Source organism: Candidatus Omnitrophota bacterium, assembly GCA_023819145.1.
Classification (GTDB): domain Bacteria; phylum Omnitrophota; class Gorgyraeia; order DTHP01; family DTHP01; genus JBFWKV01.
Genome location: JAMWCW010000010.1, coordinates 1 through 57,671, shown reverse-complemented (window position 1 = coordinate 57,671; position 57,671 = coordinate 1). Strand labels below are relative to the sequence as shown.

Here is a 57,671-nt window from a genome sequence, read left to right as displayed (position 1 = left end):
GCCCCTAAAGTTCGGGCAAGAGAGCGAGTAAATCTTTCTACTACTTCGCGTGCAGAATATCCATTCCATTCGCTCACGCCATAAATAAGTCTTATATATTCCAGTATCTCTGCATCATAACGACTCCAATCCCAAACCCGGAAATTGGAGGTTTCCCATTTGGTAAGCGTAGTCATAAGCATCTCTCTCTTTACCAAACTTCTTACCCTTTCCATCAACCGGGGGTTATTTTCTATGGTATACGGATAATCATTGCTCCAGAGTAAATCTAAATATTGCTCCACTACTTTTAAATCTTGGGAATAATTCCTCACTCTCTCTCTTAACTCATAGGCAACTGCCAGAAGTTCTTTCCAGGTCAATATTCCCGGAGTAGTAAGAAAATCCTCTCTTGATACCATAAATAATTCACCCTCCCGTTTTACAGGAATCTCTTCAATTAAATTTATCCCGGTATACAAAGGGATTCCCGCGGGGTTACCATCTAATTCAAATAACAGCTTATGGATTGCTAAAGCACGTTTATACTCGGCGACCGCATATCCATAGTCCATTCCTCCAATAAAGGCGTGCGTGCTAAACTGGGTTCTCTCGCTTTCTTCCGCATATAAACGTTCGACCTCTTTACGTCCCAAAGAAAAGTCCTTTAATACCTTGGGAACTCTGATATAAAATGGCCTCTGGTAAACAGTCTCCATACCATTTACCAAACCACTGATATAAGCATGCACCCTCCCTCGACCTGCTCCTTTAAAAACAAGAGTCGTTATTTTAAGTTCACCTGTCGCTCTATCGCGGGTGGCAAATTCAACCTGTAGGTCACGTCCGTGATGAACTAACTGTTGAAAAATAACTGTCCAGTTACCTGCCAGCGTTTGCGTTAACAATTCAGGCATTTCTTTACTGTATCTAACCGTATCCTCTTCTAAAGATATAAGCACCGTATCGGGATCAAAATAATCAAGGGCAAAACCAAAACCTTGTGTTCTTAAATAATTTTCTAACCAACTAACCACCTCTTTAAGTTCTGGGGACATATCAGCTAATTCTAGCCGGGGAGAAGAAACCTTGATAAAGATGGGCTCCTCAGGATAAACTAAAACCGCTCCTCTATCCCTTACTCTACGAAAGCAAAGAGCGGTCTCATCCAGAAGACAAAGAAAAGAAAAATTAAATAAAATTAATAAACTTACCCAAAATTTAAAGAAAACAAATTTTGTCATTATTAACCTGAAACACTTTATCTTTCCCATCTTTAGAAAATTTTTATGCTCTTTGATTTAATCTGTTTCGCTTTTTATAATTCTTATTACCAGAGGGTCGGTGCGCAAGAAATCGCGATAAAAAATACGGTAGATAATATTGCCTTTTCCCGTAAAGAGCGATTTTAAATATTCCTTGTATCTATTTATTCTTCTTTCTATTTCTTCATGAGAGATTTTTTCTCCTGAAATAATAATATCAACCTCTGCCTTATACTTGGTAATTAGTACCTCATAGGCTCTTATAATCGCCTCAATATAGGCAGAAAGTTTTATCTTATTCATAAACAAGTCCTCCACATTAAGACCGAGCCTTTCAAATTCGTAATTTATGAGGTCATCATACATTGCGGCGACAAAATCAATTAATTTTTCTCCTACGCCAAAGTATCCCGAAGCATTCCCACCTGCTTTAATGTCTTTGACCAAAAGAGAAAATTCTCCTTCAGAAAGATGCGTAATGCCAAAAGCATCGCGAAGTGGTTCTATGGATGAAACCATCGCTCCATGTAAGATATGCACATCCAATCCTTTTTCCTCACATAATTTAAAGAATTTCTCTATAACCATCCCTAAAGAGGGTAACCCTCCCTTTAGACTGGTACCTACGACATTCACAATGCCCGTGTCATCACTTAATCTAAACTCAATAAAAGCACTGGGACTTAATTCAATTAAAATGCCGTGTTTTAGCACCGTTTGGCTAATTTGCGCAAATCCATTGGTTGCTAAATCTCTAAGCGTATATTGCGACTTGAGTGAATGATTACAAGGTTCAAGCACCTCGCGGTAAAAATTCCGAAAAATAATTTCTCCATACTCTCCCAGGAATAAGTCAATCACGCTAAAAATATCTTCCTCAATTACCTCCAATATCTCCTTATCTTGGACAATATCTCTCTCCATTTCTTCTATTGCCTCGTGAAGAAGTTCTATAAATTCTTTTCTGTTCGTTGGTAAAGAACTTATATCAATCAAACCATATTTTATATATCTCTCCAAGGTATCAGTGCACTCATCGATTATTTCAACTATTTCAATAGGTAAAGCATTAATTCCTCCGCTACGGATGTCTTTTATAAATAAAGCAAAATCCTCAGCAGGAAGGCTAAGTATACTATATACTCCTTCTATTTCCTTTCGCTCCATTATCTTTCCCGAAACATCCAAAAAAACTATTGCAGGTATATTGTCCCGATATTTATTATTACATTCCTCTTCAATATTCTCTTCGATAATCCGCAAATTCGCCTTATCTTCAGCAGTAAGCATTCCAAATAACTGCATCACTAATACCTCGCCTTTAGATTCTCTTATTTCCAAGAAAGTATTTTCCCTAAAACCAATCCTTATACCGACATCAAGAGATTCCCAGTTCTTAGCAAAAAAATCGGGTTGAATTGCTTCTTCTACCGGTGTATCTTCCTCTAAAGATTTAAGCAGTTTTTCCATAAAAGGAGCATGAGGTGTCTGCAGACGGCGGGCAAACAATTGATTCGCTGTCATGAGAAAAGAAATTATTGCTACAAGGAGCACTTTAAATTTCCGCGAACCCACCATCTTATCCTCCCGGTTAATATGTGGTTATATTTTATAATAATAAATATCTTCCTTAAGAAGATATAACATGAATTTAGGCTTTTGACAAGGGGTAGGAATACTTTATAAACTTGTAAATGAAGAGGATAAAAAAATAGAGATGAGCAAAATTAATGCCAATTTTCGGGAAGGGTTTTACTTAACCTTTACTTTTTCATCCAAGGCATCATTTCCCGCAAGACTTTACCTACTTCTTCAATGCGATGTTTATCTGCTTCTTCCAGAAGTTTATTAAAAAGAGGTCTACCTATTTCATTTTCCTTTATCCATTCCCGAGCAAATTTACCGGATTTAATATCTTTGAGTATCCTACGCATCAATTTGCGTGTCTTTTCTGTGATAATCTTTGGACCACGGGTAAGGTCTCCATAGCAAGCAGTATTAGAAACTCTTCTCCGCATTCCTGAAATTCCGTACTCTTGAATTAAGTCCGTAATAAGCTTCAGCTCATGTAAAACTTCAAAATAGGCAATTTCGGGTTGATATCCTGCCTCTACTAAAACATCAAACCCGGCAGTAATAAGAGCGGTAACTCCTCCACAGAGAACAGTTTGCTCTCCAAATAAATCGGTTTCAGTCTCTTCAGCAAAGGTAGTCTCAATCACTCCTGCTTTTGTAGCACCAATTGCTTTAGCATAAGCTAAAGCAAGTTTTAAAGCACATCCGCTTGCATCTTGGTATACTGCCACTAATGAAGGCACTCCTTTACCTTCTTCATACATCTTTCTTACCAAAGCACCCGGCCCTTTAGGAGCAACCATAAAGACATCTATCTTTTTGGGTGGCTTTATCTGTTTAAAACGAATATTAAAACCGTGAGAAAAACAGAGGGCTTTACCTTTTTTTAAATGAGGACGAATGGCTTCTTTATATACCTTTGCTTGCACATGGTCTTGAGTTAAAATCTGGATAATCTCTGCTTGTTTTGCTGCTTCAAAGGCCGAAACTGGTTCAAAACCGTCTTTCTTTGCTTGTTCAAAATTTGGAGTTCCTTCTAATTCGGAAACCACTACTTTGCATCCGGAATCTCTTAAACAGAGCGCCTGACCTCTTCCTTGAATCCCATATCCAATAATGGCAATCGTTTTATCTTTTAAAATCTCTAAATCCGCATCTTGGTCATAATAAATCTTAGCCATTAATTCCTCCTTTTTGATGGGTTAAATAAAAAATAACCATTAAACAATTCAACTCACCACACTACTTTGCCATTGCCACTCTTCCGGTGCGCATCAATTCTTTTATTCCAAATACTTTTAACTCTTCCAAAAAACTTTTTACTTTTTCTGATTCCGCGCATATTTCCACAATAGCCAAATCTTCGCGAATCTCTAAAAGTTCGGCTTTATATTTATGCACCAGAGAAGTAATTTTGACTTTATCCTCTTTATTAAAACTTATCTTCACTAAGGCAAGCTCACGGTGAATAAAATTCTTCTTGGTAAGGTCAATTACCGAAATAGTATCAATGAGTTTACGCAGTTGTTTTATTATTTGCTCTAATATTCTTTCATCCTTTGCATCTACCACGAGGGTCATTCGAGAAACCGTCGGGTCTTCGGTCTCTCCAACAGCTAAAGAATCGATATTAAATCCCCGAGCACTAAAAAGACCGGAAATCCTTGCTAAAACTCCTGGTCTGTTCTCTACTAAAACCGATATAGTATGTTTCATTTATTTTATATTTTCACGCCATTCCGCCAATCATTCTATCAATCGCCTCTCCAGCGGGAACCATGGGAAAAACATTCTCTTCTGGCTCAACCTGGAAATCGATAAATACAGTATTGTCTATAGAAAGTGCCTTCTCGATTGCCGGACGGACTTCCTCTTTTTTGGTCACACGTATCCCCACCGCTCCATAACTCTCTGCCAATTTCACAAAATCGGGATTATTAAGGCAGGTGTGAGAATAACGTCTTTTGTAAAATAATTCCTGCCACTGTCTTACCATTCCTAAATAACCATTATTAAGAATTGCCACTTTGACATTTATATGATTACAGACACAGGTAGCCAATTCCTGAATATTCATCTGAATTGAGCCGTCTCCTGCAATATCGAAAACTTGTTTCTCAGGACAGCCAACTTTTGCACCCATTGCCGCAGGAAAACCAAACCCCATCGTCCCCAACCCACCACTAGAAATAAATGTGCGCGGTTTATTATACTTATACCACTGGGCTGCCCACATCTGGTTTTGTCCTACTTCCGTAGTAATAATTGCCTCGCCTTTTGTTGCTTCATAAATCTGCTCCACTACATACTGAGGTTTGAGCTTCCCATCATCTTTATATCTTAAAGGGTTGTTCAACCTCCATTCATTAATCTGTTTAAGCCAATTAGCCGTATCAGGAAATTCTTTAATTTCTCCTTGCAATTGCCCCAAAACATTCTTCGCATCTCCCACAATAGGAATATCTACTTTAACATTCTTACTGATAGAAGCGGGGTCTATATCAATATGCACAATTTTTGCATAAGGTGCAAAAGCATCCACTTTTCCCGTAACACGGTCATCAAAACGCGCCCCCACTGAAATAACCAAATCCGCATTCTGAATTGCTAAATTAGCGTAAACCGTGCCGTGCATACCTAACATCCCTAAAAAGAGTTCATGTGTTCCCGGAAAACCACCCAGTCCCATTAAAGTTGAAGCCACGGGAATTTTGAGGCTTTCCGCAAGTGATTTTAACTCTCGACTCGCTCCTGAAGAAATCACCCCTCCTCCAATGTAAAAAATGGGTTTTTTGGCTTCAGTGATTGCCTTAGCTAATTTCTTAATCTGCCCCAAATGCCCAAAGTAAGTAGGTTTGTATCCCCGAATATTAACCTCCTGGGGCCAGATGAATTCCGTTTCTTGCAATTGCACATCCACGGGCAGGTCAATTAAAACCGGACCAGGTCTTCCTGTAGAAGCAATATAAAAAGCCTCTCTCACAACAAGAGCAAGGTCTTTAACGTCTTTTACCAAATAATTGTATTTAGTAATCGGACGGGTTATTCCTGTAACATCTGCTTCCTGGAAAGCATCATTACCAATCAAAAATGTTTTTACCTGTCCGGTGATAGCCACAATGGGAATAGAATCCATATAGGCATTAGCAATGCCCGTGGTAAGATTAGTGGCTCCCGGACCAGAGGTAGCAATACAAACTCCTACCTTTCCTGTAGCTCGGGCATAACCATCGGCAGCGTGCGCTGCCCCTTGTTCGTGACGCGTCAAAATAAATCTTAGGGGAGAATCATAAAGCACATCAAAAATGGGCAAAACTGACCCCCCAGGATAACCAAACATCACTTCTACGCCTTCCTTGCGTAAACTCTCTGCTAAAATTTTTGCTCCCGTAAGTTTCATATTTTAAAAATTGAAAAATGGTTTAATTTATTTGTTGCAATTATAACAAAAGAGAAGCACCTTTGCAAATAAATTATCTAACGTTTAGGGAAGAGTAAAACCAGAAGTTAATACTTTCTCAATTAACTCCAGTAGTTCCTTATAGGGTTGGATAAATTTAAAGTTACCTTCTACAACGAGGGGATGGTGGTCAATTTCGTAAAGAGTTAAACCACCTTCTTCAAAAGAAATCATGTCTTTCATTGACCTCGCAAATAACTCGTTCTCTAATAATCTCGCTAATAATTCATCAGCTACAGGCTCATCTGTGGTTCTTTTCTCTATAGGAAGCAAAGCAAACTCCGCTGAAGATAAAACCGTGGGGGGAATAGCAAAAATGTCTGCTCCCAGCAAATGCTGGATATGATTTGTATTTCTTATACTTGCCGTAATTATTTGGGGCCTGTGAGAAAATGAGTACCCTCCTTGTTCTATTTCTGCTAAGTACCTTTTTTGGAGGAGCTTTGCAAAATATATGCCTGCTATAGGATTACCTTGATAATCTTTTATATCATTGCCCTCTCTTGCCAAAAAATCATCCCATCTTCCTAAAAACGGACTAATGCACATCTTAATCTTATCATTCTCTAAACCGGATTCTTGGGCTTTTTGTATACCTATCTCAAATCTTCTCAAACCCTCAAGTGCCTGGGCAATGGAAAAACTAGAGTCAAATTTACATTTATTCCAGAAGCGATAAGAATTTCCGTCGTTTTTAAACCTGCCTCGGTAGCGGGAATTTTTATAAAAATTCTCTCTACATCTAAACCTCTCTCCTCAGCTATTTGATAAATTAAATTCGCCTCCTCTACCATCGCCTCTGTATCGTTATGAAAGCGAGGGTCAACTTCCCAACTTATGGGGCCGGAGAATCCCTTTAAGGCACTTTCTAACAAATCGGCAGTAAGTTCCAGCAAAACTGCTTTGAGCAAAGGGTCTTCATCTATGTTTAATCTTTCTAAAGTCCTTCCCATATCCAAAAGACGCTCTGTGTACATTCTCGGACCTTTTAAATATTTATCTGCCAAAGTGAGAATTCTTTTTTCGTAAATTTGGGGATTTTTTCTAATCGCCTCAGTAATGAGTGCGGGATTAGAAGTGCCACCGCTAGCTCCTAAATCTACCGCTTTTTTAACCTCTGTAGGCTCGGCAGTATCCACCCAGACCTGCGTACCCTGTGCCTGTATTGCCTTGACCACGGCGTTAATCCGCAAGGACAAATCATCTTTTACTCTACGACACAAGACTGTTTGAGGCAAGAGGAGAGATAAATAAGTCAAGGTAGCAAACCAAAAAACTAAACCCTTTTTTTTCATCGCTTATGTACCTTTTAAAATATTCTGGCAGGATGAAAATAAATATAAAACTCTACAAAATTAAAGATAGCATATGATTTTGTTTATGTCAAGGTGGGCACGGAAATTACATTTAGAACTTAGAAAATTCTTTCTACTCAAAACCTAAAAGATACGCAACTAAAACCAAACTCCTATTCCTTAAACACCGCTCCACTTGAAGCTGAGGTAACTTCTTTGGTATAGCGGAAAAGATAACCTGATTTTACTTTGGGGGTAAATGGCTTAAGCATTTTCAAGCGTCTTTCTATCTGATGTCGGTCTAATTCCACTTCAAGTTTTCTTGCGGGAATATCGATATTAACCACATCGCCATCCTTTAAGATAGCCAGAGGACCGCCTTCGGCTGCTTCAGGTGAAATATGCCCAATACATGGACCGCGGGTCCCTCCGGAAAATCTTCCATCGGTAATTAAAGCGACAGACTCTGCTAATCCCATACCCGCAATGGCAGAAGTAGGACTAAGCATCTCTCTCATTCCAGGACCACCTTTAGGACCTTCGTATCTAATGACAATCACGCTCTTTTCCTTAATCTTTCGCTGTAAAATAAATTTCATAGCGGATTCTTCAGAATCAAAAACTTTGGCTCTACCTCTAAACTTCAAAACCTTTTCACTTACCGCAGATTGTTTTACTACCGCCCCTTCCGGAGCAAGATTTCCTTTTAAAATAGCAATCCCGCCCTCAAAACGATAGGCACGTTCTAAAGGACGAATTACCTCCTCATCAAAAATTACTGCCTCTTTGGCAATCTCTTTTATTCTTCTACCAGAAACTGTAAAATTATCTTCCAAAAAACCTTCTAAGCGTTTAAGCACCGCGGGAATTCCACCGGCGTATTCCAAATCTTCCATAAAATATTCACCTGCAGGTTCAATACAAGCGATGTTGGGGGTTTTTCTGCTTATTTCATCAAACAAATCCAAATCAAGTTTTACCTTCGCCTCTTGAGCAATGGCCATAAGATGTAAAACAGTATTGGTAGAACCCCCCAAAGCCATATCCACGGTAATGGCATTTTTGAAACTTTTAAGGTTCATAATCTTACGTGGAGTAATGTTTTCTTTTACCAACTCCACGATCCTTTCTCCGCTTTCTTGAGCAATGCGTAATTTTTTTGCCGAAACTGCTAAAGCAGTGGCACAACCTGGGAGACTCATTCCCATTGCTTCCGTCAAACAAGCCATAGTATTGGCAGTATAGAGTCCCTGACAAGAACCTGCACCCGGACAGGCACATAACTCTACTTCCTCCAACTCTTTTCTGTCTATTTCTTTTTTCTCAAATCTACCCACCGCCTCAAATGCACCTCTGACCAAAGCAAGCCGTTGTTGCTTATATCTTCCTCCCAACATTGGTCCCGCAGTCACCACTATTGTGGGAATATTTAGTCTTGCACAAGCCATAAGCATACCTGGAGTTATCTTATCACAGTTAGTAAGACAAACAAGCCCGTCTAAAGCATGGGCATTGATCACTGTTTCAACTATATCGGCAATTAATTCTCGGGAGGCAAGCGAATATTTCATGCCCGAGTGTCCCATGGCAATACCATCACAAATCCCAGGAACACCAAAGAAAAAAGGCACACCTCCTCCTGCCATAATCCCCCGTTCAATGGAGCGTTCCAGAGAACGCATATGGACATGGCCGGGAATGATATCGGTATAAGCAGTGGCCACCGCGATGAACGGTTTATGCAAGTCTCTTCTTGAAATCCCCGTTGCATAAAGAAGTGCTCGATGAGGAGCAAATTGGTAAGACCCTTTATAAATATCACTCCGCATAGCTTACTCCTTTCATGTTTTACAATATCTTACAATATCGGTAAATATTTCTCTATTTCGTAATGTGTTACCTGTGCTTTATATTCGTCCCACTCCATCTTTTTATTCCGGATAAAGTATTCAAAAACTCTCTCGCCAAGCGCTCTTTTTACCAACTCTGACCTCTCGGTGATTTTTATTGCCTCATACAAATCCTCAGGCAATGAACCAATCTTTGCCTTCCTTCTCTCTTCTTCTGTCATTTCATAGATATTATCATTGGCAGAAGGAGGAAGTTCGTATTTTTTCTCTATACCCTCCAGTCCAGCAGCAAGCATCACCGAAAAGGCTAAATAGGGATTACACGCAGGGTCAGGTGCACGATACTCCACACGCATCGATTTTTCTTTCCCGGGTTTATACATCGGAACACGAATAAGTGCCGAACGGTTCATCTGTGCCCAACAGATATATACCGGCGCCTCATAGCCAGGGACAAGGCGTTTGTAAGAATTGACCCATTGATTGGTTATGGAAGTGATTTCCTGAGCATGTTTTAAAAGACCCGCAATAAAATATTTTGCTATTTGAGACAAATGCAATTTATCTTTAGGGTCAAAAAAAGCATTTTTGTCTCCCTTGAATAGAGACTGGTGCGTATGCATTCCCGAGCCATTTATCCCATAAACTGGCTTGGGCATAAAGGTAGCATGGAGCCCTTTCTGTTGGGCAATTTCCTTAACTGCTAACCGATAAGTCATCACACTATCTGCCATGAGAAGTGCTTCGTTATAACGCAGGTCAATCTCATGCTGACTGGAAGATACTTCATGGTGGCTATATTCAACAATAATTCCTGATTCTTCCAAGGCATTCACAGTGTCATTTCTTACACTCTGCGCAATGTCTAAAGGAGTAAGGTCAAAATAACTTCCTCTATCCAAAAAAATTGTATTTTTTGGATTGTTAAAATAGAAAAATTCCAATTCCGGACCTACATAAAATGTAAATCCCATTTTCTTCGCTCGTTCTAAATTTTTCTTCAGCACAAAGCGCGGGTCTGCTTCAAAGGGATTACCCCTTGGAGTATAAATATCACAAAACATCCTGGCAATAGGTTCTTCTTTCGACTCCCAAGGTAAAATAGCAAATGTCCGAAGGTCAGGACGAGCAATCATATCCGATTCTTCTATACGTGCAAATCCCTCAATAGAAGAGCCGTCAAATCCCATTCCATCTTCCAAGGCACGCGGTAGTTCGTTTATGGTAATAGTGAACCCCTTCAAAAAACCAAGCACATCGGTAAACCATAAACGAATAAATTTCACCTTCTTCTCTTTAACCACTTTCAAAATATCCTGTTTCGTTCTTACTGCCATCTTTCTCCTCCATTATCAAATATTGTTACAATAAACCCTAAATAAACTCAGAACTGATGTCGCTTTTCAGAAATATGGACTCTGTGTTTAGGATCTAAATTCATCTTAAATTAACAACATTTTTTGAGAAAAGACTCTATGCGTTTCATTGCTTCCTTAAGTTTATCCATACTTGCTGCATAGGAAATTCTTACAAAACCCTCTCCACAAGAACCAAAAGCAGTTCCGGGAACAACTGCTACTTTCTCTTCTTTTAAAAGATGGTTAGCAAATTCTAAAGAACTTAATCCGGTTTTATTGATAACAGGAAAAACATAAAACGCTCCTTGGGGTTTAAAACATTCAAGTCCTATCTCATTCAACCTCTGAACCACAAACTCTCTCCTTCTTCTATACTCATTTTTCATCTCTTCCACTTGTTTTTGGCCACTTTCCAACGCTTCAGAAGCGGCCATTTGACTTATAATTGGAACACACATTATTGTATACTGATGTATCTTGTTCATTGCAGAGATAATCTCCTTTCTGCCACAAACATAACCCACACGCCAGCCCGTCATAGCATATGCTTTAGAAAAACCGTTTAGATAAATTGTATTATCCTTTACCCCTTTCAACGAAGCAAAAGGGGTATGCGAAAAATCATAAGTCAATTCATCGTATATTTCATCACTAATTACTAAAAGGTTTTTCTTTAGGATAATTTTCTTTATCTCTTCTAGTTCTTTTTTCGTATAAGAAACTCCTGTAGGATTGGCAGGATAATTTAGAATTATTGCCTTGGTATTTTTTTTACATGCCTTTTCTATCGTCTCAGGATGCAATTTGAACCCTTCAGCTGACCTTGTTTCTAAATAAACAGGTTCTCCTCCGGCAAGAATGGTAACCGGTCCATAAGAAACATAACTCGGCTGAGGGATAAGTACCTTCTCTTCTGGCTCAAGAATGGCTCTTAAAACCAAATCCAATCCTTCACTTGTTCCTACCGTAACCAAAATCTCTTCCTCCGGGTCATATTCTAAGCCATAACGCTTCTTAAGAAAGCGTGAGATGGAGAGTCTTAATTTAAAAAGCCCTTTGTTGGAGGTATAAGAAGTAAATCCCTGTTCTAAAGCATAAATCCCTGCCTCACGGATATGCCAAGGAGTAACAAAATCTGGTTCTCCCACACCCAGAGAAATTACTTCCTTCATCCCTAACACTAAATCAAAAAATTGGCGGATACCCGAAGGTGCCAGATTTTCCACGCGTTTAGAAACCATTTTCGTTATTCCCATTGGATTCGTTTAAATCGTTATCCTTTTTGGATTAATCAATATACAAACAAAATCAACTAACAAAACAAAGCAAACCCTTAATAAGAAATCGCTATGCGTCTATTTTCTTCCTTGTGTTTCAATATTACTCCATTTTCTTTATATTTTTTCAACAAGAAATGGGTCACCGTTCCCCTCACATTCTCTAAAGGAGAAAGTTTTTCTGCAACAAAATTGGAAACAGTGTGGATGTTTTTACCCTCTACAACCAAAAGTAAATCGTATGTTCCAGAAACAAGATAACAACTTATTACTTCGGGAAATTGATAAATTCTTTCCGCAATGTGGTCAAAACCCAAATTCTTTTGCGGAGTAACATTTACCTCAATCAGGGCGCGCACTTCATTATCTTCATCTTTTATCAATTCCTGATTAATTATTGCTTTATACCCAAGAATTATTCCTTCCTTCTCATACTTCTTTATTGCCTTAACTACCTCAGAAACCTTCCTGTTAGTCATCTTAGCTATTTCTTCTGGAGTAGTTCGGGCATCTTTTTCTAAAATCTCCAATATCTCATCCATTTTAACCTCCCCATTAATTAAATATTAATTGTTTAAAAGTTAAATGGAAAACTATTTAACTATTTTACAAATTCTTGGCATTTGCCGTTTGTGTTCCGTATTTTTTATTAAACTCTTTATTTTCTTTAATCGGGGTGAGGGTTTAATCTTTTTTTTGTTCTCCAATCCTTCCAATATCTCATCCAACTCCTGATAGCTAATTCCTAATTCTTTTTCATCTGCCTGCCCGGGCCAGAGTCCTGCGGTAGGAATTTTATTAATTATTTTTTCCGGTATTTCTATTTCTTTAGCCAGCCTTCTCACCTGAGACTTCAAAAGGTCTCCTAAAGGGAGAATGTCTGCTGCTCCGTCTCCAAATTTTGTAAAATATCCACAGAGTAACTCTGATTTATTAGAGGTTCCGCAAACTAAATAGTTAAGTTTATTGGCAAAGTAATAAAGTACAAGCATCCTTAACCTTGCCTTTAAGTTTGCATAAGCAATTCTATTACCTGTAGGTAAAATCTGGGTCAGCCTTCGATAACTATCGGTCAAATCAACAACCTTTGTCGCCAGACCAAAAATCTGAGACAAAAGCGTCGCATCATCCAAATCTTCTTGTGAACTTTCGCAAGGAAGCACAAGACATAAAAGGCTGTCTTTTACTGCCTGTTTTGCCAAAACTGCGGTGACCGCTGAGTCAACTCCTCCGCTCAATCCTAGAACAATTCCTTTTTTTCCAGAATTCTTTAATTCCTTTTTTATCCAAGAAATTATCTTTTTATCCAAGTTTATCATCTCAACTAAATACGTTTATAATAATTAGAAACCAGATTATACAGTTAGAACCTCTTCCAGAAAAGGTTCTTTTCTCTTTAAAACAATTTTTACTGCCCCTTTAACCTTATCGGCATAAGAGGCAACCTTTTTAGAAATCTCGTTTATAAATTTATCGGTATCTTCCCCTTTTGCTAAAGCAACCGGTCCTGGTGTTTCTATCACCTGCAGTAGTAAATCTTTTGGTTTAGCAAAATTTATCAATTTTCGATTATCCTCCTCATTTCTTCCCACCACTAGTTTTAATCCTGAAGAGATACGAAAATATCTCCCCAATTTTAGAAGATTAATATTATCTAAGTCCAGTTCGTTATATTCTAAAAGTTCTTCAACCCTCTGAGAAAAAATTGGGTCGGTAAGAAGACAACCTCCTGCTGGTTCTAAATAATTTTTAATATTTAATTTTTTCAAAAGTTCAAATTGTTTTTTCCGTGAACGTCCCTGGATGGAAAAAAGTTTTTCTCTCTCTACCCAGCCCTCTTTTTCAGGAATGGTTGGCTCTAATAACTTTGCCGAAAGTGGCCTCAAAACAAAACCCTCTAAAGCGGCTTCTCTGTCTATCAATTCCAAACTGCGTAAATTCTGAGACATCGGTCTTTCTCCTAACACCTCACCCGTAACCACAAACTTAGCATCGTTCTCAAGCATACATTCTTTTGTCTTCTTGAGCATAAAAATTCTGCAATCAATACAAGGATTTAAGTTGTTGCCGTAACCATACTTAGGCGATTTAACCACTTCTAAGAACTCTTCTGAAACATCTTTTATTTCAAGAGTAACATCCAATTCTTCTGCTATATTCCGGATAACTCGCTCACAACCTTCTTTATCCCTACTATGCGGACAGAAAACTGTGTAAAAATAAACCGCCTTTAATTCTATTCCTAAATCGAGGATTATTTTTGTCGCTAAAGTAGAATCTAATCCTCCAGAAAAAAGACTTAACGCCTTTATTTTCATAGAGAAAATTATACTTTAGAAGAAGGGGAAAGGCAAGCGAATTCCACTAAAGAGTTATACAGAGGACAGCGTAAAATAAAACAGTATTCACTTAGAAAAAATTTTAGCAAATTTCAACTTTCCTACCTTAAGTACCACCGGTTTCTTAAGCTCTATTTCTAAATCGGAATTGGTAATCTTCTCACCATTAAGGCTCACTCCACCTTGTTCAATTAAACGTCTTGCTTCGGCATTGGTAGAAGCAAAATTCAACAGGCGCATTAGTTTAACAATCCAGATACGGTCATTTTTCAAATCCCCACGTGGAACTCTAAACTCTAAGATGTTTTCTGGAACCTCCTTACTTTTGAAAACCCGCTCAAAATTCTCAAAAGCGTCTTCTGCCTTTATTACTCCATGATACTGCCTAACAATATCTTTGGCTAAATTTAATTTTGCCTCCCGGGGATGGGTATTTTTTAACACCTCTAAAGGAAAATTTGTAAGCAATTCGTAATATTTGGGCATGATTTCATCCGGAATAGACATTATTTTCCCAAACATCTCCTGGGAATCTTCATCAATACCAATGTAATTATTTAAACTCTTAGACATTTTTTCTTTACCATCGGTACCTTCCAGAAGAGGCATGGTAAGAATTATCTGTGGACTCTTTCCGTAATCCCGCATAAGTTCACGCCCTACCAAAAGGTTGAATTTCTGGTCTGTTCCTCCTATCTCTAAATCAGCATCCAAAACTACGGAATCGTAACCTTGAATTAGTGGATAGAGAAACTCAAGTAAGGTTATAGGTCTATTCTCTTTATAACGCTTAGAAAAATCATCGCGTTCCAAAAGTCTTGCCACCGTATAACGGGAGGCAAGGTCCAAAATATTTTCAAATTTCATTTTCTCACACCAAGAAGAATTATAGACTATTTTTGTCTTTCCCTTGTCCAAAATCTTAAAAATTTGTTTCTCGTAAGTAGAAACATTCTTTTTTACTTCCTCCCGTGAAAGGGGCTTTCTTGTAACCGAGCGCCCAGAAGGATCCCCAATCCTCGCCGTAAAATCGCCGATCAAGAAATAAACCACATGCCCCAAATCTTGAAAAAGTTTTAGTTTACGTAAAAGCACAGTGTGTCCAAGGTGTAAATCTGGTGCTGAAGGGTCAAAACCTGCTTTTATCTTAAGGGGCACCCCTCGCTCATAAAAATTTTTCAATTTTTGATGGAGCTCCTCCAGAGAAATAATGTCCACTGCTCCCCGCTGAATTAATTCTATGTCTTTCTCTATTTTTTCCCTTAAAGTCTCTTCTCCCATGACCAATACCCACCTCTACTCAAGTTTGGTACTTAAACCAATTTGTCTCCTTTCATTATCAATCTTTACCACCTTTACCTTAAGTTTATCGCCGACTTTATATATCTCTTCGAGTTTACTTGCCAGAGAAGGGTCGATTTCCGAAATGTGTAAAAGCCCTTCTAATTCGGGAGTAAGCTCTACAAAAACTCCAAAATTTGTTACCTTATTTATTTTTCCTTCTATAACGGTATCAACTTTAAACTTCTCTACCAGTTGTTGCCAAGGATCAGGAATTAGTTGTTTTATCCCTAAATTAACTCGACGATTTTCCTCATCTAAGGAAACAACTATTGCTTCTATTTTCTCGCCTTTTTTCAGAACTTCTGCAGGAGTTCTCAACTTCTTTGTCCAGGAAATATCTGAAACATGAATCATGCCTTCTACACCATCTTCCAATTCTACAAAGGCTCCGTAGTCAGTAATGTGTTTTATCTTACCTTTGACCTTTGTTCCCACAGGATAGTTGGTAGTAATTTTAATCCACGGGTCTTGTTCCAACTGTCTTATACTCAAAGAAATTTTTTTATTCTCTGCATCAACACTTAAAACAACAACTTCTATCGCATCTCCTATTGCTACAAACTCATGGGGGTCATGAACTTTTTTCGTCCAAGAGAACTCCGAAATATGAATCAATCCCTCAATCCCTTTATCCAACTCTACAAATGCTCCGTAAGGAACAATGTTTACCACCTTCCCCTTAACTCGGGAACCCACCGTAAATTTCTTTTCCACTTCCTTCCAGGGGTTCTCGGTCTTCTGTTTCAAACCCAAAGAAACCTTGGCATTTTCTCTGTCTACGTTCAGAACAACCACATCAATCTTGTCCCCCAAAGCAAGCATCTCTGAGGGATGACTGATTCTGCCCCATGTCATATCCGTAATGTGTAAAAGTCCGTCAACGCCACCCAAGTCTATAAACGCCCCGTAATCGGTAATGTTCTTTACTGTGCCAGTACGAATATCTCCTTCTTTCATGCTTTCAAGCATCTTCTTCTTCGCCTCTTCTTTCTCCAAAAGCATTACATCCTTACGAGAGACTACAACGTTGTGACGCTGTTTATTCATTTTTACAATTCTGAACTTAAAGGTCTGTCCCAGCATCCTGTCAACTCCTGCGGGGGCTTTTACACCACAAAGGGAGGAGGGAAGAAATGCCTCTACTCCTATATCTACCATAAGCCCACCCTTTACTTTACGCACCACTCTCCCTTCAATTAAATCGCCTTCTTTATAATTTTCCAGAATTCGTTCCCACCCCAGCGTACGGTCTGCTTTAATTTTAGAAAGGACTACAACACCGTTCTCATTCTCCAAGTCATCTATATACACATCAATCTCATCTCCCACCTTTATACCTGAAATATCCGAGAATTCAGATTTAGGAAGGAATCCTTCCGCCTTGTAACCAATATCCACAATTACGTCATTACCCCTAATTTCAACAATTTTACCTTTAATGATATTACCCTCTTCCAAGTTTTTAATCGTCGTGGCATAAATCTCTGCCAACTCCTCCCTGCTCAAACTTTCTTTTTTCTCTTCTGACATTAAATATCACCTCCGTTTTTTAAGATTTTGCTCTCTCTTTCAAAAGACGCACTCTTTCCCAAACCAATGAAACTATTTCTTCTGCGGTGCGGTTATCTGGATCAACAGGTTCTCCCACAAAAGCACGGATTTTTTTAAAACGAATAAAACAAGCATTCACTGGCAAAGCCAGATTTGTCCCCTCCAGATATACAGGAACTACTTTTGTATTTGCCACCTGCGCTAGAAACCCCACACCTAATAAAGGATTACCCAATTCCCCGTTTAGGGAACGCCTCCCTTCGGGAAAAATCACCAAGTTACCACCTTTTTTTAAAACCTTTATCCCTCGGCGTAACGCTTTTATATCCTGTCTTTCCCTGTCCAGAGGGATGGAATTTAAGTTTCTGATAATTAAAGCAAAAACTCTATTTCTAAAAAGGTCCTCCCGTGCCATAAAATTAAGTGGTGTAGGTGTCAAAATTCCAATCGCTATAGGGTCAAGATAACTTGAGTGATTGGAAGCAATAATATAAGGACCTCTCTGGGGAAGATTATTTTTCCCGTATATCCTGTATCTAAAAAATATCTTAAAAATAACATAACATAACCATCTTGATACGCAATAAAACATGTCCTAACGTTTACATAGAGAAACTGCCTTTATGGATGTAATAATTTTTTCCACCACTTCATTAATATCTAAACAAGTCGTATCAATATAAAGTGCATCTTTAGCTTTTTTCAAAGGAGCAACTTTTCTCAATTTATCCGAACGGTCACGCCGAAGCAAATCTCTTCTTACTTCCTCCATCGATATCTTTTTACCCTGAAGAATAAATTCTCTATATCTTCTTGCCACCCGTTCACGAAAATCCGCATCAAGATAAAATTTATAGCGTGCATTGGGAAATACCACCGTCCCAATATCTCTCCCTTCTAATACTACTTTACCTCGCTCTCCCATTTTTCTCTGACGAAGAACCATATTCATCCTTACCCCTTTTATCTTAGAAAGGGCGGATATATTAAGATTAACGTCCTTGTCCCGAATGCGCTTTGAAACATCTTTACCATCTAAAATTGTCTTTAATCTTCCATCTCTATCTCTTTTTAACTCAATAACAGCCCTTTTCGACAAATCGATTAAACTTTCCTCATCTTTAAAATCTATCCCTTCCTGCAATGCTTTGAGAGTAAGTGCACGATACATTGCTCCTGTGTCTATATAAAAATACTTTAACTTCTCTGCAACCAATTTCGCTACCGTAGACTTACCTGCACCTGCCGGTCCGTCTATGGCTACTATATCCTTTTTTCCGGAACCCATATCATCCCTTCAATAAAGCACGTTTCTTCTGCGCCCTTTTCAAAAGATTAAAGAGAGCACTCTTATCTCTTAGGTAAAGAGCAGAAGAAAAATCATTCAATACTCTATTAAACTTCTCTATTGTCTTAAGAACCAACTTCTGATTAGTGAAGAAAATATCTCTCCAGAGATAAGGGCTACTGGAAGCAATGCGCGTAGTATCCCGCAATCCTCCTGCTCCCAAAGGGATATTTTTATCTTCTATACTGAGAATCAAGGCCACTGCCACGGCATGGGGCAGATGGCTTATCTTTGCCATTAAACAGTCATGTACGGAGGGGGTCATTACTTTTATCTTTGCTCCCAATAATTTCCAGAGACTACAGACTTTTTCCAAAGCCATTTTATTTGTATGTGGAGTGGAAGTAATAATACAAAAATTGTTTCTAAAAATATTCTCCTTTGCCTCCTTAATCCCCCTCTTTTCCGAGCCGGTAAGAGGATGAGCTCCCACAAAATAAATATCTTTAGAAAAAACCCTTTCCCCTTGTTTGACAATCTCTACCTTTGTGCTTCCTACATCGGTAACAATTGCTCCTTTTTTAATAAAGGGATAGATACGCGGTATGATTTCTATAATCTCATTCACCGGTGTAGCAAGAATAATTAAATCACTATCTCTAACCGCATCTTTTATATCGCTGTATCCTTTAGTAATTGCACCAAGTTTCTTAGCCCAAACAAGGGAACTCCGATGACGACAAACCCCTAAAATTTCTTCCGCAAGATTTTTCCTTCTTAAAGCCAAACCAAGGGAACCTCCTATTAAACCCACCCCAATAATCGTAACTCGTTTAAATAATCTCAATTTCGTTATAAGGACTGTTATTAGCTCTTTTTAGAACTTGGTGAATAATTATCTCTCACAATTCCCTTCCCACTGCTTTTGCAACCTTTTTTAAACTTTCCATCAATTCCGCAAATTTCTCAGGGAGAAGTTGTTGTATCCCATCAGAAAGCGCCTCCTCAGGGTTGGGATGCACTTCTACAATTAACCCATCACAACCTGCAGCCACTGCTGATAAAGAAAGAGGCAGGACAAGCCCCCATTTTCCTGCAGCGTGGGAGGGGTCAACCACTACCGGAAGGTGACTCAACTGTTTAATAACGGGAACAGCACTCACATCCAGAGTAAAACGTGTAGATTCTTCAAAGGTGCGGATCCCTCGTTCACAAAGAATAACATTGAAATTACCATTAGAAAGAATATATTCTGCAGACATGAGTAATTCCTTGACTGTAGACATCATACCTCTTTTTAATAACACAGGTCTCCGCGAAAGCCCCACTTCTTTAAGGAGATTAAAATTCTGCATATTACGCGCACCTATCTGAATAATATCGGCATATTTCTCAATTAGCGACAGATCACGAGGATCCATTATTTCCGTTACGGTAATCATTCCCACATTATCCGCTACTTCTTTTAAATATTTCAACCCCTCTTCTCCCAAGCCTTGGAAACTGTAGGGAGAAGTGCGTGGTTTAAAGGCGCCTCCCCTTAATATATTTACTCCTGAGGCCTTTAATTTTTTGGCGGTTTCAAGAAGCAAATCGTATCTTTCTATCGCACACGGTCCTGCCATAACCACAATCCGCTTACCTCCAATTTTCACCCCTTTTACATCAATAATAGTATCCTCGGTTTTAAACTCACGCGAAACCAGTTTATAGGGAGCTAAAACGGGCATAACCTTTTCTACTCCCGGATATATTTCCAAAGGCTGAACTCTCAAAACATCTTCTTCCCCAATCACCCCAATGATAGTACGTTCCACCCCTTTAGAAACCATGGTTTTTAAACCCAAGGATTCTACTTTTTTAACAATATGTTCTATCTGTTCGGAAGTAGCATCCGGACGCAAAACAATAATCATCTCCTCCTCCTCTTTAAAACAATTATCATTTATCCCCCTAATATTTTTCTAAGTTCCTTTATAAACCTCTCGTTCTCTTTTTTAGTCCCAATGGTAACCCGAATAAAATTGTTCAAACCCCACGTTTCCATATTCCGCACAATCACTCCTTTCTTCAATAATTCTTTAAAAATATACTCACTGTTTTTAATCACATCCACCAACACAAAATTTGTCGCGGAGGGAATAAAGGAAAGCCCCATTTTCTTAAACTCTGAGTAAAGGTATTCTTTACCTTTACGCGTAATCTCTAATGTTTTCTCTAAAAAACTTCTGTCATCCAAAGCAGCCAATGCCCCTGCTTGAGCAAGGCTATTTACATTAAAAGGCTCACGGATTCTCTCTAAATAACTTATCAAATCAGGTGAACCAATACCATAGCCGACGCGTAACCCTGCAAGACCGTAAGCCTTAGAGAATGAACGTGTAATAATAATATTTTTTCTATCCAGAAAACGAAGGGTATCAGGATAACCTTTGAATGCTTGGGCAAATTCGTAGTATGCTTCATCAAAGAATACAAGCGTTTTCTCGGGAATATCCTTCATAAATTCCTCAATCTCTTTTTCTGTAACATATGTACCCGTAGGATTATCGGGATTAGCAATAAAAACAATTTTTACCTTATCACTAATTTTTTCTTTCATCTTCTTCAAATCATAGCGAAAAGATTTTAAAGGAACTTCAATAATCTTTGCTCCGCAGGCATTCGACTGAATATCATAGATTAGAAAAGTAGGATGGGCAATAACTACTGTATCACCTGGGTTGATAAGAGCACGCAGCACAAGGACAATTATCTCATCTGAACCATTGCCAATAATAAAATTTTCCTCCTTTAAGCCAAATTTTTGTGCCAAGCGACGCTTAAGATAGAAGCAACTTGACTCTGGATAGCGGTTGACGTCGGGAAGTGCTTCTAGAATCGCCTCTATCGCCTTAGGAGAAACTCCCAGAGGATTCTCATTAGAAGCAAGTTTTATCACATCATTTAAGCCCAGTTCTCTTTTTACCTCTTGTATGGGCTTCCCTGGATGATAGGGCTGAACTTTATCTATATTTTTCCTAAGCAGAGATTTTATACTCATAACTATAGATATTCTTCTACCTACTATCCGGCTGCAGGATAGGATCCTAAGACCTTAAGGTAGGTGCAAATTTTCTCCAATTCCACCAGCGCATTCTTAACCTTTCTATCCTCTATGTGTCCCTCAAGGTCAATAAAGAAGTAATAATCCCAAGGTTTTCTTTTCGAAGGCCGAGATTCAATCTTAGTCAAGTTTATATTATGTTTCTTGAAAGGAAAAAGCATCGCATGCAATGCTCCTACACGATCCTTTATGGAAAACATCACTGAGGTTTTATCCTTTCCTGTAGGACGAGTTAAACTCTTTCCAATTACGAGAAATCGTGTTACATTGTGCGGACTGTCTTCAATAGAACTCGCTAATATCTTCAGTCCATAACGCTCTGCTGCCATTTCAGAAGCAATCGCTGCAGATAATTTTTCACAACTAGCGAATTCTGCTGCTTTCGTAGTACTGGAAACTTCAACCAGTTCTGCGCGCGGTAAATTCGATTCCAACCATATCCTACATTGTCCAAAAACCTGAGGATTAGAATAAACTTTCCTTATCTCGTTTTTCTTACACTTCGCTAAGAGATTGTGTTCTATCTCTAAAGAAATCTCAGAACAGATGTTTACATCACTATCTACAAACATATCTAAGGTATGAGTCACTGCTCCTTCTATAGAATTTTCAATAGGAACTACCCCGTAATCTGCGTTACCTTTTTCCACTTCATTAAATACATCAGTTATACCACGACAATCAACATACTCCACCTGACTTCCAAATTTACGCAATGCAGCAAGGTGAGTAAAAGTAGCGGGTGGCCCAAGATAAGCAATCCTGAGACATTTTTCTAGTGAAAGTGAAGCAGACATAATCTCCCGGTATATGGCAGAAAGAGATTCGTTCTTTAAAGGACCCTTATTTGCCCTGAACACTTTATTGTAAACTTCACTCTCACGGTCAGGAACGTAGATAGACTCCTTGAGTCCCCTTTTAACCTTCGCTATCTTAAGCGTTAACTCCGCTCGTTCATTGAGCAGTTCTACGATTTTTTTATCTACCATATCAACTTTTTTCCGTAACTGAATCAATTCCATAAAAACTCCTTTTGTTTTATCAAAAATCTCACCCTGTATTATTTTGTGTATCATCAGGAATTCTCTCAGGAAGCACTTCTCCTCCATTAACTGCATCCCTCTGCGATGGCAGTTGTGAATGAGATAGATTTTCTACTTTGCCTATAAACTCTTCTAATCTTGGCAGTTCTTCAAGAGAATTGAGTCCAAAATATTCTAAGAATTTTTTGGTCGTTCCGTAAAGCATAGGTTTTCCTAAGACTTCCTTCCTTCCCACTACTCTTATAAGATTTGCCTCCAGAAGATTCCTCAAGATATTATCTACATTTACTCCTCTAATTTCCTCAATCTCCAAGCGAGTAATGGGTTGCTTATAAGCAATAATCGCAAGGGTTTCTAAAGTAGGCAGAGTAAGTCTTTCTGTATGACTTGTTTTATAAAGCCTCTTTATCCAAGGGGCAAAGCGGGGTTGACTAACCATCTGAAACCCTCCTGCTACCTCTCGAATCATAAATCCACGTTCTTGCTGTTCATATTCAGACTTTAACTCATAGATTAACTCTCTTATAATTCGGCCATCGGTTTCCTCTAAAATCTCTCTCAACCTTTCAATAATCAAAGGTTCATGGTGAACAAAAAGTATTGCTTCCAGAATATGTTTTATTTCCTCCCGTTCCATATCTCTATCCTACATTCTCCGCAGGAGCAAGACGGTGTTTTTCATTTCTTACTATTTCTACTTCTCCGAAAAGCTCCTTCTGGCGGGCAATGATTTCTTTGAGACGGATGAGCTCAAGAATGGCTAAAAAAGTAACAATTACTTCTATTTTTGTCTTTGCATTTGCTAAAAGTTCTCTAAAGTAAAAAACTTCTTTAGCCATCAAAAGATGGAGGAGTTCATGAATCTTTCCTTCCACAGTCACCTCATCGCGAATTATTTCTTGAAAAGCCTCGCGTGAAATAGGCCCTACTGCCTTTGTAAAGGCAGTGATTAAATCAAAAAGTGATGCCTCAAAATAAACATTACCCTCCTCATCTATAAATTGTTTAGCTCCTTCCGCGCGGATAAATTCTTCCTTGCGTTTCAATTCCCTCTCCCGCAAAGTAAGAGCGGCTTCTTTAAACCGCGCATACTCTAGCAGACGTTTCACTAATTCTGCACGAGGATCTTCCTCTTCTTCCTCCAGCGGACTCTCCTCGGGTGGAAGAAGCATTTTTGATTTTATATGAATGAGTGTTGCCGCCATAACCAAAAACTCTCCGGAAATATTCAAATCCATCATCTCCATTAGCTCCAAATACTCAAGATACTGTTCTGTAATCTGCGCAATAGGAATATCAAAAATGCTCACCTCATTCTTCTTGATGAGGTAAAGGAGTAAATCCAAAGGACCTTCAAACACTTCTAAACGAACTTGGTAAGACATCGTATTATAATTTCAAAGCTGATTTCACTTCCTTAAGTGTTTCTTTAGCCACTTCTCTTGCCTTTTTATTTCCCTTTTCCAAAATCTCTTCTACTAATTTTCTGTCTTTTCTAAGCTTATTACGTTTTTCCTGTATGGGTTTCAAAACTTCAACAATAACCTCTCCTAATTGGCGTTTATCTTCTCTGCATCCTCTCTTAGCCTGAATACACTCCTGTTCTACTTTTTCCGCCAGCTCCGGTCTAAATATCTTATAATAGCCGTGAACGTTGCATAGCCAAGGTCTACCGGGAATATCCCGTTTGATTCTCTGTGGATCGGTAAACATTGATTCGGCTTTTTTGAGAATAATCTCGGGTGGGTCGGATAAAGCAATGAAATTATTATAACTCTTACTCATCTTTCTCCCATCTATCCCTAAAAGTTTAGGAACTTCTGTAAGGAGTGCTTGCGGTTCTACAAAAACCTCTTTCTTATAGAGAGTATGGAACCTCCGCACCAACTCTCGGGTCAATTCCAGGTGAGGTAACTGGTCTTGTCCTACAGGCACAAAAGATGCTTTATAGAGCAAAATATCTGCCGCTTGAAGCACTGGATAGCCTAAAAATCCGTAATTAGTTAAATCTTTATCTTTTAATTCTTTTATCTGCTCTTTATAAGTGGGGCAACGCTCCAGCCAAGCAAGAGGAGTGAGAATACTGAGAATCATATGGAGTTCTAAGTGCTCCTTTACTTCTGACTGAAGAAAAATCGTAGATTCCTCTGGAGAAATTCCACAAGCTAACCAATCTATAAGATTATCAAAAACATATTTTTTTATCTCCTCCGGATTTTGATACTCACTCATTAAAGCATGCCAATCTGCAATCATAAAAAAACAGTTATATTCCCTTTGTAAATTTACCCAATTAGAGAGCGCTCCTACTAAATGACCGAGGTGTAAATACCCCGTAGGCCGCATTCCGCTTAAAACACGTTTCTTCATTCTTTTATTCTGCGCGCTTAACTATCATTCTATATATAACTTATGCTCTGCAAACGAACTTAACCGGCAAAAAATAAGCTCAAAGTTTTCTTTCTATTGTCTCAACTCCATAAACTTCAACTATATCCCCTATTTGAAAATCATTAAAATTATCTACGCCTATTCCACATTCAAAGCCTTCTTCAACTTCGCGTGCATCATTTTTAAAACGCTTGAGGGAAGAGATTTTCCCTTTATATACTAAATTGTTACCACGGATAATCCGACAGTTAGAATTCCTGATAATTTTCCCTTTAATTACAAAAGCCCCTCCCACTGTTCCTGCTTTAGAAACTCTAAAAATCTGCTTTATCTCTGCCTTTCCAACAAACACCTCTTTAAATCTGGGCTCAAGCATGCCTTCGATTGCTTTCTTGATTTCCTCATACACTTCATAAATAATCTGATAAATCCGAACATCTACCCCCTCTGCTTTTGCTCTGGTATTTGCCCGTGAATCTATGCCCACATGAAACCCCAAGACCACTGCATCGGAAGCAGCGGCAAGCATGATATCCGATTCGGAAATATCACCAATCCCTTCGTGTAAAATATTTAATTCTATTTCCTGAGCAGGAATCTTTGCCAATACTGTTTTCACTGCTTCTAAGGAACCTTGCACATCTGCCTTTAAGATAATACGTAATTCCTTTTCTCCTTCTCTAATCTTCTTATGCAAATCTTCCAGAGAAACCTTCTGAGGTTTTTGTAGTCCTTTCTCTCTAAGTAAACTTTGTCTTCGTTGGGCAATCTCTTTTGCCAACATTTCACTTTTTACGACAAAAAATTTCTCTCCCGCCTCAGGTGTTCCGGATAGCCCAAGAACTTCTACAGGCGTAGAAGGAGGGGCTTCTTTTGTGCGCAAGAACCGGTCATTAAACATCGCCTTTATTTTCCCATAGTGCTCTCCTGCCAAAACCACGTCTCCTTCATGAAGTGTGCCATTCTGAACAAGGAGAGAAGCACGCGGTCCTCCTTTGGAAATCTTACTTTCTAAAACCACTCCTCGTGCAGGAAAATCGTAATTCGCCTTCAATTCCAACAACTCCGCTTCCAGAAGAACCATCTCTAAAAGTTCCTCAATTCCCTGACCGCTCTTGGCAGAAACTCCCACGGTAATGGTTTTTCCTCCCCAATCTTCGGGAACAAGATTCAATCCTTGAAGTTGCCTCTTTACACGGTCGATATCTGCCTGAGGTTTATCTATTTTATTTATTGCTACTACAATAGGAACACTCGCTGCCCGTGCATGGTCAATGGCTTCAATAGTCTGAGGCATTACTCCGTCATCAGCCGCTACTACTAAAATTACCACATCGGTTACATTGGCTCCTCTTGCCCGCATCGCGGTAAAAGCTTCGTGGCCGGGTGTATCTAAAAAAGTAATCTTTTTCCCCCGAAACTCTATTTCGTATGCTCCAATATGCTGGGTAATACCCCCTGCTTCTCTCTCTACAATATTACTCTTACGTATAGCATCCAGTAAGGAAGTCTTACCATGGTCTACATGTCCCATAAAAGTAACCACAGGAGGACGGGGTTTTAAATGGGAAGCTTCCGTAGTCACAAAATGTTCCGTAAAAATCTTTTCTTCTTCCGTAGGAAGCCTGACTATCTCACAATGTAACTTTTCTCCAATCTTATCTACCATATCCGGTGGGATAGACTGGTTTATATTTACCAAAATCCTTTCTTTAAGTAACGTCTGCATTATTTCCGAAGGTTTAATCGAAAGTTTTGTTGCTAATTCTTTTATAGTAAAAGGAAATTTTATCTCAACTTTCTTAACTTCCTTTATGGGCTCTGCTATTACTGTGGTTTCAAGGGGAGGATTAAAATCTTTCTTGGTCTCTTTCTTGATTTTTAAAGATGGTGCCTTTTTGGCTTTATGAGTAAACTCTTCCTTAATAAGACGCGAAACCTCGTCATTTAATACACTCATGTGACTCTTTACATCTACCTTTAAAGCCCTCAATTTGTTAATGAGTTCGGCAGAAGTAATTTTCAATTCCTTGGCTAATTGATGAACACGCATACTCATCTTTCCACCTAAAAATATAAACTCAGGTTATAAACTTTACCTTTTATTGATAATTGGACAAAAACTTTATTTTTCCTTCAATAAATCTTTAGCTCCTTCAATAATTTTTTGCGCAGTTGTTTTTCCTATGCCTTTTATCTTCGTAAGTTCCTCTACAGTAGAATTTGCCAGCTGGGAAAGTTCTGTAAAACCTGCCTCCTCTAACAATTTTTCTGTTTTAGCACCCACCCCTTTTATATCCTTTAAACTAATTTTCTTCTGTGCTGCTAACTGGATACGGGTACGCACATCTATATCCCAGCCCACAAGTTTACAGGCAAGTCTTACATTTTGCCCCCGTTTACCGATGGCAATAGAAAGCTGCTCATCACTTACAATGACCTGAATCTTCTTTGCTCCATTGTCAACCTTTACTTCCTCTAATTGAGCAGGAGCAAGTGCCGCTTTTACAAACTCACTCAAATCTGGGTTCCAGCGAATGATATCCACCTTTTCCCCTTGCAATTCTTTAACAATATTCTTCACCCTTACTCCTTTTACTCCTACGCAGGCCCCCACAGGGTCAACTTTCTCATCGTTAGACCAGACTGCAATCTTAGTGCGTTCTCCTGCTTCCCGGGAAATAGCCTTTATCTCAACAATACCCTCATAAACCTCGGGGACTTCCATCTCAAAGAGTTTCTTAACAAATTCCGGACTGGTACGAGAAAGGATTACTTGAGGTTCCTGATTACATCTACGCACCTCAAGACATAATGCTTTAATCCTGTCTCCCTGTTTAAATTCCTCGTGCCGGGACTGTTCGTGACGTAATATAATGCCTTCTGTTTTTCCTAAATCAATAATCAAATTGCCTTTTTCCACTCTGTGCACCAAGCCATTTACCAATTCTCCCTTCTTTGCCTCAAACTCGCTAAAAACCATTCCCCTCTCTGCCTCTCGAATTTTCTGAATAATTACCTGTTTAGCAGTCTGCGCAGCAATTCTACTAAAAGGAGTAGAATCAATCTCTTTCCCTCCTAAGTAAAACCTTATCTTTCCGCTATTTGGCTCTAAGCGCGCAATAATTTCATCTTCCTTCTTAAGCCGTAATGCCTTACGTGCTGCGGAAACTAAAGCAGACTCTACCGCCTGAATCAAAGTTTCTCGTTTAATACCTTTCTCCTGTTCAATATAATTTAGTGCCGTAATAATCTCATCATTCATCGCTTTTCTCCTTAAAATATAACCTTGCCTCTTTGGATTTTTTCCAAAGGAAGAGAAATGATCTCTTCGGAATTAATCTTAAGTAAAAGAACCTTCTTTAGGACATCATAAATTTCACCTTTATATTCATATTTCCCTTCCCATTCCTCTTTTAGAATAAGCCGTACCGTCTTACCCAAGTTACGCACAAAATCTCTCTCTGTAACAAGTGGCCTATCTAAACCAGGTGAAGAAACTTCTAAAATATAACTCTCGTTCATTATTTCAGGATGCTGGTCAAGCATTTCTCCTATCTCCTGATTTAAAAAAACACAATCATCTAGACTTATGCCTCCTTTTTTCTCTACCAAGAACCGCAAAAGAAGATTCCTCCCCCGGCGCTGTAAAATTAAATCCACCAATTCTACCTTCTGCATCTCTAGAAAGGGACAAACCAGTTCCTTTATCTTTTCTATACTCTCTTGTTCAAACATTTAACAAAAAAGTGGGTTTTTCACCCACTCCTTAAATTCACTCCTTTCTTTAAGATCTTTTGTTAAAAATTTTAATCTAAATTCTTTATTTTGTCAAGTATTTTTTCCAAAAAATCCCCGGAAGAGAAAAAAACAACCTCCCCAGTTTTTCTTACTTTTAATTCCAGCACATTCTCATCTATAAACCTTCTCCCAATAGTCAACCGTAGGGGGATGCCTAAAAGGTCTGCGTCTTTAAATTTAACGCCAGGGCTCACCTCCCGATCATCTAAAAGGCAAGAAATACCTTTTTTCCCCAACGCTTCATAAATCTTTACCATATTATCTCTAACGCGTGAATCTTCCATATGTGCTGGAACAATAAGAAGTTGAAAAGGACAAATATGCTTATTCCAGATAATTCCATTTTTGTCGTAATTCTGTTCAACAAAGGCAGCGAGAATACGGTTTACCCCTATTCCGTAACAGCCCATAATCATTGGTTTTTCTTTACCAGAGCTGTCCAAAAAATGGGCTTTAAGCACCTCTGAGTACTTTGTCCCCAACTTAAAGGTATGCCCTATTTCCAAAACAGTTTTTAAAGAAGTCTCCTTACCACACCTTGGACATTTGTCCTCAGAAGTAAAATAACGAAAATCTCCAAATTCTTCTATGTGAAAATCGCGGTTAAGGTTAACGTTAATTAAATGCTTATTTAAGCTATTTGCCCCGGTTATAAAATTAAAGAGATTTTTCACAGAATAATCTGCCAACATCCTTATCTTCCTCAAGCCCACAGGACCGGAAAACCCCAAAGGGCCACCAGTAATTCTCTCAATAGTTTTCTCATCTGCCATAACCAGGTTTTTTGCTTTAAGATAACGACTGAGTTTAACCAAATTTAATTCGTAATCTCCACGCACAAGAACTGCAACTTCTTTCCCATCTGCCAAAAGAATAATTGTCTTAACCAATTTCTTAGGATGCATCTTTAAGAATTTAGCAACTTTCTCTACCGTGGATACACCGGGAGTTTCTACTTCTTTAATCGGTCTTAACTCTGGGGCTTTTATATTTTGGTTTTCTGGTACACTAACGCTTGCCATATCGAGACTCACAGCATAAGCACAGGTTTTACAAACTACAATATTATCTTCCCCATTCTCTGTAAAAGCCATGAATTCATGGGAGACATCCCCCCCCATCATCCCCGGATCCGCCTCTACCGCAATAAAATCCAAACCACACCGCTCAAAAATCCGTTGATATGCATCATACACCTTCTTATAACTTTTTTCTAAACCCTCCCAATCACAATCAAAGCTATAGGCATCTTTCATAATAAACTCTGCAGTTCTGATTATCCCAAAACGCGGCCTCGGTTCATCACGGAATTTCGTCTGAATTTGATAGAGAATCTGCGGAAGCTGTTTATAGGAACGAATTTCACCGCTTACTAAAAAGGTAACTATCTCCTCATGGGTCGGTCCAAAAACAATCTCCTTCCCATGACGGTCGTGGTAAGTAATAAGGATATCCCCTTTAAGCAAGTTATAGCGGCCGGTTTTCTCCCAGATTTCTTTAGGGTGCATTGCCGGCATAAGGATTTCCTGGGCATCCGTTTTATCCATTTCCTCGCGCACAATATTAATTATCTTATTTAATACACGCCAGCCTAAAGGAAGATAAGCATAGGTGCCACTGGTAAGTTTACGAATTAACCCTGCACGGAGCATCAAGATATGGCTAATTGCCTCGGCTTCTTTGGGAATTTCTTTTAATGTAGGAATGAAAGCATTCGCCCAGTGCAAATTATTAACCTCCTTTTAATAAAAGTTTTATTTGTAAAAGCATAGCATAAGAAAAAATTCAAGTCAATGATAAACAAGCACACACACTTGACGATAACTTAACAATATGTTATATTTCTATCAGGAAATCCTTAAGGTAATATTTTAAAAAAGGAGGATAAAATGAAAATTATATTCACAATTTGGCTATTATTTCATCTCTGGACAATTTGCTTTATGGTCAACTTTTCTACTGTAGAAAAATTAACCTTACGGCGTGCTAAAACTAACCCCTTCTTAGATAAACTTATCAGAGATTTAGAAAAAGCTGAAGAAGAAGACCCTTACAGTGGCGAAGAATCAGATAAAACTCTGCTTACCATAGACCCGCGCTTAAAACCCATCATCAGCGAATGGGAAGAAAGATATGTTGATGCGATGTGGAGTGGTGTAGGGGTAGAATTTTTCAGCGAATATTTCCTTCCCGAAGCATTCAGAGTATTAGGAGGAAATCAATACCAATTGGAAGAATTCTTAGAACGCACTTTGGAGATATTAGTCCATCATTTAGAACCGATGTTTGCAGAGGAATTGGACTCCCGAAGTATAGAGGGCTGGCTAAATAAAATCCTAGACTCATTAAAAAATGGCACTTTTTGGTCCCGTGATTGGGAATAATCATAACTTGCCAATTTCTTGAAGTAAAACAGGAATGATTTTATGCTTTTTTATGTTACTGACAATTCCCCCCTTCTTGAACAAGACGGCGCAATTTTTCCCGCCGGCAATTCCCAAATCAGCATCTCTGGCTTCTCCGGGGCCATTTACTTCACATCCCATTATAGCTACTTTCCATGGCTTTTTAAGCTTTAATTCGTAATCAGCAAATCGTAAATTGTCTTCTAACTTCTGGGCAATTTTTATTACATCAATCTGCGCTCTGCCACAGGTAGGACAGGCGATAATTTGCGGTCCAAACTTCCTTAACCCCAGACTGGACAAAATCCATCTTGCCACTTTAACCTCTTCCCGAGGATCACCGGCTAAAGAAACCCTGATAGTATCCCCTATGCCTTCGGACAATAATATCCCTATTCCTAAAGCGGATTTTATTCCCCCTTCAAAAGCCAGCCCTGTAGCAGTAATACCCAAATGGAAGGGATAATCACAAAACTTTGCCATTTTGCGATATGCCTCTATCGTATTCAAAATATCTGAAGCTTTAAGCGAAACGATAATGTCAAAAAACTTCCTCTTTTCTAAAATCCCAATGTAGTCCAAGGCGCTCTTTACCATTAATTCACTTAAATTTAAACTAAATCTCTGCCTTTTGTTTTTTGATTTTTGATTTTGTATTGAGCCTGAATTTACCCCCACTCTGATGGGGATTTTTTTATCCTTGGCTATACCCACAATCCGCTCAATCTCTTCAAGACGATAAATGTTACCGGGATTTAACCTCAAAGCATCGCTCCCTGAAGCAATCGCTAAAATTGCAAGTTGATAATGAAAATGTATATCTGATTCTAAAGGTATCTTTATTTCTTTTTTGATCTCTTTTATCGCCCTTGCATCTGACTCGTCTTTAACCGCAACGCGGATTATTTCACAACCAACATTCTCTAAAATCCTAATCTGTTTAACTGTATTTTTAATGTCAGAGGTTTTGGTCTTGGTCATCGATTGAATGGAAATGGGATACCCTCCACCTATTTTCACTTTCCCAATCTTCACTAATCTCGTAAATCTTCTTTTAATTCCCATTTTTGATCCTATCTTTTCCAGAATTTCATTATCTTTTCCAGGATTTGAAAACGTATAAGGTCATTGTAGAAAACAAAAATCATTAAAATAATTAAAAGAGTCATCCCCACCCGGCTAATGGTTTCTTGTGTCCTGACGCTTATTGCTCTCCCGCGTATTTTCTCCATTATAAGAAAGAAAATATGCCCTCCATCCAAAACAGGTATAGGTAATATATTAAACAAAGCCAGAGAAATACTCAATACCGCAAGAAGATTCAGAAGAGCATTTAACCCCAGTTCTGCCGCCCATTTCGTAATAAAAAATATCCCTAAGGGTCCAGAAACTGATTCTTTTAAAGCCATACGTCCAATAACCAATCGGGAAAGAGCGAGAAATGTAATGCGCGTTAGATAAAGAACTTTTTTCCCTGAGAGAAAACCAGATTTTAAAAATGGATAACGCATCCTCGTAAATTCCTCTGATGGTTTTATGCCAATGAGCGCAATTTCCTGTCTTCTTCCCAAAATATCCGTAAAAACTTCTCTTTTGGGTACAACGGCAATTTTCATAATCTTACCTTGGCGCTCCAATGTCAGTTCCAAATATTCTTTTTTTGTATTGTGTATAATCTCGGTTAACTCCTCCCAAGTCTTTACCGGATGTTGGTCAATTTTAAGTATGAGGTCTTTTTCCTGAAGACCTGCTTTCTCCGCCGGATAATCCTTAACCACATTTCCTATTCTTGGAGTCACTGTGGGATATCCTGTCGCAAAAACTAACCAGAAAACAAAAAAACCAAGAATATAATTAAGTAACGGCCCCGCCAGCACAATAAGAAAACGATTTCTTATAGGCTGAGAGCGATATTCCCATCTTTCGCCACAGAGTGCCTCGGTAGGATTTTCTCCTGCCATTTTTACATAACCGCCCACGGGAATCAAAGAAAAACAATACTCTGTTTCTTTCCCTCTAAAGGAAAAAATTACTGGTCCAAAACCTAAAGAGAATCTTTCAATCTTTACTCCCAAACGTCGGGCAGTAATAAAATGTCCAAACTCATGGACCAAAATAAGCACACTTAACACAAATAGAAAGGAAAGTATTGGCATTTTTATCGCTCCCTAATAATACTCTGGGTTTCTCGCCGCGCCCAGGTATCAACGGACATAACGTCTTCGAAGGTTTCCAAATCCAGAGGTTTATGTTTTTTTATCACTTCTGAAATCATCCCAGGAATCTGGGTAAGCTTTATTTTCTTTCCCAAAAAAGCTTCTACGCATACCTCGTCACTGGCATTGAGTACACAGGGAAAACTCTTCCCTTTACAGGCAACTTCATATGCAAGCTTAAGAGAAGGGAATTTTTTAAAATCCGGTTTTTCAAAAGTAAGGTTTTTTACCTTAACCAAATCTAAATACTCAAAAGCTACAGGATAACGCTCGGGATAAGTAAGGGAATACTGAATAGGCAAACGCATATCGGTAACTCCCAAAAGGGCCAAAACATTTCCATCAACAAACTCCACTAAAGAATGAACTATCGCCTGAGGATGAATTAGAACGTCAATTTTTTCTAGCGGAAGGTCAAAAAGCCATCTTGCCTCAATGATTTCTAAACCTTTATTCATTAAAGTAGCAGAATCAATCGTAATTTTCTTACCCATATCCCACCGCGGGTGTTTAAGAGCCTCCTTTGGCTCAATCTTCTCTAACTTACTCCTCTGTGTAAGCCGAAAAGGTCCACCCGAAGAAGTTAAAATTACCCGTCTCACCTCGTTCTTATCTCTTCCATTCAAGCACTGAAAAATTGCGCTGTGTTCACTATCAATGGGGATTATTCGGCTCTTGTGTGAACGACAGAGTCTATTGATTAACTCCCCCGCCATAACTATTGGTTCTTTACTTGCCAAAGCAATTTCTTTACTTTTTTTTATACTTTCCAGTAAGGGCAACAAAGCTGAAGCTCCGGCAATACAAACCACTACCAAATCAACCTCTTCCTCTGTGGCAACCCTAACCACCCCTTCTATCCCTTTAAGAACCTTTGTCTTTCCTTTTAGACCAAACATATTTGCTGACTTTAAATCTTGAACCGCAACCATTCGCGGCTTAAATTCTTTAATCTGTTTATCTAAAAGAGATAAATTCCTATTAGCGGTCAAACCAACTATCTTAAATTGCTTTCTTAAAGTGCGCACTACTTCCAGAACACTCCTGCCTACTGAACCGGTGGAACCCAAAATGGCAATGCGTTTCATGGTTTTTTTATTTCAAGAAGAAACTGACATATAAATAAAACAAAGGAACGGCAAATATCACACTGTCAATTAAGTCCAGCATTCCACCCAATCCTGGGAAAATATTCCCTGAATCCTTAACCTGACAATCGCGTTTGAGCAATGATTCGCAAAGGTCTCCCAATTGCCCCAGCCCGCCTAGAAGCAATCCTAAAACAATGCCCTCAAAGGTTTTCATTTCCAAATATATCTTTCCCAGTAACAAACTGGCAACAATACTAAAAATTAGTCCAGCGATAGTGCCTTCTTTAGATTTATTGGGGCTGATTCTCTTAATAAGGCTGTGACGACCAAATTTTGTCCCCACTAAATACGCTCCCACATCTCCCAACTTAATTACTAAAAGCAAAAATAAAATCAGCCAACGACCTTTATCCATATAGAGGAATTTCACAAAAAAACTCAATGGCCAGCTGATATAAAGAATGCCGAATATCGTAGTGGATAAAACGGCAATTGCCTGTTGAGAATCTTTGCGGGTAAATTGAACACCAAAGATAATGAAACAGATTATTATAGTAAAAACTATTTCCCACGTAGCAGGAGAAGAAACTTTAAACAAAGAATTGAGATAAACAAGCAGTGGGATAAGACAACCGAGCATAATACCGAATTTTCTTGAAATAATAATGCCCTTTTTTTCTACTAATTTATAGAATTCAAGGAGAGCTACTCCTACTACGAAAACCACCACCCCTGCTCCTAAAAAAGGAGGGGCTTTAATTACAATAGAAATAAGAAGAAGCGTTAACAATATGCTTACAATAAATCTCTTATGAGTAATATTCATTCTTTATTTAAAATACCCCCAAAACGGCGTTCCCTTTGCTGAAAGACTGTTATTGCCCTTTCTAAATCACGAGGAGTAAAATCGGGCCAGAGTTTCTTCGAAAAATACAACTCTGTATAGGAAATCTGCCAGAGAAGAAAATTGCTTATGCGTAATTCTCCCGCTGTGCGAATTAGAAGATCGGGGTCAGGCAATCCTTGAGTATAGAGAAAATTGCTAAAAATTTTTTCATCAATTCCCTCTGCAAGAATCTCACCTTTTCTAACCGCTAAGGCAATTTCCTTAACTGCATCCACAATCTCCATCCTGCCTCCATAATTTAAAGCAACATTTAGAACCATTCCTGAATTATTCTTTGTGTTCTCGGTAATCTCCACCAACTGTCTCTGGATATCTTCGGCTAGCTCCTGCCAATGGCCAATGACTTGGAAACGCACATTGTAGTCTTTAAATAAATTCTTATGCTTAGTTAAATAATCCTTTAACATTCCCATTAAAAAATCTACTTCCTCCTTGGGGCGCTTCCAGTTTTCTGTGGAAAATGTATAAAGAGTCAAAACTTTTATTCCCAATTTAACACATGCTTCTACAATATTTTTAGCACTTTCTATTCCTTTACGATGACCCATTAGGCGCGGTAAGCGTCTCTTTCTCGCCCATCTTCCATTGCCGTCCATAATAATAGCAATGTGTTGGGGAAGTTTATTATCTTTGTCCATTTTCTAAAATTGGGGGAGGGTCTCTTCTAATATAGTAGAAGAACCACCTTCTTCGATGGGAGCAGTTTCTCTAATTAAAGGGGATTCTTGTGAAGATTTTTGTTCTAGTGGTTCTTCTATGGTCATCTCTCTTGTTCTTAATGAATTCAATTCCTGCTCCAAGCTCTCTTTATCCTTGGTCAAACTCACTATCTTTGCCTGAAGTTCCTCTACCATTTTTTCTGCGGTATCGAGTCTTTCTGCGAGTAGATTTCCGGATTTCTTTTCTTCCTCCAATCGTTTCTCTAACTCTTCTAACCTTGCTCGCATAAAATCCCTTTCTTTAATCATCTGATTTAACCTCGTCTCTAAGGCATTCTTTTCTTCTTTTAATTTATTAAGTGAAGAATGCGATTGCAGGGCCAAGGCAAGAACAATCAAAGAAAAACCTCCAAAAACAAACATTTTAATCTGTCCTTTTCTCATTTCTAACCTCCTTTACCTGTTTTTATAACACAAAAGTCTGATTTCTTTCTGAGCCTACGGAAATAAGTTTAACTTTTATCTCCAGTAATTTGCTCAACCTTTTCAAATAAAGTTTCGCATTAGGCGGTAAATTATCAAAAGAGGTTATCTGAGAAGTATCACTCAACCATCCTTTTTGTTCTTCATAGACGGGGTTACCTTCAAAGAGGATTTTCAAATCAGAGGGGAAATGGTGGTATATTTTACCTTTATACTTATAGCCCACACAAATTTTAATGTTCTCCATTTCATCTAAAACATCCAATTTGGTAATAGCCAGTTCGTCTATGCCATTAACCATAATAGAATATCTTACCAAAACAGTATCAAACCATCCGCATCTCCGTGGCCTTCCGGTAGTAGCACCAAATTCTTTCCCTCGCAAACGAATCTTTTCCATCAAATCTGATTTAAATTCGGTAGGAAAAGGCCCTTCTCCCACCCTTGTAGTATATGCTTTGGCTACGCCGATAATTTTATCTATATTCTTCGGACTGACCCCTGTCCCGGTACACACCCCTCCCACAGAGGCGTTTGATGCGGTGACATAGGGATAGGTTCCAAAATCGATGTCTAAAAGCGTCCCCTGTGCTCCTTCAAAAAGAATACTTTTTTTCCTATCTATTGCTTTTTTCAGAATAAGTGTTGTGTTTTTGACATATTTTTTAATTTCCTTTGCATACCCCCGATATTCTTTATAAATTTTTTGGAAAGAAAAACCTTTATCTCCATAAACTTTTTTAATAATCTCGTTCTTTTCTTCTAAATTTAACTTCAATTTTTGAGCAAAAATTTCCTTATCCAACAAATCAACCACTCTAATCCCGACCCTACCTACTTTATCGGCATAGCAAGGCCCAATTCCCCTGCCGGTTGTACCAATTTTTCTTTTCTTCTCCCGCAACTGGTCAAGGAGTTTATGATAAGGAAAAATAACATGAGCCTGTTCGCTGATAAGGAGATTTGAGTCTATATCCACGCCTCTATTCTTCAACTCCTTTATTTCCAAAAGTAGAGCAGAAGGATCAACTACCACTCCATTACCCACAATACAGAGTTTACCCTTATGAAGAATCCCCGAGGGAATAAGATGAAGAATAAATTCTTTATTATTTATAACTACAGTATGCCCGGCGTTGTTTCCACCTTGATAGCGCACAATAACATCGCTATCTTTAGCAAGATAATCGATAATCTTACCCTTGCCCTCATCACCCCATTGTGTCCCTACGACTACTATGTTAGACATGCTCTCCTTTATCCAACCTTTTTAGTTTTGTTTTACGTTAACCCCCTTCTGGCAAACAAAAATTTTACACAGTCAACGCCATTTTATTATTAATTTTCAAGGATTCATAGTAAATATCTTTCTTGCAATCTCAGGATACTTGGCAATAAAACGCAATTCATCCTCTACCAATGGCTTCTGGTTATGCACATTGGCATAGCGCACTAACTCAAGAATTTTAGCTGCCTCTTCATCATTTTTAAACTCGATCTCTAATTTTTCATAAACATTGCGGAATCCCTTGATTCCCGAATATTCGCCAGCAATAATCTGTCGACCAGTCTCGATTATTTCTGGCTCTCCCCTGCCTAACTCTTCAAAATCATAGAGCTCATAATTTCGGCGGTCCTTTAGTGCACCATCGGCATGAATACCAGACTCGTGTGCAAAAGCATTTGCTCCTACTCCTGGCTGGTTTATGGGGATAGGAATGCTAAAAGCGTAAGAAGCATATTTGCAAATTTTCCACGCGATGTCCATCTTAACCCGTTCATCTAAAGAATAGTTCTCCATCCCCGCTCCATATCTTACCGCAAGAATTACGCTCACTAAATCTGCATTACCTGCCCGCTCACCCATTCCATTCACGCAGGTATTGATATAAGCATCTTGTCCCCCATCAAGAACTCCTTTTGCTCCCATTGCCGAATTAGCCACCGCCATTCCCAAATCATTATGACAATGTATTTCGACAGGAATCCCTACTTTTTCCGCTAGAGTTCTTGTCCTCTCATAAATGGTAAAAGGAGTATCGTAACCTAAGGTATCGCAGTAGCGAATTCTATTCGCTCCTGCAGATTTTGCTGCCGAAGCAAATTCAATGAGATATTCTATCCGAGTACGTGAAGCATCTTCTGCATTAACCCCTATACTCTTTATTCCCAATTCCCTCGCTCTTTTCACTGCCTGATTCATTTCTTTTATTACCGAAGCATGGTCAAGCTTTCCTTTAAATTTATGAATAATCATCTGATCGGATGTGGATATCGAGAGATTAAGATGTTCTATTTCCGGAATGCGCTGAAAAGTAACCTCTACATCCTCTACCGTAGCGCGTATCCAACCTCCCAAACGCATCGGACTCAAAACCCCCATCCTTGCAAGCTCTAAGTTAGCGTTTAAATAATTTGTCTCATGCTTTGTCACCGGAAATCCAAACTCAGATTGAAATATACCCATTTCATTGAGGTAAAGATTGAGCATCGTCTTTTGAAGCTTAGAAAGACAAATCTTTGCGGTTTGCACTCCATCACGATTGGTTACATCAATAATATAAATTTTCTTCTTCTCCATAGCTATCTCCTTTTTTACCGTATGATAAAATTGCGCGTTTGTTTATTATGGTTTTGATAAATATAAACCTTTATTAAATACAAAAACCCAAGAACTGAATTTTTTATAGTTTTATCAATTTCACATCTAAAATATTTTCCGTAGCTTTCAATTGTTTAAGCACGTTTTCCGGCACAGGGCTATCTACATTAATAACCGTAATTGCCCTACCTCCCGGTTTTTCTCTTCCAAAGGTCATACCCGCAATATTAATATTATTTTTCCCTAAAACAGTCCCAATATTTCCCACCACTCCGGGTTTATCCCAGTTGTTAAAAATAAGCATAAAACCCTGGGGAATTGCCTCAACATAAAATTCGTTTATCTTAACGATCCGCGAAGAATTGTCAGCAAAAAGAGTACCGGTAATAACGTTCCTTATTTTCTCGGTTATCATCTCTACGGAAATTACATTAGCAAAATCTTCTATTTCGTTCGTCTTAATTTCATTTATTCTTATCCCTCTCTCCTTAGCGATAAAAGGAGCGTTAACAAAATTGACTGTTTCCTGTAAAATTGGTGAAAGCATACCTTTAAGAAAAGCAATGGTCAAAGGCTGAGTATCAATATTAGCCCAAGTTTCCCCAATATACTTTATCTTAATCTCTTTAATATGCCCCTCGGTCAATTGAGTATGCATCGCTCCTAAACGCTCTGCAAGATTAAGATAAGGTTTAAGCAATTCTAAAAGCGAAGCCTCGACACACGGGAAATTTACTGCATTACGCACTCCTCTACCCAAAAGCACATCCTTTATTTGACGAGCAATGTCCATAGAAACACTAATCTGCGCCTCTTCTGTAGAAGCCCCTAAATGAGGAGTAGCGATTACTTTTTCTGACTTGAGAAGCGGATGATCCCCCGGGGGTTCCTTCTCAAAAACATCGAGTGCCACCCCCTCAACTATTCCCTCTTCAATTGCTTTTACCAAAGCTTTCTCATCAACAATACCCCCGCGGGCACAATTTATTATCCTCATTCCTTTCTTCATGATTTTGAACTCTCGTTCGGAAATCATATTCTTTGTCTCATCGGTCAGAGGTATATGAAAACTTATATAATCCGCTTTCTTCAACAACTCTTCCCAATCCACCAATTCAACTCCTAAACTCTTTGCTTTATCGCTAGGAAGATACGGGTCGTAGGCAATGATTTTCATACCAAAGCTCATAGCACGTTTAGCCACCTCTTTCCCAATCCTCCCCAAACCTATTATGCCCAATGCCTTTCCGTACAATTCTACGCCCATAAATTTCTTACGATTCCATTCCCCTTTTTTCAAGGAGGCATCGGCTTGAGGAATATTTCGTGAAAGAGCAAGAATCATACTCAGCGTATGTTCAGCAGTAGATATTGTATTTCCTTCTGGAGCATTCATTACAATAATTCCTCTCTTGGTTGCTGCTTCAACATCGACATTATCCAGCCCTACACCTGCCCGGCCAATTACCTTAAGTCTTTGTGCCCGCTCAATTATCCCCGCTGTAACCTTGGTCTCACTACGCACAACCAAAGCATCATAATCTCCGATAATCTCTTTTATAACCTCCTCTGGCTGTTTGACTTTAACATCTACTTGAAAATCCTTCTCTTCCCTCAATATCTTCAATCCTTCCTCGGCTAAAGGGTCAGAAACTAAAATTTTCATCTCTACCTCCTCATTATCTTTTTTCCAGAACCTCTTCTGCGGCTTTCACTCCCTTACCCAAAGGAGCCTTGTAGCCCATTTCGTTTAAAGCAAGTTCAATACAAGAAATTGTAAGAAGAATTTCTTCAGGTGTAATGTATCCCATATGAGCAACTCTGAAAACTTTTCCTTTAAGTTCATCTTGACCCCCTGCAATAGAAACGCCGTATTTCTGTCGCAGAAGTTTAACCATATTCTCACCGTCGAGTCCCGAGGGAACCTTTACGGCAGTGACTGCATCTGAAGAAGCCCGGGGAGCAAAAAGTTCCAATCCTAAAGCAAGCATTGCTGAACGGGTCGCCCGCGCCATTAAAGCATGCCTTGCCCAAATATTCTCCAAACCTTCTTTCTGTATTATTCGCAAAACCTCACGCAAACCGATCACCAAGGATACCGCTGGAGTAAAAGGAGTATCAATCTTATCTAAGGCTTTCTTTGCTAACTTTAAGTCAAAATAATAACGGGGGACCTTTGCTTCATTAACAAGTGCCCATGCTTTGGGACTGATGCTTAAGAAAGATAATCCCGGAGGAAGCATGAGCCCTTTCTGTGAACCTGCGACCACCACATCCACTCCCCAAGCATCGGTTTTCAATTCTACAGAAGCAAGCGCACTAATAGCATCTACTACCAAAACCGCTTTATGTCTCTGGGTAATTTGCGCAATGGTTTTAATATCGTTTACCACTCCTGTAGAGGTTTCACAGAGGGTAGTAAAAACCGCTTTAATCCGTGCATCTTTATCTAAAATATCGGCAATCTTTGCTGGTTCAACCGCCTCACCCCAAGTCACATCTATAACCACTGTCTCCATCCCATAGCTTTGGCACAATTCTGTCCAGCGTTCTCCAAACTTTCCACCCTGAACTGTAATCACCTTATCCTTTGGCGAAAGTAGATTAACTACTGCTGCCTCCATCGCTCCTGTACCTGAAGAAGCAAAAGTAAATACATCATTTTCTGTCTGAAAAACATATTTTAAACCTTTAATCGCTTCCTCAAAGATAGCCCGATACTCTGAAGTGCGATGATGAATAATCGGCGCTGCCATGGCTAAAGAAACTTCGGGTGGAACCGGTGTTGGGCCAGGAGTAAGCAATAATTGTTTACGCATCTTTACCTCCCTCTATTTTTTATTCACTCCACTATTTTAATATCTATAAATTTTACTCTAGTAACCCACCACAACAGCAAACACTTTATTATTTCTTCGGTATCTTGCCGACAATTACCTCATCTACCAATCCATATTCTTTCGCTTCTTCCGCCGACATAAAGTAATCACGGTCTGTATCCTTCTGAATCTTATCCAACGGCTGTCCCGTGTGTTTAGCAAGAATTTCGTTTATTTTATCACGCAATCTCAAAATCTCCTTTGCCTGAATACTTATATCTATCGCTGCTCCCTTCACTCCTCCCCAAGGCTGATGTATCATTATGCGCGCATGGGGTAGAGCAAAACGCTTCCCCTTAGTCCCTGCGGCTAACAAAAGAGCGCCCATACTACTTGCCTGACCTACGCAATAAGTAGCAACATCCGGTTTCACAAACTGCATAGTATCATATATTGCAAGGCCCGCAGTAACCACGCCTCCCGGCGTATTAATATAAACATTGATATCCTTAGAGGGGTCTTCCATCTGTAAAAAGAGCATTTGAGCAATTACTAGATTGGATATCGTATCATCGATAGGCGTGCCTATAAAAATAATTCGATCTTTCAAAAGACGTGAAAAGATATCATATGCCCTTTCTCCCCTTGCGGACTGTTCCACGACGATAGGAACCAATGTCTGATTAAAAATTTCCATAGTCCCTCCCTTTGGTTAAAATGATAATTGTTTTTAAAACATCTTACTCATCTATTCTTCTATTTGGGCATTCTTAAGCAGAAATTTCATAACCTTCGTTTCTTTTAACTCTACCCTTATCTCTTCCCACAGATTCTTCTTCAGAAAATCTTTCTTTAATTTATCAAAATCTTCTTTCCATTCTTCTGCTAATTTTCTAATCTGTTGTTCCACCTCTTCATCAGCCACCTGAATGTTTTCCTTCTCGGCTATCTCTGCTAAGATAAAGAAAATCCTTATCTCTTTCTCTGCTTCTTCTTCAGCCCTTTTCTTAATTGTTTCATCGGCCTCTTCTATCTCTTTTTCCTTTAGTCCTCTCTTAATTAATTCCTCACGAAATCTCTTTATAAAATTATCCTTCGATTTCTCTACTAAAGAAGCCGGAACAGTAAATGTATTTAATTCAAGAAGAATTCCTAAAATCTGGGACTCCATTTCTTTTTTTAGCTGTATCTCTTTCAAAGATAAAAGGTCTTTTCTTATGCCTTCTCGCAAGTCAGAAATACTATTAAAATTCCCTACGGTCTTGGCAAAATCGTCATTTATTTCGGGCAGACGTTTCTCCTTTATCTCTTTAATCTTGACTTCTATTTCAACCTCTTTACCCCGTATCTCTTTATCGGGGAATTCTTGAGGGATTTTCAAAACTATTCTTTTAGTTTCTCCCACTCTTGCTCCATATAGCTGTTCGGTAAATCCTCTAAAATTCGCATTCTCTTCCAGAGAAAGCCATACATTCTCTCTGTCTTCAAGAACCCTTTCCTTTGTTCTACTCTTATAATCACAGAGAATAAAATCTCCTTTTTGCAAAGGACGGGGTTCGATGGTCGCAAGCTCTGCGTATTTTTCCTGTAGACCTTTAAACACTTTATCTATCTCTTCTTCTTTAACCTCCAATTTTTTCTTCTTTATCTTCAAGTTTGTGTAGGGCTTCAGACGAAAATCGGGTTTTACTTCAAATCGGGCTTTAAAAAACAAAGGCTTTCCCCGCTGCCAATTCACATCGTATATCTGCGGTAATGCCAGAGGAGTTAAATCCTCCGAGAGAATCGCTTTTCTAAAAAATTCAGGGATAGAACGTTTAACTATTTCTTTTTCTGCTTCATTCTGATAAAACTTTTTAATCATTTCCAGAGGAGCTTTCCCTTTGCGAAATCCTGGAAGGGAAGCAACTTTTTGAATATCCCGATAAACCTCCTCTTCTATCGAAACAATCTCTTCCGGATAAATTTCAATCTCCATAACCCTCTGACAATGGTCTACCTTCTGCAGTTTCTTCTTCATTGTTACACCTTTCTGTGAAGTTTAATCTTTTCTTCAAAACGCTTCAACTTCCCTTCTAACTTCTTCAAAGCCCTGTCTATAGAACTATGTATATCCGAAGTAACTTCTTGCACTTTCAAAGTCTGTTTTTTAAGCGCAAGGACAATTTCCGCACGCTGTCTAAATTTCTCTGCATCAAGTATTACATGCACGCTAATAATATGGTGGTAGTATCTGTTAAGCTTGTCTATTTGCTTCTCCACATATGCCTTCAAATCAGCATCAACATCAAAATGCCTTCCCGTTAGTGAAATGCGCACTTTACACCTCCATCATTATAACTAAAACAGTGATTCTTAATAAAAACTGAGCCTCAATTCAAGATAACCAATTCGGCAAATCTTATGCTACATCCTAAACTTCTCTCCTAAATAAACCTCTCTTGCCTTAGAGTCGTTAATAAGCTCTTGAGCAGTTCCTGAAAGAAGAATTTTCCCTTCTGCCATAACATAGGCACGGTCAGTAATGGCAAGAGTCTCTCTTACATTGTGGTCGGTGAGTAAAATCCCAATCCCTTTCTGTTTTAACTCCTGGACAATTTCCTGACATTCTGCAACTGCAATAGGGTCTATTCCGCTAAAGGGTTCATCGAGGAGTATAAAAGAGGGTCTTGTGACCAATGCCCGAGTAATCTCTAACCTTCTCCTTTCTCCTCCAGAGAGTGTAAAAGCAGTGTTCTTTGCCAGATGTGATATTTTTAATTCATCAAGCAAAATCTGCAATCTTCTCCTCCGTTCTGCATAGGGAATACCCAAAGTTTCCAAAACTGCCATAATATTTTCTTCTACTGTCAGTTTTCTAAAAATAGAAGGCTCCTGAGAAAGATACCCTATTCCCAAACGTGCCCTTTTATACATCGGTAATTGAGTGATATCACAATTGTCAAAGACTATCTTGCCTCTGTCGGGATGAATCAATCCTACAATCATATAAAATGTGGTGGTTTTTCCTGCCCCGTTAGGACCAAGCAACCCTACAATTTCTCCTTTACTTACATGAAGCTCTGCTCCGTCTACAACCTTCCTTCCATTATACGCTTTACTTATATCTTTCACTTCCAAAAGATTTCCCATTATCCATCCTAACCTTTAAACAATTTTAAAATTTCAGGGCACCACTACTAACTGCGGATTCCCTTTAAGGATAACCTTGCTTTCTTTGGCGTCGTAAACTGCTTCATCTGCATAAGCGACATTATCCCCATGGAGAATTTTCACATTCCCATAGGCAAAGACTTTTTCAATCTTTCTCTCTTGGGGATTAAAAAGCACATCCATTCTATCCGCCAATATCTTGCCTCGTTCATCCTCTACTTCCACTGCTTCATAAAACTTGGAAACATTTTTCTCATAATCTATCTCTAAAGGCCCTTTACAGGTAATCACCGTTTTCGGTTCGGCTCTAACCTCTACTTTTTCTTTTAACTCTACTTTTTTCATCTCTGCCAAAGCGGTCGCACCTTTCCCCCGAGCAACGAGATCTTCTCTCTCTACTACTACTTCTTTATCGGTATTAGCCTCTTGTTTCTGGACATCCCAAGTTAGTTCATCGGTAGTAAGTTTTGTGCCTTCTGAAGTTTTTATCAGCACGTTATTTATCAAATGTATTTTTTTCTCTTCCTTATCGTATTCTCCTCTTTTACTCTCTAAATCTATTTTCCCCTCCTCTCCCCAAGCGATAGCTTTAACCTCTTCCATCTTCACCAAATTCTCAGTCACATCTGCAGTTTTTGCCTCCAACTCCCATTGCTTTTTCCCTTTGTCCGTAAAACCCTCAAGACTAAAATTATCAATTTTCTGTAAAGAAGAAGGGGATTCTTCTAAAAGAGACTCTTCTGGAGAGATTAAACTTTTAATCTCTTTCTTTGCGCAACCAGCGAAAAAGACAAACAAAAAAATAAAAATAAGTCCCCTTTTACTCAACATATTTCGTCTGAAATAATAGCAAAAATAAAGAAGAAAGTCAAGGATATGTGGATATTAAAAATTGATAAGCTTTTTAAAAAAATTTATTCGCTTTTTAATCTCTAAGAAATTTAAATCTAAAAGCCGTTGTGGGCCGAAGGATTCCACCGCAAAAGACCCCATTACTGTTCCACAGACTACTGCACGACGAAATTCTCTTTCGTAAACCCTTTTATAACTGGCAATGTATCCCATAAATCCTCCTGCGAAAGCATCTCCTGCGCCCGTAGGGTCAACTACTTCTTTAACCGGAAAAGCAGGACAAGAGAAAAATCTATTACCGCAAAACATTAAAGCACCCTGCTCTCCCTTTTTAATCACCACCACTTCCGGCCCCTTTCCTGCTAACCATCGCGCTGCTTGATAAATATTGGAACGCTGGGAAAAAAGTTCTGCTTCACTATTATTAATAAAAAACACATCTGTTTTTTTCAGTAGCAAAAGTAAATCATCGGGTTTATTTCTAATCCAATGGTCAATGGTATCAGAACCCACAAACCTTCTACCTCTTATCTGCCCAAGAATCTTCTTTTGTAAAACCGGGTCAATGTTCGCTAAAAAAACAAAAGGAGTCCGATTATAAGGATAAGCAAGGCGAGGAGAAAATTTCTCAAAAACATTTAACTCCAATTTTATCGTCTGGCGATGGTTAAAATCATTACCATACCTTCCCCACCAGCGAAAGGTCCTACCCTTTTTTATCTCTAGTCCTTCTAAATCAATATTTCTTTTCCTTAAAAGAAAGAGTTTCTCCTTGGACATATCTTTACCTGCCACCGCCACTATTCTTACAGGATGAAAAAATCTTCCCGCTAAACTGAAATAAGTAGCAGAACCTCCTAAAACTTCCCTCTTTAAACCAAAGGGAGTCTCAATCGTATCCAGAGCCACTGAACCCACTACTAAAATTGCCATAAGTTTAACCTTTCCTTACCCCGTCCCAGATTAAAATCCCCAAAAAAATAAATACGATTAAAAATGCTAATTCTGCAGGAATTATTGCTTGACGCACCTGCATTTTAAATTTAGCATATGGATTTTTATAGAAATAAAAAAACTCCTTCGTCTCTCTTATTTTCTCCAACCTAAATAAAGAAATGTATTTAATCAATTCCTCGTCCATTTTACCCTCAAGATTTTTTAACCACACGACCAACTTGGCTTTAGGAATGTAGGGATTATAAGTATAATTTTTCTCATCGTAAGGAGACATAGTAGCATTTGCTCTTTCTGTAAAGGCACAGAGAATCCCTGCTTGATATCCAAAGTTGCTATAAATTATATCGTTTTTATCTGTGTGGGTATTAATAATATCTATTGCTTCCTTGAACTCTTCCCCATAACTGCGATAAAAACAAACTCCTCTAAAGTTATATACCGAGGGGTCGGTAAACGGATATACTAATAAATTCCAATACACACTATCCGAAACAAATTTGTTTAAAGAAAAAGGATTAAAATCAAATCCAACACTGTAGGATAAGAGATTGGAAGCAAAAAACAGAATCAAAACCCAAGTTAACTGATGCAATGTTTTTTGGGAGGAGAATGTGACAAACAATCTTTCCAAGAAAAAAGCAGCAGTAAAAACAATTCCCACCGCACCTTGAGTATTAAAGAAGCGATAGAGATGTTTAAACGCCCCCAGTAAAGCAAAAAAAACAAGGAAGACGAAGAAAAGATACTTCCCTTTGAACCTAAAACAATAAAAGATTCCTAACAAAGAGAGTAATAGTAACAGAATATTAACGGGTAAGTCGCGGTCATAGTAAATTGTTTTAAGAAGATAGCTAAAATTAAAAGCAAAATGCAGAATCCAGGGTAAAGCAAGTATCATCCCCACAGCTATAAACAAAAGCGGTTTAATCTTTTTACCTTTTCTAAATAAAACATAAAAAACTAAACCACCGATTCCCATAGTGGAAATAGCATAATGGGCATAGAAGAGCAAGGAAGTTAAAATCACTAAAGAAACATTTTTATTGCGTTCAAGCGAAAAAAATAACCAGAATAAAATCACCAACGCTAAAGTAGCCGCTATTGTATTCGTAATTCCCAAGAACAAATTGTAGGAAAGGAGGTTTGTTAATACTGCAAAAAAGGCTAAGCGGGAATTAAATAACCTATCTATGACAAACCAGAAAGTAATTATATAGAGCGGAAAGATAATAAAACTAAAAAAAATGGCTATAGATATTTTAGAAAGTCCTAATCTATAGCATAAGAGCATAAGAATGTGTAATAAAGGAGGATAAAAGTGGGGCTTCCCCTCGGGGGCAAATTCCCAGAAATCCCAAGTAACAATTCCCCCTGCTAAATGAAATCCTTGCATCACTCCCAGATGATAGTAGATATCTACTTGTGGAGGAAAAAGTTCAATTCTCCAAAGAGAAAGAACAATGTAGATAATAATAAGTATAAAACTGGCTTTGCGCCAAGAGAATTTATCCTGCATCTTTCTAAAAAAATGATCTGAAATTCATTATCCCCCTTTTTAGCAAGGGAGGCTTTATCTTGGGGACAAAATTTATAAAGCAGGCAGATAAGCCGGGTTCTGTGCCTCACTGATTATGGTTGTGATTGATGGTCATTTCTCTTGACCCGCCGTTACCGCCGGGTTCTAGCGACCTACCCGAGAGTAAGAGCGTAACGGGCACATTACTTCTCTCTTATTTGGTCTTGCTCCGCGTGGGGTTTACCCTGCCTCTTGTGTCACCACAAGAGCGGTGGTCCCTTACACCACCTTTTCACCCTTACCTCGCCAAGTTTTGTGGCAGGCGGTCTATTTTCTGTGGCACTTTCCGTCTTAAGGAAATATAGTCCCTTAAGCCTGGAGATTATCCAGCACGCTGCCCTGGGGAGCCCGGACTTTCCTCCCCGTCACAAAATGTGACGGAGTGACCATCTCTGCCTGCTTACATGCGTAAGTGTTGTGGTAATCCGTAAAATTCGTGTTTTAAAAGAGCTCTTTTTCTTTCCGCAAACAAATATTTTCCGGAGATAAATTCTTCCTTACTGCCTCCTTAATTGCCTGATTTGCTAATTTATCTGCCTTCTTATTCTTTTCCCGCGGAATATTTTTAAGCTCTATTTTTTTAAATTTTTTGCATAAAACCGCTAATTGTTCAAAAAGCATTCTTAAATGTGGTTCTTTAACTTTATATTCACCTTTAATCTGCTTTGCTAAAAGTTCACTATCTAAGTTAATCTTTATTGCTTCCACCCCTAAATTCAATGACTCCTCTAAACCATAAAGTAAAGCCATATACTCCGCCACATTATTTGTAGCCTCACCAATATACTTTCCAAATTCCTTTATTATTTTTTTATTATCCCCGCAAATAATTACCCCTATCCCTGCTTTTCCCGGATTCCCCCAAGAAGCACCATCGGTAAAAATTTCTACTTTTTTTATTCTCATTTCCTATCTTCTTGTTTATCGATTCTCTAATCTCTATTATGTATTTTTATATTTATATATAAAGAATGCGCATACAGTTCTCACAGGTAACAACCTTTTCTCCGATCCTTACTTCGCTGATCACCTGTGGAGGAAGCCCCATATTGCAACCCGAACAGGAATCTTTGATAATCTGTGCCAATGCTCTCCCATTCTTATTTTCCAAAAGGCGTTCATATCTTGTTAAAATGGGCAGGTCAATTTTGGAAACAAATTCACCACGCGAATTCTCCAAGTTATTTAATCTTGTCTTTAATTCCTCTGTTTCCTTTTTTACCCGTGCCACTTCCTCTTCCATCTTTTTTCTCTCTTCTTCTAAAACAACCTTTTCTTTCCCTATTTCCTTATCTAAAATATCTATTACTTCCATTTCTTTAATAATCGCTTCCTCTAATACAGAATTATCCGCTTTTAAATCCGCTATCTCTTTCTGCATCGAGGCATATTCCTTATTGGTTTTTACCTGATAAAGCTGAATCTGTAATTTTTTAACATTTTCTTCTTTAGATTTAAGTTCCAATTCTTGCTCTTTAAGTTTAATTTTCTTCTGTTTTGATTTTTCTTCCAATTCTTTAAACAACCTTTCTTTCTCCTCAAAAACCTTAAGAATCGCCTCTTCCTCCCGCGGTTTATCGGCTAATGTCTCCCGCAGGTCATAAATTTCCTTATCAATATTCTGCAATTGAATCAATATCCCCAACTGCTCTTTTATTCCGGCCATCGCCAATCTTATCCTTTTTCTTCAATGGGCGCAGAAGGATTCGAACCTTCGACCTCTGCCATGTGAGGGCAGCACTCTAACCAACTGAGCCATGCGCCCAAAAACTTTTTATTTAGAGTGGGCCCATGAGGACTCGAACCTCAGACCCGCTGATTATGAGTCAGCTGCTCTAACCATCTGAGCTATGGGCCCAAAATAACTAACTAATTATATTACTAAGAGTTGCAAGTTCAGTCTTTTTCTCTGCAGTCTCGCTTTTCACCTCTGGTGTCCAAAAAGTGTCCATTCGCTTATTCAAAATGTCCACTGCCCGCTTCTTATGGTCTGGTGATAGATGGCTGTATCTAAGGGTCATTTCTAAGGATTTATGCCCCATTAACTCTCTTACAGTATTCAAATCTACTCCTGACATTACCAATTGCGAGGCAAAAGTATGTCTTAAATCGTGAAACCGAAAATTAATTATACCAGATTTCTTTAAGGCTGTATAGAAAGATTTTCTGACATTCCCATAAGGCTTGCCATCCGGCTTACAAAAGATATAAGGACTCTCCGGATGTTTTCTAACCCTTATAAGAGCAGTTTTGACCTGTTCATTCATAGGAATTTCTCTTTTCTCACCATTTTTAGTATTGAGGAGATAAATTATCCCTCGTGTAAAATCAACATCGTGCCATTTAAGTCCCAAAATCTCTCCTTTACGCATACCGGTATTTAAGGCAACTACTACGATTGGTCTTAAATACTTATTACAATTCGCCAGTAATTTGATTATCTCTTCTTTCTCTAAATAACGAAGCCTCTTATTATTTTCCTTAAACAATTTTACCTTCTTTACCGGATTCTCTTTAGCCTTACCCCATTCAATAGCCCGATTAAACATAGACTTCAAACAGGCTAAATTCCTATTCACAGTTGCCGGAGAAACTTCTTTAACTCTCTCTGCCTTAAATTTCTCAACCGATAATGGGGTAATCTCATAAAGGTATTTACCGGAGAAATATTTCTTAAGAGCATTTATATTGTGTCGGTCAAATCCCCTCCAGGACTTATTATTTGGCTTACAATGTAACTCTAAATACTCCTCAGCAAAATCCTCAAATTTAATCTTCTCTTCTCTCCTAACATCTAAAAATTTCCCCTCGGCAATCTCCACTCTTCTCTTCTTTAGCACTGTTTCCGCCAGCCTCTTACTGGGTCCAATCTTTTCCCTCTTACGTTTGCCCTGAACATAATAATCTATATACCAATTACCTCTCTTTAGGAATATACCCATCTTACCTGCCTCCTCTCTGTTTATTCCTCCACTGCTTCCAGCACCAGAGAAGTAGATTACTGATGCTTCTTTCTTCCTTTTCAGCGTCTTGTTCAAGCATCTTCTTATCCTGCTCACTAATCCTTAAGTTTATCTGCTTTTTCTTTACCATAGCCACACTTATATTATAATATTTGTATATACATTGTCAAGTTAATTCTTTCACCCTTTTATCCTTTAACCATTTCTCTATCTCCATTATATCAAATTTTAACAATCTGCCCAACTTTAAATACGGGATTCTCCTCTGGCAGACCCAGACATAAAGCGTCCCTTTGTTTACATCTAAATACTGGGCCAAATCATCTATACCTATAAACCGTCTTTCCATTATCCAATCGTTTATTTATAAGTCTTCCTTTCTAAAACTATCCTCTCCACCTTATCCAATCTCTGCTCAATATCTTCAATCTCAATGCTCTTTAGAACATGGGTAATAATATCGTTGCAGGCTAATCTTCTTACTTCTTCCCTCTGGGCATCCGTTAGTTTAATCAACTCCTCAACTGCCTTAGTAATCGCACTTTTTAGCCTATCTAAAGCACTCCGAATAACCTCATCCCTTTGTCTCTTTAACTCCGCTTTAAAATCCTCATCCTTTAGCCACTTATAGAAGGTGCTTCTGGATACTTTCGCCTTAGAAGAAGCCTCCTCAATGGAAGCGGAGTTAATGATATGGCTTATAGCCATCAATTGCCGGTTAGTTAATTTCTTCAATTCTTCCTGCATATTACCCCCTTAAATCTGTCAAAATTTGATTAATTTTGTTTATAATTCCTCAATTTCTTTATAAAAGAGGGTATTTCCTCTTTCTCTCCTTGCTTCTTCTCTGGATATTGGAGATATAACTATTATACGTGGTTCGTAATCTTCTCCATATTTAGCCTTAAGGCGTTTAAGAATCTCCTCTTTATTATCGTCTTGATAGAGGATAAGCATAAAAGGAGCAAAGTCTTTACTCTTTTCCCCAACCTTTCCCTCTATTTTCTTTATCCTTGATTCCAAAGACATATTTATCACCTCCTTTTACCCTACCGTGTAGTCTACATTATTTTTCGTCTTAGATATTGTAGACTGGATGGTAGGGTAGACTGGTATAATTAACTTGTTCCTTCTATCATCCGGGTCTTGCTCTTGGACTATCAGCCCGGTCATCTCTAACATTGGAATAATCTCCCGCCTTAATTGCCACTCCGCTATGGGTCTATTGTAAATCCTTAAATACCCCTGCATAATCTCCTTTCGGTTTAATCCTTGCTGTTTTTCCTGATAGAGAGGTAAAATTACCTCTTCAAAAACCTTGAAGATATAAGGAGGAAGATTTAACTCTTGGCTAAAGGATATTTCCTCCCAGAGCCTAAAGCCTTCTTGCATATCCTCATCGGAGGTTAAAATCACATCTAAATCCTCTGTCGTCTCTCTATGCCAGAGATTAAGCAGGGCAAGGCTTTTAATTATAGAAATCAACCTTCTTACATCTCTCTGGTGCCGAGGTTTTAAGGTCTTATGTAGAGAAAAAATCTTCCCTCTATGTATTTGGGATTGTGTATCTTTACTTCTTCTATTTTTTCTTCCTTAATAGCCTTTATTCTCTCAATTAAAAGTTGTCTTTTAGGATTGCTGTTTAACTGCGCTAAATAACTTTCAAAATCTGCCTCTTTCTTCAAGGCCTCTAAAATTCCATCTCTAATTTTCTCTTGAGTAATTTCTGGAGAAAGCAATAAAAATCTTGTGGCTTCTTGCTCATCTATCTTTAATCCTGCTGAACAGAAGATAACCGATGGAAAACCTCTTATAACCACATTTTTAGTTTTTAATCCATATTTTTGGCTTTTATCGGTTATCTTCGTATGGATTTCCTTCTCATCGTGGGAAAGAAGAGGTCTTAGGTGCTGTAAAAGAATGGTGTGAGGCTGGTCTAAAAAGATTAGAATTTTTCGCTCCAAATCAATATAATAACCCTCTAATTCTTTTATAAATTTGCCTTTATCGTGGAAAAAAGCAGTCGGAGAGCAATAACCTACTTTAATTACATCTTCCTTTGGGAAAAGAGAGGCTATTTCAATTGGGATGTAGGATTTACCCGTAGAGGAAGGAGCATTGAAACTGATATTAAATTGACTATTCTCCGTATAGGCTGATAGACAACATAAAAAGGTGATAAGTTTATTTGTATCATCTTGCTTAACAGTTAAACCTAACACTTCCAACAATTCTTGCCTTGAGAGAGGTAAAAACTTCGCTTTTAGATGTTCTCTGTTTCTGCGAATCAATTCCTCATCTTCGATTTCCTTTTCTACCCTTTGAAATTCTTGCTCTAAAGTTTTCTCATCCATCTCTATTCACCTCCTTGTTAGATATGCAACTGCTTCTTTAAAATCATAATTTAAAGCCAACTGGACGAATTTTACTACATCACCTCCTTGATTACATCCGTAACAATAAAAAGAGTTAGTCTCTGGGTAGATGTAAAAACTGGGATGTTTTTCTGGATGGAAGGGACAGAGGGCAGTATAATTTCTACCGGATTTCTTCAACTGGAGAAAGGAAAAGGCAATATTTAAAATCGGAGTCTGGCGGGCGAGCCCTACTTCTGCTTCAAAGTTCTTTATTTTTCCCTCAGGCTTATCCGAAGCGATGAGTTTTAAGCGTTTTAACCTTTGAATATGGTTTATTGCTTCAATTAGCCTCTCATCTACCAAAACTTTAAGTGCTTCTCTCCAGAACCATCTACCAAACTCATCTTTAATCTCTCTTATTTCTTTAAGAGCAGGCTTAACTTCTGTCTGGAGAATTTTTTCTTTTACTTCTTGCCATTCCTTAATTTTCTCTGAGAAAAGCTTTTGGGCTTCTTGGGAAGAAGAGAAGAAGGTCTGAATAAGTTCTCTATCGGTTAGATTGTGATGGTAATATTTGGGTAGGATTTCCTCATACCTCCCTAAATCCTCATCAAAATAATATTGTCTTTCCATCTCAATCTCCTTTCATTTTCTTGCATAGAGCCTATCTTTTAAAGAACGGATAGCCTCCGCATAGGTAGAGGCATCAATTGGAGCTTCCCTTTGCCAATACTTTTTAGATAATTCCTCAGCTAATTCTTTATTCTCAAAGACAAACCAGTAAAACCTATCTTCTTTCTGTAAATCAAGTAATTTTAAGCGGTTAGCATAAAGGAAAGATGCCTCATAGAGGTCTTTGGTCAGAAATACATCGTTTTCCTTCATCATTCTCTTTTTCCACCCTTTCCTCATCATCCCATTCTTTTAATAAAGAGAAAAAATCCATCTAAATTCTGACAAATCTCCTTATATTCCTCTTCGGAAATAGGCTTACCATATAATTTAGACCAGATTTCCATAGGTGAACTGTTTGGGTTATTCATATTTTCCCATCAATATAGAATCAATAGTAAAAAACTTGACATTTTTTTATAATAGATTTAAAATAAAAATGTTATAAAAAATGGAGGAGGGAGATGGATAAGAAGAAATTTAACGAAGCTATTCAGGTAGCTATACGAATAGTTATAACAGAGGTATTTCTTAGAGATTGGGAAAGCAATAATGGAGAAGGAATAAAAGCACATTTAAGAATAATAAAAGCGGAAATTGAAAATCACCCGAAATATAAAAAGTTAGAGAGATATTGGCCTAGAGAAGATAAGAAAGAGGAATTAGATAGTCTTGTGAATGAAATAGCAGGAGATTATTACTGTAAAAGTAAAGAGTGGATAAAGAATCCGAAGATAGAAACTTACCCTGACACTCATTTTATAATAGAGGGAAAAATTTCTGAGTTGCTCTCTGAGGAGAAATTAAAAGATAGATATGAGTGGGAAGGTGAGAGGCGGAAAGAAAAATTGGAAAAAGAAAGGGGAAAGAATTTTTTAGAAGAAACTTCCTTTGTGCCTTCTACAATTCCTCCCCCGTCTTTAGAAGACAGAAAGGTAAATGAAACTATAGAAATATTAATACAGACGCAACTAAAACCTTTAAAGGATTTATACGAAAAGATAAAGATGCTTAATGATAAAAAAGTAGTTCGTTTAATAAAAGACGATTTTTATCGACACGATAGAAATAACCTGAAAGAACTATTAGATAATATCCTAAAAGCTAAATCAGTATATCAATTGGCAAAGGAAAAGAAAGCCGATTTTAGAAAATTACTTTATACTTTAAAAACCATAGGATTCCCCTTGTTAGAGAAAAGCAGAGGAAGGGGTTTTTATATCATAACTTATAATGCTCTACCATTTTTTGAAGAAGTCTTCTCCATGATAAAAATAATGTGGGAGATGGAAGAAAATTATAAAAAATGGCAAGAATTCTTTAAGAAAGAATATGGATGGGAGAAAAGTAGGGTAACTAATTTTATGAAGAGAAGAATTCAGAATAAGGTTGTTCCTCCTTGTTTTTTTGATATTTTTCCTCCCGATTGTTTCTCTACTCAGCATATTTCTAATTTTATTATACACAGAAGTAAACAGATTATGAAAATGTTTGAACTCTTTGAAAAGATTACAAAGAAAAGATTAGCAGTAGACTTTACACATGATAAAATAAAAAGAGAATTACAGAAGATATGCTCCAGTCAAATTTAGCACCTTGTTAATAGTGAAAGCAGATAGCGGATGAAAAAAATTAATGTAGACTGAATGGTGGGGTAGAGATTTATTCTATCTTGCCATTTCCAGCAATTCGTGATATAAAAATTCTTGCGGAATCTCTAATAAGATAGTTCTAAATTCGTTGATGAAGGGCAGCCAATTAGAACGATTAAGCCCTTTGGCAACTAAGTCAAAGGGCTTTCTATATGTGGGATAAAGACTTCCGTCAAGTAGGGTGCAGTTCGATAGGAAGGAGAAACGTCCCCTCAAATTCCAAGCAACTATTAATTGTTTTTTATTCATTTAAACTTTACAAATTTAGGAACTAATACGTATTCTAACATTTGCTCTATCATTTTCTGGATTCTTTTGTTTTTTTGTTCTTTCCAATAAACTGTTAATTTACCTTTATGTTTTGACCAAAATCTGTGCCACCTCATATTTTCAGTATCGCCTGGAACTGGCTCAAAAGATGCACGATGGTGCATATATAATCTGTCTTTAATCCGCTTTCCTTCTCCGATATAAAGAATTTTATTTGATGCATTTTTATATATGTATATACCGCCTTTATTACCAATTTTATTTTTAATTGTTTGTCTAATCTTTTTCCATTCGTTTTTGTTCTTTTTAATATGATTTATTTTTAAGGTATGCCAAAGAGTTTTATTAATTGGAAGAAAACCAATTTTTTTAAGGCAGGCTTTAATTTCTTGTTTCATAACCTATTTTTATCACAAGCAACAATTAATTGTTTTTTATTCATTCAAATAACCTTGAGTATTCTTTCTTTATTAATTCCAATACGCTATTATGCCACGTATACCAGTAGATAACACGAGATTCGTCACCTTTGATTGCCAAAGGAATATGCTTTACGTCAATGTAAAGCAGTTCTCTCATCCCGGCTATTAAGTTACCGTACTTTTCAAAATCTTCCTCTGATAAAGCCATAAGCAAATTGTGTAGCCTACGGCCTAATTGTTCAGTTCTTTTTAATACCTCTTTTTCGTTTTTAATGCTATATTTTGTGTAGGTATCTGGGTTCGGAGGATTAATGAGAACGCTCTTAAATTCCTGATATAACTTCTTCACATATTCATCGTCTAATGTTATCCCTGATAATTTTTCGATTTCCTTCTGGTCTGTCCACGCTTGCAAGCCGGTTCTCATATCCTCAATTTCTGCCTCAAATATAAGCTCAAAGAAATCTTTGGTTTCCGCAAATAAAGAAATGGGCAATAGAAGCAATATTAAAATTGGTAATAATGATTTTATTATCCCAGCAACTATCAATTGTTTTTTATTCATTTCTCCAGCCACCCTTTAACCTTCCCATCTTTCAAATAAAAAGTAATCGTATCTCCGGCCTTCTCCGTCATCCAGTTGCTATAAGTAATCCACTCCTCGTTACCTCTGCTATAATAACCTTTTTGTGT

58 protein-coding genes, 2 tRNA genes, 1 other RNA gene and 1 pseudogene (1 of these 62 running past the window's edge) are annotated in these 57,671 nt (G+C 38.2%); 2 read left to right on the top strand and 60 right to left on the bottom strand.

The genetic code is table 11. The features are described 5' to 3' along the window. The 27 genes and pseudogenes from NC818_05990 to NC818_05860 all read right to left on the bottom strand — a co-directional run. Window positions 1–1,253, bottom strand: partial view of a hypothetical protein gene (locus NC818_05990; GenBank protein MCM8784302.1) — the 5' portion only. 361 nt of this gene lie to the left of the window's left edge; the window shows 1,253 of its 1,614 coding nt (coding positions 1–1,253); the start codon lies at window positions 1,251–1,253; its stop codon lies beyond the left edge, outside the window. A gap of 27 nt (window positions 1,254–1,280) precedes the next feature. After that, entirely contained in the window at window positions 1,281–2,822 is a 1,542-nt protein-coding gene (locus NC818_05985; protein MCM8784301.1) for a hypothetical protein, read from the bottom strand. Window positions 2,823–3,007: 185 nt separating this feature from the next. Beyond that, window positions 3,008–4,000 (bottom strand): ketol-acid reductoisomerase, encoded by a 993-nt coding sequence (gene ilvC / locus NC818_05980; GenBank protein ID MCM8784300.1) that lies wholly within the window; start codon window positions 3,998–4,000, stop codon window positions 3,008–3,010. Between the two features lie 61 nt (window positions 4,001–4,061). Continuing rightward, window positions 4,062–4,535, bottom strand: a complete 474-nt coding sequence (gene ilvN / locus NC818_05975; protein ID MCM8784299.1) for an acetolactate synthase small subunit — start codon at window positions 4,533–4,535, stop codon at window positions 4,062–4,064. 13 nt (window positions 4,536–4,548) lie between these two features. Further along, window positions 4,549–6,219, bottom strand: a complete 1,671-nt coding sequence (gene ilvB / locus NC818_05970) for a biosynthetic-type acetolactate synthase large subunit (protein MCM8784298.1) — start codon at window positions 6,217–6,219, stop codon at window positions 4,549–4,551. A gap of 84 nt (window positions 6,220–6,303) precedes the next feature. Further along, a pseudogene (locus tag NC818_05965) lies at window positions 6,304–7,574 on the bottom strand (transaldolase family protein). A 173-nt stretch (window positions 7,575–7,747) separates the two neighbouring features. Further along, the gene (ilvD, locus tag NC818_05960; protein ID MCM8784297.1) at window positions 7,748–9,403 is read right to left on the bottom strand and encodes a dihydroxy-acid dehydratase; all 1,656 of its coding nucleotides are present in this window, start codon (window positions 9,401–9,403) and stop codon (window positions 7,748–7,750) included. Between the two features lie 29 nt (window positions 9,404–9,432). Further along, the gene (locus tag NC818_05955; protein ID MCM8784296.1) at window positions 9,433–10,761 is read right to left on the bottom strand and encodes a glutamine synthetase family protein; all 1,329 of its coding nucleotides are present in this window, start codon (window positions 10,759–10,761) and stop codon (window positions 9,433–9,435) included. A 110-nt stretch (window positions 10,762–10,871) separates the two neighbouring features. Next, window positions 10,872–12,032, bottom strand: a complete 1,161-nt coding sequence (locus NC818_05950; GenBank protein MCM8784295.1) for an aminotransferase class I/II-fold pyridoxal phosphate-dependent enzyme — start codon at window positions 12,030–12,032, stop codon at window positions 10,872–10,874. 83 nt (window positions 12,033–12,115) lie between these two features. Further along, window positions 12,116–12,601, bottom strand: a complete 486-nt coding sequence (locus NC818_05945; GenBank protein ID MCM8784294.1) for an Lrp/AsnC family transcriptional regulator — start codon at window positions 12,599–12,601, stop codon at window positions 12,116–12,118. Window positions 12,602–12,652: 51 nt separating this feature from the next. Continuing rightward, window positions 12,653–13,378 (bottom strand): NAD+ synthase, encoded by a 726-nt coding sequence (locus tag NC818_05940; GenBank protein MCM8784293.1) that lies wholly within the window; start codon window positions 13,376–13,378, stop codon window positions 12,653–12,655. Between the two features lie 36 nt (window positions 13,379–13,414). Beyond that, on the bottom strand, window positions 13,415–14,377 hold the full coding sequence (locus tag NC818_05935; GenBank protein MCM8784292.1) for a hypothetical protein: 963 nt from the start codon (window positions 14,375–14,377) through the stop codon (window positions 13,415–13,417). A gap of 87 nt (window positions 14,378–14,464) precedes the next feature. Further along, window positions 14,465–15,679: a tyrosine--tRNA ligase gene (tyrS, locus tag NC818_05930; protein MCM8784291.1), complete on the bottom strand. Its 1,215-nt coding sequence runs from the start codon at window positions 15,677–15,679 to the stop codon at window positions 14,465–14,467. A gap of 15 nt (window positions 15,680–15,694) precedes the next feature. Then, a complete protein-coding gene (gene rpsA / locus NC818_05925) occupies window positions 15,695–17,272 on the bottom strand; it encodes a 30S ribosomal protein S1 (protein ID MCM8784290.1) in 1,578 nt (525 codons plus the stop codon). A 19-nt stretch (window positions 17,273–17,291) separates the two neighbouring features. Then, window positions 17,292–17,885: a 1-acyl-sn-glycerol-3-phosphate acyltransferase gene (locus tag NC818_05920; protein ID MCM8784289.1), complete on the bottom strand. Its 594-nt coding sequence runs from the start codon at window positions 17,883–17,885 to the stop codon at window positions 17,292–17,294. Between the two features lie 3 nt (window positions 17,886–17,888). Further along, the gene (gene cmk, locus NC818_05915) at window positions 17,889–18,581 is read right to left on the bottom strand and encodes a (d)CMP kinase (GenBank protein MCM8784288.1); all 693 of its coding nucleotides are present in this window, start codon (window positions 18,579–18,581) and stop codon (window positions 17,889–17,891) included. A 1-nt stretch (window position 18,582) separates the two neighbouring features. Next, a complete protein-coding gene (locus NC818_05910) occupies window positions 18,583–19,368 on the bottom strand; it encodes a prephenate dehydrogenase (GenBank protein MCM8784287.1) in 786 nt (261 codons plus the stop codon). Between the two features lie 115 nt (window positions 19,369–19,483). Beyond that, the gene (gene aroF / locus NC818_05905) at window positions 19,484–20,497 is read right to left on the bottom strand and encodes a 3-deoxy-7-phosphoheptulonate synthase (GenBank protein MCM8784286.1); all 1,014 of its coding nucleotides are present in this window, start codon (window positions 20,495–20,497) and stop codon (window positions 19,484–19,486) included. Between the two features lie 29 nt (window positions 20,498–20,526). Further along, window positions 20,527–21,624, bottom strand: coding sequence for a histidinol-phosphate transaminase (gene hisC, locus NC818_05900; protein MCM8784285.1), 1,098 nt, complete (start codon window positions 21,622–21,624; stop codon window positions 20,527–20,529). A gap of 23 nt (window positions 21,625–21,647) precedes the next feature. Then, window positions 21,648–22,763 carry a prephenate dehydratase gene (gene pheA / locus NC818_05895; protein MCM8784284.1) on the bottom strand — a complete coding sequence of 372 codons (1,116 nt, stop codon included), beginning with the start codon at window positions 22,761–22,763 and terminating at the stop codon, window positions 21,648–21,650. Further along, on the bottom strand, window positions 22,738–23,367 hold the full coding sequence (gene scpB, locus NC818_05890; protein MCM8784283.1) for an SMC-Scp complex subunit ScpB: 630 nt from the start codon (window positions 23,365–23,367) through the stop codon (window positions 22,738–22,740). Before scpB ends, pheA begins: the two co-directional genes overlap by 26 nt. Window positions 23,368–23,371: 4 nt before the next feature. Further along, on the bottom strand, window positions 23,372–24,115 hold the full coding sequence (locus NC818_05885; GenBank protein ID MCM8784282.1) for a segregation/condensation protein A: 744 nt from the start codon (window positions 24,113–24,115) through the stop codon (window positions 23,372–23,374). A 4-nt stretch (window positions 24,116–24,119) separates the two neighbouring features. Beyond that, window positions 24,120–25,100, bottom strand: a complete 981-nt coding sequence (trpS, locus tag NC818_05880; protein MCM8784281.1) for a tryptophan--tRNA ligase — start codon at window positions 25,098–25,100, stop codon at window positions 24,120–24,122. 79 nt (window positions 25,101–25,179) lie between these two features. Next, entirely contained in the window at window positions 25,180–27,180 is a 2,001-nt protein-coding gene (infB, locus tag NC818_05875) for a translation initiation factor IF-2 (protein ID MCM8784280.1), read from the bottom strand. A 66-nt stretch (window positions 27,181–27,246) separates the two neighbouring features. Further along, window positions 27,247–28,386 (bottom strand): transcription termination factor NusA, encoded by a 1,140-nt coding sequence (gene nusA, locus NC818_05870; protein MCM8784279.1) that lies wholly within the window; start codon window positions 28,384–28,386, stop codon window positions 27,247–27,249. Window positions 28,387–28,397: 11 nt separating this feature from the next. Further along, on the bottom strand, window positions 28,398–28,859 hold the full coding sequence (locus NC818_05865; GenBank protein MCM8784278.1) for a ribosome maturation factor RimP: 462 nt from the start codon (window positions 28,857–28,859) through the stop codon (window positions 28,398–28,400). A 71-nt stretch (window positions 28,860–28,930) separates the two neighbouring features. After that, entirely contained in the window at window positions 28,931–30,649 is a 1,719-nt protein-coding gene (locus NC818_05860) for a proline--tRNA ligase (protein MCM8784277.1), read from the bottom strand. Window positions 30,650–30,811: 162 nt separating this feature from the next. Between NC818_05860 and NC818_05855 the strand changes: the two genes are divergently transcribed. Next, a complete protein-coding gene (locus NC818_05855; protein MCM8784276.1) occupies window positions 30,812–31,306 on the top strand; it encodes a hypothetical protein in 495 nt (164 codons plus the stop codon). On the opposite strand, the gene ispG is transcribed toward NC818_05855, so the two are convergent. From ispG to NC818_05700, 31 genes are all read right to left on the bottom strand, one after another. After that, window positions 31,307–32,392 carry a flavodoxin-dependent (E)-4-hydroxy-3-methylbut-2-enyl-diphosphate synthase gene (gene ispG, locus NC818_05850; protein ID MCM8784275.1) on the bottom strand — a complete coding sequence of 362 codons (1,086 nt, stop codon included), beginning with the start codon at window positions 32,390–32,392 and terminating at the stop codon, window positions 31,307–31,309. An 8-nt stretch (window positions 32,393–32,400) separates the two neighbouring features. Next, window positions 32,401–33,483 carry an RIP metalloprotease RseP gene (rseP, locus tag NC818_05845; GenBank protein ID MCM8784274.1) on the bottom strand — a complete coding sequence of 361 codons (1,083 nt, stop codon included), beginning with the start codon at window positions 33,481–33,483 and terminating at the stop codon, window positions 32,401–32,403. A 2-nt stretch (window positions 33,484–33,485) separates the two neighbouring features. After that, window positions 33,486–34,631, bottom strand: coding sequence for a 1-deoxy-D-xylulose-5-phosphate reductoisomerase (locus NC818_05840; GenBank protein ID MCM8784273.1), 1,146 nt, complete (start codon window positions 34,629–34,631; stop codon window positions 33,486–33,488). A gap of 7 nt (window positions 34,632–34,638) precedes the next feature. After that, window positions 34,639–35,460: a phosphatidate cytidylyltransferase gene (locus tag NC818_05835; protein ID MCM8784272.1), complete on the bottom strand. Its 822-nt coding sequence runs from the start codon at window positions 35,458–35,460 to the stop codon at window positions 34,639–34,641. Then, window positions 35,457–36,179 carry an isoprenyl transferase gene (locus NC818_05830; GenBank protein ID MCM8784271.1) on the bottom strand — a complete coding sequence of 241 codons (723 nt, stop codon included), beginning with the start codon at window positions 36,177–36,179 and terminating at the stop codon, window positions 35,457–35,459. Before NC818_05830 ends, NC818_05835 begins: the two co-directional genes overlap by 4 nt. 3 nt (window positions 36,180–36,182) lie before the next feature. Next, window positions 36,183–36,644, bottom strand: coding sequence for a hypothetical protein (locus tag NC818_05825; GenBank protein MCM8784270.1), 462 nt, complete (start codon window positions 36,642–36,644; stop codon window positions 36,183–36,185). Between the two features lie 22 nt (window positions 36,645–36,666). Next, entirely contained in the window at window positions 36,667–37,932 is a 1,266-nt protein-coding gene (locus NC818_05820) for an adenylosuccinate synthase (GenBank protein ID MCM8784269.1), read from the bottom strand. A 96-nt stretch (window positions 37,933–38,028) separates the two neighbouring features. Further along, window positions 38,029–39,264: a homocitrate synthase gene (locus NC818_05815; protein MCM8784268.1), complete on the bottom strand. Its 1,236-nt coding sequence runs from the start codon at window positions 39,262–39,264 to the stop codon at window positions 38,029–38,031. 103 nt (window positions 39,265–39,367) lie between these two features. Continuing rightward, window positions 39,368–40,951 carry a phosphoglycerate dehydrogenase gene (gene serA, locus NC818_05810; protein MCM8784267.1) on the bottom strand — a complete coding sequence of 528 codons (1,584 nt, stop codon included), beginning with the start codon at window positions 40,949–40,951 and terminating at the stop codon, window positions 39,368–39,370. A gap of 13 nt (window positions 40,952–40,964) precedes the next feature. Then, complete coding sequence (locus NC818_05805) at window positions 40,965–42,104, bottom strand: alanine--glyoxylate aminotransferase family protein (protein MCM8784266.1); 1,140 nt, start codon at window positions 42,102–42,104, stop codon at window positions 40,965–40,967. 88 nt (window positions 42,105–42,192) lie between these two features. Further along, window positions 42,193–42,801, bottom strand: a complete 609-nt coding sequence (clpP, locus tag NC818_05800) for an ATP-dependent Clp endopeptidase proteolytic subunit ClpP (protein ID MCM8784265.1) — start codon at window positions 42,799–42,801, stop codon at window positions 42,193–42,195. Window positions 42,802–42,852: 51 nt separating this feature from the next. Beyond that, a complete protein-coding gene (gene tig, locus NC818_05795; protein MCM8784264.1) occupies window positions 42,853–44,124 on the bottom strand; it encodes a trigger factor in 1,272 nt (423 codons plus the stop codon). A gap of 2 nt (window positions 44,125–44,126) precedes the next feature. Next, on the bottom strand, window positions 44,127–44,423 hold the full coding sequence (gene raiA, locus NC818_05790) for a ribosome-associated translation inhibitor RaiA (protein MCM8784263.1): 297 nt from the start codon (window positions 44,421–44,423) through the stop codon (window positions 44,127–44,129). Between the two features lie 87 nt (window positions 44,424–44,510). Beyond that, on the bottom strand, window positions 44,511–45,236 hold the full coding sequence (gene lptB / locus NC818_05785) for an LPS export ABC transporter ATP-binding protein (GenBank protein MCM8784262.1): 726 nt from the start codon (window positions 45,234–45,236) through the stop codon (window positions 44,511–44,513). A 33-nt stretch (window positions 45,237–45,269) separates the two neighbouring features. After that, window positions 45,270–46,088, bottom strand: coding sequence for an LPS export ABC transporter periplasmic protein LptC (lptC, locus tag NC818_05780; GenBank protein MCM8784261.1), 819 nt, complete (start codon window positions 46,086–46,088; stop codon window positions 45,270–45,272). 54 nt (window positions 46,089–46,142) lie between these two features. Next, window positions 46,143–47,042, bottom strand: a complete 900-nt coding sequence (locus NC818_05775; protein MCM8784260.1) for a PfkB family carbohydrate kinase — start codon at window positions 47,040–47,042, stop codon at window positions 46,143–46,145. Between the two features lie 4 nt (window positions 47,043–47,046). Then, a complete protein-coding gene (locus tag NC818_05770) occupies window positions 47,047–48,582 on the bottom strand; it encodes a glycosyltransferase family 39 protein (protein MCM8784259.1) in 1,536 nt (511 codons plus the stop codon). A 72-nt stretch (window positions 48,583–48,654) separates the two neighbouring features. Next, window positions 48,655–49,045: RNase P RNA component class A (gene rnpB / locus NC818_05765), an RNA gene on the bottom strand. Between the two features lie 38 nt (window positions 49,046–49,083). After that, entirely contained in the window at window positions 49,084–49,548 is a 465-nt protein-coding gene (locus NC818_05760) for a ribonuclease HI family protein (protein MCM8784258.1), read from the bottom strand. Window positions 49,549–49,600: 52 nt separating this feature from the next. Further along, complete coding sequence (locus tag NC818_05755) at window positions 49,601–50,308, bottom strand: C4-type zinc ribbon domain-containing protein (protein MCM8784257.1); 708 nt, start codon at window positions 50,306–50,308, stop codon at window positions 49,601–49,603. 25 nt (window positions 50,309–50,333) lie between these two features. Then, window positions 50,334–50,407 (bottom strand) — tRNA-Val (locus NC818_05750). 19 nt (window positions 50,408–50,426) lie between these two features. Then, window positions 50,427–50,500, bottom strand: a tRNA-Ile gene (locus NC818_05745). A 7-nt stretch (window positions 50,501–50,507) separates the two neighbouring features. Continuing rightward, window positions 50,508–51,584, bottom strand: a complete 1,077-nt coding sequence (locus NC818_05740) for a tyrosine-type recombinase/integrase (GenBank protein ID MCM8784256.1) — start codon at window positions 51,582–51,584, stop codon at window positions 50,508–50,510. Window position 51,585: 1 nt separating this feature from the next. Next, window positions 51,586–51,735 carry a hypothetical protein gene (locus NC818_05735; GenBank protein ID MCM8784255.1) on the bottom strand — a complete coding sequence of 50 codons (150 nt, stop codon included), beginning with the start codon at window positions 51,733–51,735 and terminating at the stop codon, window positions 51,586–51,588. Between the two features lie 36 nt (window positions 51,736–51,771). Beyond that, a complete protein-coding gene (locus NC818_05730) occupies window positions 51,772–51,954 on the bottom strand; it encodes a helix-turn-helix domain-containing protein (GenBank protein ID MCM8784254.1) in 183 nt (60 codons plus the stop codon). 11 nt (window positions 51,955–51,965) lie between these two features. Beyond that, window positions 51,966–52,352, bottom strand: coding sequence for a phBC6A51 family helix-turn-helix protein (locus tag NC818_05725; GenBank protein ID MCM8784253.1), 387 nt, complete (start codon window positions 52,350–52,352; stop codon window positions 51,966–51,968). Between the two features lie 39 nt (window positions 52,353–52,391). Further along, a complete protein-coding gene (locus NC818_05720; GenBank protein MCM8784252.1) occupies window positions 52,392–52,634 on the bottom strand; it encodes a hypothetical protein in 243 nt (80 codons plus the stop codon). 15 nt (window positions 52,635–52,649) lie between these two features. Then, window positions 52,650–53,090, bottom strand: coding sequence for a hypothetical protein (locus NC818_05715; protein ID MCM8784251.1), 441 nt, complete (start codon window positions 53,088–53,090; stop codon window positions 52,650–52,652). A 29-nt stretch (window positions 53,091–53,119) separates the two neighbouring features. After that, a complete protein-coding gene (locus NC818_05710) occupies window positions 53,120–53,959 on the bottom strand; it encodes a hypothetical protein (GenBank protein ID MCM8784250.1) in 840 nt (279 codons plus the stop codon). Window positions 53,960–53,965: 6 nt separating this feature from the next. Beyond that, the gene (locus NC818_05705) at window positions 53,966–54,595 is read right to left on the bottom strand and encodes a CHC2 zinc finger domain-containing protein (protein ID MCM8784249.1); all 630 of its coding nucleotides are present in this window, start codon (window positions 54,593–54,595) and stop codon (window positions 53,966–53,968) included. 12 nt (window positions 54,596–54,607) lie between these two features. After that, window positions 54,608–54,877: a DUF5659 domain-containing protein gene (locus NC818_05700; GenBank protein ID MCM8784248.1), complete on the bottom strand. Its 270-nt coding sequence runs from the start codon at window positions 54,875–54,877 to the stop codon at window positions 54,608–54,610. A 221-nt stretch (window positions 54,878–55,098) separates the two neighbouring features. Here NC818_05700 and NC818_05695 point away from each other — a divergent pair, with 221 nt between their 5' ends. Then, window positions 55,099–56,226: a hypothetical protein gene (locus tag NC818_05695; GenBank protein ID MCM8784247.1), complete on the top strand. Its 1,128-nt coding sequence runs from the start codon at window positions 55,099–55,101 to the stop codon at window positions 56,224–56,226. 305 nt (window positions 56,227–56,531) lie between these two features. On the opposite strand, the gene NC818_05690 is transcribed toward NC818_05695, so the two are convergent. Continuing rightward, complete coding sequence (locus NC818_05690) at window positions 56,532–56,954, bottom strand: hypothetical protein (protein MCM8784246.1); 423 nt, start codon at window positions 56,952–56,954, stop codon at window positions 56,532–56,534. Between the two features lie 40 nt (window positions 56,955–56,994). Next, a complete protein-coding gene (locus tag NC818_05685) occupies window positions 56,995–57,555 on the bottom strand; it encodes a hypothetical protein (protein MCM8784245.1) in 561 nt (186 codons plus the stop codon). Between the last annotated feature and the right edge of the window lie 116 nt (window positions 57,556–57,671).

Bases quoted from the DNA above. Each gene is read 5' to 3' on its own strand.
- NC818_05695 (MCM8784247.1), top strand. From the start codon at position 55,099: ATGGATAAGAAGAAATTTAACGAAGCTATTCAGGTAGCTATACGAATA.
- infB (MCM8784280.1), bottom strand. From the start codon at position 27,180: ATGAGTATGCGTGTTCATCAATTAGCCAAGGAATTGAAAATTACTTCT.
- pheA (MCM8784284.1), bottom strand. From the start codon at position 22,763: ATGATACACAAAATAATACAGGGTGAGATTTTTGATAAAACAAAAGGA.
- NC818_05770 (MCM8784259.1), bottom strand. From the start codon at position 48,582: ATGCAGGATAAATTCTCTTGGCGCAAAGCCAGTTTTATACTTATTATT.
- NC818_05710 (MCM8784250.1), bottom strand. From the start codon at position 53,959: ATGGATGAGAAAACTTTAGAGCAAGAATTTCAAAGGGTAGAAAAGGAA.
- NC818_05825 (MCM8784270.1), bottom strand. From the start codon at position 36,644: ATGAGAAAAGGACAGATTAAAATGTTTGTTTTTGGAGGTTTTTCTTTG.
- NC818_05835 (MCM8784272.1), bottom strand. From the start codon at position 35,460: ATGAATATTACTCATAAGAGATTTATTGTAAGCATATTGTTAACGCTT.
- lptC (MCM8784261.1), bottom strand. From the start codon at position 46,088: ATGTTGAGTAAAAGGGGACTTATTTTTATTTTTTTGTTTGTCTTTTTC.
- NC818_05775 (MCM8784260.1), bottom strand. From the start codon at position 47,042: ATGGCAATTTTAGTAGTGGGTTCAGTGGCTCTGGATACGATTGAGACT.
- ilvB (MCM8784298.1), bottom strand. From the start codon at position 6,219: ATGAAACTTACGGGAGCAAAAATTTTAGCAGAGAGTTTACGCAAGGAA.
- rseP (MCM8784274.1), bottom strand. From the start codon at position 33,483: ATGCCAATACTTTCCTTTCTATTTGTGTTAAGTGTGCTTATTTTGGTC.
- NC818_05725 (MCM8784253.1), bottom strand. From the start codon at position 52,352: ATGCAGGAAGAATTGAAGAAATTAACTAACCGGCAATTGATGGCTATA.
- NC818_05755 (MCM8784257.1), bottom strand. From the start codon at position 50,308: ATGGCCGGAATAAAAGAGCAGTTGGGGATATTGATTCAATTGCAGAAT.
- NC818_05735 (MCM8784255.1), bottom strand. From the start codon at position 51,735: ATGGTAAAGAAAAAGCAGATAAACTTAAGGATTAGTGAGCAGGATAAG.
- NC818_05820 (MCM8784269.1), bottom strand. From the start codon at position 37,932: ATGTCTAACATAGTAGTCGTAGGGACACAATGGGGTGATGAGGGCAAG.
- NC818_05985 (MCM8784301.1), bottom strand. From the start codon at position 2,822: ATGGTGGGTTCGCGGAAATTTAAAGTGCTCCTTGTAGCAATAATTTCT.
- NC818_05690 (MCM8784246.1), bottom strand. From the start codon at position 56,954: ATGAAACAAGAAATTAAAGCCTGCCTTAAAAAAATTGGTTTTCTTCCA.
- NC818_05920 (MCM8784289.1), bottom strand. From the start codon at position 17,885: ATGTTTTATTGCGTATCAAGATGGTTATGTTATGTTATTTTTAAGATA.
- NC818_05760 (MCM8784258.1), bottom strand. From the start codon at position 49,548: ATGAGAATAAAAAAAGTAGAAATTTTTACCGATGGTGCTTCTTGGGGG.
- NC818_05935 (MCM8784292.1), bottom strand. From the start codon at position 14,377: ATGAAAATAAAGGCGTTAAGTCTTTTTTCTGGAGGATTAGATTCTACT.
- NC818_05940 (MCM8784293.1), bottom strand. From the start codon at position 13,378: ATGATAAACTTGGATAAAAAGATAATTTCTTGGATAAAAAAGGAATTA.
- NC818_05855 (MCM8784276.1), top strand. From the start codon at position 30,812: ATGAAAATTATATTCACAATTTGGCTATTATTTCATCTCTGGACAATT.
- ilvN (MCM8784299.1), bottom strand. From the start codon at position 4,535: ATGAAACATACTATATCGGTTTTAGTAGAGAACAGACCAGGAGTTTTA.
- lptB (MCM8784262.1), bottom strand. From the start codon at position 45,236: ATGGGAAATCTTTTGGAAGTGAAAGATATAAGTAAAGCGTATAATGGA.
- tyrS (MCM8784291.1), bottom strand. From the start codon at position 15,679: ATGGGAGAAGAGACTTTAAGGGAAAAAATAGAGAAAGACATAGAATTA.
- NC818_05700 (MCM8784248.1), bottom strand. From the start codon at position 54,877: ATGATGAGGAAAGGGTGGAAAAAGAGAATGATGAAGGAAAACGATGTA.
- NC818_05830 (MCM8784271.1), bottom strand. From the start codon at position 36,179: ATGGACAAAGATAATAAACTTCCCCAACACATTGCTATTATTATGGAC.
- serA (MCM8784267.1), bottom strand. From the start codon at position 40,951: ATGAAAATTTTAGTTTCTGACCCTTTAGCCGAGGAAGGATTGAAGATA.
- NC818_05805 (MCM8784266.1), bottom strand. From the start codon at position 42,104: ATGCGTAAACAATTATTGCTTACTCCTGGCCCAACACCGGTTCCACCC.
- aroF (MCM8784286.1), bottom strand. From the start codon at position 20,497: ATGATTATTGTTTTGCGTCCGGATGCTACTTCCGAACAGATAGAACAT.
- NC818_05730 (MCM8784254.1), bottom strand. From the start codon at position 51,954: ATGGAAAGACGGTTTATAGGTATAGATGATTTGGCCCAGTATTTAGAT.
- ilvC (MCM8784300.1), bottom strand. From the start codon at position 4,000: ATGGCTAAGATTTATTATGACCAAGATGCGGATTTAGAGATTTTAAAA.
- NC818_05865 (MCM8784278.1), bottom strand. From the start codon at position 28,859: ATGTTTGAACAAGAGAGTATAGAAAAGATAAAGGAACTGGTTTGTCCC.
- trpS (MCM8784281.1), bottom strand. From the start codon at position 25,100: ATGAAGAAACGTGTTTTAAGCGGAATGCGGCCTACGGGGTATTTACAC.
- clpP (MCM8784265.1), bottom strand. From the start codon at position 42,801: ATGGAAATTTTTAATCAGACATTGGTTCCTATCGTCGTGGAACAGTCC.
- cmk (MCM8784288.1), bottom strand. From the start codon at position 18,581: ATGGGTTCCGGAAAAAAGGATATAGTAGCCATAGACGGACCGGCAGGT.
- NC818_05815 (MCM8784268.1), bottom strand. From the start codon at position 39,264: ATGGAGAAGAAGAAAATTTATATTATTGATGTAACCAATCGTGATGGA.
- tig (MCM8784264.1), bottom strand. From the start codon at position 44,124: ATGAAGAAGAAACTGCAGAAGGTAGACCATTGTCAGAGGGTTATGGAG.
- NC818_05740 (MCM8784256.1), bottom strand. From the start codon at position 51,584: ATGGGTATATTCCTAAAGAGAGGTAATTGGTATATAGATTATTATGTT.
- ispG (MCM8784275.1), bottom strand. From the start codon at position 32,392: ATGGGAATTAAAAGAAGATTTACGAGATTAGTGAAGATTGGGAAAGTG.
- NC818_05945 (MCM8784294.1), bottom strand. From the start codon at position 12,601: ATGGATGAGATATTGGAGATTTTAGAAAAAGATGCCCGAACTACTCCA.
- ilvD (MCM8784297.1), bottom strand. From the start codon at position 9,403: ATGCGGAGTGATATTTATAAAGGGTCTTACCAATTTGCTCCTCATCGA.
- nusA (MCM8784279.1), bottom strand. From the start codon at position 28,386: ATGAATGATGAGATTATTACGGCACTAAATTATATTGAACAGGAGAAA.
- NC818_05705 (MCM8784249.1), bottom strand. From the start codon at position 54,595: ATGGAAAGACAATATTATTTTGATGAGGATTTAGGGAGGTATGAGGAA.
- NC818_05955 (MCM8784296.1), bottom strand. From the start codon at position 10,761: ATGGCAGTAAGAACGAAACAGGATATTTTGAAAGTGGTTAAAGAGAAG.
- rpsA (MCM8784290.1), bottom strand. From the start codon at position 17,272: ATGTCAGAAGAGAAAAAAGAAAGTTTGAGCAGGGAGGAGTTGGCAGAG.
- NC818_05840 (MCM8784273.1), bottom strand. From the start codon at position 34,631: ATGAAACGCATTGCCATTTTGGGTTCCACCGGTTCAGTAGGCAGGAGT.
- NC818_05720 (MCM8784252.1), bottom strand. From the start codon at position 52,634: ATGTCTTTGGAATCAAGGATAAAGAAAATAGAGGGAAAGGTTGGGGAA.
- NC818_05885 (MCM8784282.1), bottom strand. From the start codon at position 24,115: ATGTCTTACCAAGTTCGTTTAGAAGTGTTTGAAGGTCCTTTGGATTTA.
- hisC (MCM8784285.1), bottom strand. From the start codon at position 21,624: ATGAGTATAAAATCTCTGCTTAGGAAAAATATAGATAAAGTTCAGCCC.
- scpB (MCM8784283.1), bottom strand. From the start codon at position 23,367: ATGGAACGGGAGGAAATAAAACATATTCTGGAAGCAATACTTTTTGTT.